Genomic DNA, 55,663 nt, shown 5'->3' on the forward strand with positions numbered 1-55,663 from the left:
GGCCCGGAGTGCTCCGGGCCGGCCTCTCGCGCCGTGCGTGCGTCCGCGACGCGTCAGTCGGTGCCGGCCTCCATCGCCGCGCGGTCGAGCAGCTCGTCGTCCTCGCTGACCTCGCCGCGCGAGGCGATGGCCTCCGCGCCGCCCTCGGGCATGGTGCCGATCAGGCCGGTGACCTGGGCCGCGCCGAGCACCGGGCTCGCGCCGGTGCCGAGCAGACCGAGGCCGGCGTACTGCTCCAGCTTGGAGCGGGAGTCGGCGATGTCCAGGTTGCGCATGGTCAGCTGGCCGATGCGGTCCACCGGGCCGAACGCCGAGTCCTCGGTGCGCTCCATGGAGAGCTTGTCCGGGTGGTAGCTGAACGCCGGGCCCGTGGTGTCGAGGACCGAGTAGTCCTCGCCCCGGCGCAGGCGCAGGGTGACCTCGCCGGTGACCGCCGCGCCGACCCAGCGCTGCAGCGACTCGCGGATCATCAGCGCCTGCGGGTCCAGCCAGCGGCCCTCGTACATCAGGCGGCCCAGACGGCGGCCCTCGCTGTGGTACTGGGCGAGGGTGTCCTCGTTGTGGATCGCGTTGACCAGGCGCTCGTAGGCCGCGTGCAGCAGGGCCATGCCCGGGGCCTCGTAGATGCCCCGGCTCTTGGCCTCGATGATCCGGTTCTCGATCTGGTCGGACATGCCCAGGCCGTGGCGGCCGCCGATGGCGTTGGCCTCCATCACCAGGTCGACGGCGGACGCGAAGTCCTTGCCGTTGATCGTCACCGGGCGGCCCTGCTCGAAGCCGATGGTGACGTCCTCGGCGGCGATCTCGATCGTGGGGTCCCAGAACTTGACGCCCATGATCGGCTCGACCGTCTCGATGCCGTTGTCGAGGTGCTCCAGGGTCTTCGCCTCGTGCGTGGCGCCCCAGATGTTGGCGTCGGTGGAGTACGCCTTCTCCGTGCTGTCCCGGTAGGGCAGGCCGTGCGCGACCAGCCACTCCGACATCTCCTTGCGGCCGCCGAGCTCGGTCACGAAGTCCGCGTCCAGCCAGGGCTTGTAGATCCGCAGGTTCGGGTTGGCGAGCAGGCCGTAGCGGTAGAACCGCTCGATGTCGTTGCCCTTGTACGTCGAGCCGTCGCCCCAGATCTGGACGTCGTCCTCGAGCATGGCGCGCACCAGGAGGGTGCCGGTGACCGCGCGGCCCAGCGGCGTGGTGTTGAAGTACGCCCGCCCGCCGGAGCGGATGTGGAACGCGCCGCAGGTGAGCGCCGCCAGGCCCTCCTCGACGAGCGCGGCACGGCAGTCGACCAGGCGCGCGATCTCGGCGCCGTAGGCCGTGGCGCGGCCGGGCACCGAGGCGATGTCGGGTTCGTCGTACTGACCGATGTCGGCGGTGTAGGTGCACGGGACGGCGCCCTTGTCGCGCATCCACGCGACCGCGACGGAGGTGTCGAGGCCGCCCGAGAAGGCGATGCCGACGCGTTCGCCGACGGGGAGGGAGGTGAGGACCTTGGACATAGGAAGATTATGCATCATCCCGTATGGTCATGCAAAGAGGGTTCCTGGCGGGGTTCCACGCGGGGTTCCGCCCGGACTTCCGTACGGGGTTCCGTGCGGGGCTCAGGCAGCACCGGCTTCCCCTCGGCCGGGCCCTCCGCCGCGTCCTTTGACCCGTCCCGTGCACCGGCCGGGTCGTCGGTCGTCCCGCGCTCCGTCTCCGGCGCGATCCCCAGACGCCGCAGGTGCCGCTCGCCGGCGCGTGCCGCCGGGTGGATCGCGACGGCCGCCGTCAGGATGACCGCGGCGATCACCGCCCAGCCCACGGCGCCCCAGGACATGGCCAGGTAGGTGTACGCGGCCGGCGCCCAGACCGACCCCAGGTTGTAGCCGAGACCCACCACGCCCTCGTACTCGCCGCGCCGCTCGGGGTCGGCCAGCTCGGCGACCAGCCCCCACTGTCCGGCCGACTGGTACAGCTCGGCGCCGGTCACCGTGACGTGGCCGACCCACATCAGCACGATCGTCACCCAGCCCACCGTGTCGTGGGTGACGGCGATGATGCCGCAGGAGACCAGGAAGCAGAGTGCGCCGCGCCGCTGGGCGCGGAGCGAGTCGGTCACCGTGGCGACACCCCGGGCGGCGGCCACCTGCAGGGCCACCGCCATCACGGTGTTGGTGCCGTACAGCCAGGCCAGCACCACCTTCGGCGCGTCGGTCTCGGCCACCAGCCACAGCGGGATCACCGTCATCAGCAGTACCTGGTGGGTGCCCAGCACGCCGTTCAGGAAGGTCATCAGCACGAACGGGCGGTTGCGGAGCGCGGCGCGCGGATCGCGGCGGCCGGGGCGGGCCGCGCCCTCCGCCGCCGCCACGGCGGGCACCACCGGCTCGGGCCGGGGAGGCTCCGGAAGCCGGGAGACCCAGTAGGCGTTGGCCAGCAGCACCACCGAGGTGAACAGGGGCACGGCGTGGACGAGGGTGAGGCTGTCCAGGGCGAGGGCCAGACCGCCGGCCAGGGCGCCCACGGAGTACCCCGCGTTGCGGGCGGCGCGCAGGTACGCCCGCGCGTGCACCCGCTTCTCCCGGGGGAAGACCTGCGTCTGGTAGGCGCCGCGCCCGGACCGCACCCAGGTGTTCGCCAGAGTGAGGGGGATCAGGACGGCCAGCGCCGTGACGAAGGAACCGGCGAGGAACCAGGAGGCGAAGAACACCGCTTCCAGGGCGGAGCCCACGATCCAGCTGCGCCGGGTTCCCACCCGGTCGGCCAGGCGGCCCAGCGGCACCGAGAACACGAACGCGGCCGCGAGGGAGAGGGTCAGCATCAGGCCGACCTGGGCCGGGCTCAGTCCGACGACCTGGGTGAAGTACACCGCCTCGCCGGTGATGAAGGCGCCCTCGGCGAACGCCGAGAGGGCCGACTGGTACGACATCGCCCGGGTCAGGCGGTCTTCGGGGAGAAGGCGGGACAGCGGAGAGGGCATGCGGAGGCTCCTGTGGTTCGACCAGGGGCAGTCTTCGCCGCGTAATTCTTGACGTCAAGATAATTATGGGGCCGTCACGCGTGGTGGCGTGACGGCCCCTCAGGGACGTTCCGCGTCAGGACGGGCAGCCGGAGTCGGAGATCACGAAGTAACCGGCCGCGGTCTCCTCGAGCGTGTGGCTGTAGAAGGTGTTGTAGAGGCCCATGTTCTGGCCCGACCCGAGGGCGTAGGCGTAGCCGCCGCTCTGGCGGGCCCGGCCGGCCTGCACGTGCGCGTAGTTGGAGGCCGTGAAGCAGCGGTGCTCGAAGCCCCCGTCGCCGCCGCTCGTCGTGGCGGTGACGGACGCGGAGCGGGCGCCGGCCGTGCCGGAGGAGTCCACCGCGGCCACCGCGTAGGTGTAGGCCGTGCCCGGGGACAGACCGGTGTCGGTGTACGAGGCGCCGGTGGCGGTGCCGACCCGGGAGCCGCCGCGGTAGACCTCGTACGACGCCGCCCCGCTCACCGCGTTCCACGACAGCGCCACCCCGGTGTCGGTGACGGCGCCGGCCGTGAGGCCGGTGGGCGCGGGCAGGGCGCCGGGGCCGCCCGGGTCGACGGCGCCGCCGTCCAGGCCCCAGAAGAGGGCGGTGTAGTAGCTGGAGCAGATGGTGTCCAGGTAGTAGGCGCCGGCGGTGCCGCACTGCGAGGTCCCGGTGCCCGGGTCGACGGCCGTGCCGTGGCCCATGCCGGAGACGGTGAAGGTGGTGACCGCGGGGACGCCCCGGGCGTCGGTGTAGACGGCCTGGGTGGTGTTGCCGGGGAGAGAGGCGGTGGAGGCGGGGGTCTGGGTCAGGCCCCAGACGTTCGTCCACTGGTCGCGTGACTGGGTGGCGTTGGCGGGCACCACGGTGGTGTCCGACGTGCCGTGCCAGACGGCGACCCGCGGCCAGGGACCCGTCCAGCCGCCGGACGCCGAACGCACCGCGTCGCCCCACTGCTTGGGGGTCTTGGACGTCGCGTTGTACATGCAGGTGTAGGCGTTGGCGACGCTCGTGGCGCAGCCGGCGGGAATGCCGGAGGCGATGGAGCCGCCCGCGAAGACGTCCGGGTAGGCGGCGAGCATCGCGGCGGTCATCGCCCCGCCGGCCGACAGTCCGGTGACGAACACCCGGTCGCGGTCGCTGCCGTAGCGGCTGATCGCGGAGTCGACCATCTGCTTGACCGAGAGAGCCTCGCCCTGCCCCCGGGCCGTGTCGGAGGACTGGAACCAGTTGAAGCAGGAGTTGGCGTTGTTGGCGCTCGAGGTGTGCGGGTACACCACGGCGAACCGGTACAGGTCCGCGTACTTGGCCCACCCCGCGTGGGAGTGGTAGTCCGGGGCGCTCTGCGTGCAGCCGTGCAGGGCGACGACCAGCGGGGCGCCGGCCGGAAGGCCGTCGGGCACGTAGGCGTACATCTGGAGGTTGCCCGGATTGGTGCCGAACCCGGTGACCTGGGTCAGCGAGGCGGCGGACGCGGGCGTCGGGGCGGCGAACAGGGCCAGCAGCAGCGCGAGTACGGCGGTCAGGCCGAACGCACGGGCTCGTGCCCCGGGTCGGGAGCGGTCGGGAACCGGCATGGGGTCCTCCCGGAAGGGATCGGTGCGGGGGCGCGTGTGGGGGTCACGCGCTCCGACCGTACGAACGGGCCCGACACCTGCCAGTGGAGTGGCAGCACATAGGTGCGGGGCGCGCCTATGTGGGAGCGCGCCCAGGGGGTCAGGCCTCCCGGGCGACCCGCTCCAGGCGCTCGCGGTGCGCCTGCCACCAGGCGGCGTCGGCCCGCGCCATCGCCGTGTTGTCCTCGCGCACGCCCACCGCCCCGTCGATCAGCTCGCGGACGATGTCCGCGTGCCCCGCGTGACGCTGGGCGTCGGCGATCACCCGCACCGCGGCGTGGTGCAGCGTGATCGCCGCGCGCTCCGCCGGCCACCAAGGCACCGTGCCCACCGCGTCCAGGGGCAGCGCGCCGAGGGTCGCGTCCGCGTGCGCCCAGGCCTGCCGGTACATGCCGACCACGAACTCGCGCGACTCCTCGGCGGTCGCCCACATGTCCGCGTTCGTCTCGGCGCCCTCCGCCACCCACGGCAGGGGGATGTCCGACGGACGGCCGAAGACCTCGCCCAGATAACCGAGTTCGACGGTCGCCAGGTGCTTCACCAGTCCCAGCAGATTGGTCCCGGTCGGGGTGAGCGGCCGGCGGACGTCGTACTCGGAGAGGCCCTCCAGCTTCCACAACAGGGCGTCGCGCGCGTCCTGGAGGTAGCGGTGGAGGTCGGCCTTGGGATCGGTGGGGGTCGTCGTCATGCGGACAGTCTGGCAGTCACCAGGGACAACGAAACTTTCAACTGAGAGCGCTCTCAGACTACTTGACGTTCCAAAAGCAACAGGATTTCATCGGAACCGCACACGCCACTCCAAGGCGGGTCCGCACACGGTCACGAGGTCGTGCGGGCCCCGCCCACCTGCCTGAACACCCCCCACCTTCCCGGACGCGCGCCGTCACGGCGCGTCGCACCGGGACGATCTCAGGAGGAACACGTGGTTTCCCGACGATCCTTCATGGTCGCGGGCGCGGCCGCCACGCTCGGAGCGCCCGCCTGGCTCCTCGCCAGGCCGGAGCGCGCCAAGGCCGGCGAGTCCTCGACCGCGGCGGCGTCGCTGCCGATCACCCTGCGCAACACCTCCGGCAGCGACACCGTGTACGCCTACATCAGCGGCGCCGACGAGTCCGGCTGGCCGGGCTTCGTCGGCGCGGACGGCGTCTTCCGGCGGCTGCCCAGCCCGTCCTCGGTGCTCACGCCCGTGGCCGACCACTCCATACCCCTGGGCCCCTCGGGCTCGTCCGGGGTGCGGGTCCCGCTGAACCAGTACGTCATCAGCGGCCGGGTCTGGTTCTCGGTCGGCGCGAAGCTCCAGTTCTTCGTGAACCCGGCGAACGGCGGGGGAGCACCGGGCATGGTCCAGCCCGCGCTCACCGCGAGCGACCCCAACTGGCGCACCAACTGGACCTTCTGCGAGTTCACGTACAACAGCGCAAACCTGTACGCCAACATCAGCTACGTGGACATGGTGGCGCTCCCCGTCGAGATGTCCAGCACCGGGTCGGCCGGTTCGCAGTCGGTTCCGGCGCTGCCCGCCGGAGCGCTCGGCCGGATCGCGGAGGGCCTGCGGGCCCAGCACGCCGCCGACGGCGCGCCGTGGGACCGGCTGGTCGGCACGGACGACGCGGGCAAGGTCGTCCGGGTGATGGCGCCGGCCCACTCGCCGACCGGGTTCGGCGACTACTGGCAGCCCTACCTGGACGAGGTCTGGCGCCGCTACGAGACCACCGACCTGACCGTGAACGGGCAGGGCTCCGTCGGGAAGTACACCGGACGGGTGTCCGGCGGGGTGCTGACCTTCGCCGGGCTGAACGACAACGGCGTGCCCTTCACCAAGCCCAGCGCCGTGGACATCTTCGGCTGCGCGAGCGGCCCGCTCTACAACTCCGGCGGCGACGCCCGCGGCGCGGTGGCCGCCCGGCTGGCGGCGGCGCTCAACCGCAGCTCGCTGCTGGTGTCCGGCGGCGACAACCAGCCCGACGGCGTGCCGGCCGACCGGTACTACCAGCACGCGATCACCAACCACTACGCCCGCCTGGTCCACGAGCACGCCACCATCGGCTACGCCTTCCCCTACGACGACGTCGGCCCCACGGGTGCGCCCGCGGTCGACGGTCACCTCCAGGACGGTGCTCCGGCGTCCTGGACGATCGAGGTCGGCGCGGGCGCCTGATCCTGCCCCGCCTTCCCGCCCCGCCTCCTCTCCCTCCCGTTCCGCCCCCTCCCGTCTCCCTGCCTGCCGCGCGCCCGTCGGCCGGCTGGGAGAGCGCTCTCAGAGATCCCTGGTTCCACCGCCCCCCTGCCGGAACGAACCGAAAGGCACCCCCATGAGACGCAACGCCCTCACCCGCGGCGCACTCGCCGCCCTGTTCGTCGTCGGAACATGGGTCACCGCGGCCGCCCCCACCGCCTCGGCCGACGACGGCCGGTCCTCCGCCGCCTCGCAGGCGCCCGCCTCCGACGGGCTGCTGCGGGCCATGCGGCAGGACCTCGGCCTCACCGCGGCACAGGCCGAGGACCGCCTCGCCGCCGAGAAGAGCGCGACCGCGCTCGAGCCCACGGCGCGGCGCGCCGCGGGCGACTCCTACGGCGGTTCCTGGTTCGACGCGAAGACCGGCCGCCTCGCCGTCGCCGTCACCGCGGACGCCCCCGACCGCACCCGCCGTGCGGTGAAGGCCACCGGTGCGGAGGTCCGCACGGTCCGGCACGACGTGCGGGAACTGGCCGCCGCGCAGCGGCGCGTCGACCGGCTCGACGCCCCGGAAGGGGTCACCGGCTGGCACGTCGACCCGCGGGCCAACACCGTCGTGGTGAACGTCGCCGACGGCAGCCGCTCCGACGACGCCGTCGAGCGGTTCCTGGACCGGGCCCGCGCGGCCGGTCCGGTGACCGTCGAGACCGTTCCTGGCGCGCCGCGCACCCTGGCCGCCGGCACGGTCGGCGGTGACCCCTTCTACACGGGCAACGTGCGCTGCTCCATAGGCTTCTCCGTGGTCGGAGGCTTCGTCACCGCCGGGCACTGCGGCGGTGCCGGCCAGTCGGTCAGTGGCTGGGACCGCAGCTACATCGGCAACATCCAGGGCTCGTCGTTCCCCGAGAACGACTACGCCTGGGTGAACGTCGGCAGCGGCTGGTGGACCGTGCCGGTGGTGCTGGGCTGGGGCACCGTCTCCGACCAGCTGGTGCGCGGCTCCAACGAGGCGCCGGTCGGGGCGTCGATCTGCCGCTCCGGCTCCACCACCCACTGGCACTGCGGCACCGTGCAGGCCAAGAACGAGACGGTCAACTACAGCCAGGGCGCGGTGCGTCAGATGACCAGGACCAGCGTGTGCGCCGAAGGCGGCGACTCCGGCGGCTCGTTCATCAGCGGCGACCAGGCGCAGGGCGTCACCTCCGGCGGCTGGGGCAACTGCTCGACCGGCGGCCAGACCTGGTTCCAGCCGGTGAACGAGATCCTCGGCCGGTACGGACTCACCCTCGTCACGGCCTGAGCCGTGGGCGGGCCGGGGCGCGAGCACCCTGCCCGCCGGCACCGCACCACGGGTGGCCCCGGGGAACCGACCCCGGGGCCACCCGCGCGGTCAGCGCACCTCGAGCAGTTCGGCCAGGCGGCGCCAGCCCTCGCGGGGGTAGCGGTCCGGGGAGCCGTCGAGGACCTGGACCGCGACGTGGTCGGCGCCCGCGTCGTGGAACTCCGCGAGACGCGAACGGACCGTGTCGTCGTCGCCCCAGACCACCACCGAGTCGATCAGCCGGTCGCTGCCGCCCTCCGCGAAGTCCTTCTCCTCGAAGCCCATCCGGAGCCAGTTGTCGGTGTAGTTGGGAAGCCGGGTGTACATGTCGACCGTCTCCCGCCCGATCCGCCGCGCCTCGGCCGGGTCGGCGCTCAGCACCACCTTCACCTCCGGCGCCAGCAGCGGACCCGCGCCGAGCGTCTCCCGGGCCCGCGCCACGAACTGCGCGTCCACCAGGTAGGGGTGGGCGCCCGCGGTGCGCTCGGCGGCCAGCCGCAGCATCCGGGGCCCCAACGCCGCCAGGGCCCGGGACTCCTTCGGCAGCGGCGCGGAGGCCGAGTCCAGCGCGTCGAGGTAGTCCACCATCGCCGAGTACGGCTTGCGGTAGTCCTTGGCCAGCGGCGCGTGGCTGACGCCGAGCCCCAGCAGCAGACGCCCAGGGTGCCGGTCCTCCACGGCCGCCGCCTGCTCGGCGACCATCGCCGCGTCGTACTGCCAGATGCTCAGGATGCCGGTGGCCACCGCGATGCGGGAGGACGCCGCCAGCAGCTCGCCCGCCGCCGGCACCGAGGCCATGCCGAACCACACGGCTCCGAAACCCAGCCGGTCCAGCTCGGCGACGGCCTCCACCGCCTCGTCCCCGCCCTCCCGGAGCTTGCCGCTCCAGATGCCGAAGCGTCCGACGTCCACCATGGGGTACATCCTTTCCGGTCAGCTGCACGCCATCGTCACCAGGGTCCAGCGACCGAGGCACTGCATGCATTCCCCATTCACCCGTTCGGAGTCGGCGCGGGCGGCCCCGTGACCGAAAGTCGGTTGAACGCCGGGCGGTCACGCCGACAGAATCGGCTCCACCACGACGTGTAGCTCAGTCAGCCAGAGCACCAGGCTCGGGACCTGGAGGGCGCGGGGGCGGAACCCGCCACGTCGGCCATGAACGAGAACGCTGAGCAGCAGCGCACCACGACCGTCGGCACCGGCTACCCGCTCGGGCAGCTCGCCAAGGCGCTCACCACCGCACGCACCCACCCCGACCCCGAGGTCCGCGCACGAGCGGGCCGCACGGGGGAGCGGTGGCGCGCCGTGCTGAGCGCCATGACGGACGGGCGGCTGACCGTCGGCTCCCGCACGCCGGTCGCCGGCCTGCCCGCATGGGTGACCCTCGAGGTCGCCCACGGCGGCTTCGCCACCGGCGCCCCGAGCGCGGGCGGCCCGTTGCAGCCCTACGAGAAGGAGGCGGCGCGGCGGGCCGGCCTGCCGGAGGACCGCCGCGTCCTCTTCGACCACTTCCTCACCGAGGAGGGCCTGTTCCGGCTCTGCGAGCTGCTCGACAGCGGCGCCTACGAGGTGGCCGTGCCCGAGGAGGCCGCCCTGCTCACCGTGGCTTGGCTCGGCCGGGCGGGCGAGACGGAAGCCGCCGTCGACCTGGTCGGCGAACTGGAGCCGTTCGCCGGCCGGCTGCGCTTCCTCCCGCGCCCCGCCGAGCGCCCCGCTCCCGGGCCGGACGCCGTGCACCGCGTCACCGTCGGCGAGGCGCGCGCCGCCCTGAACACCCGCCGCCCCCACCGTGGCGTCGAGACCCAGCGGGAGGCCCTCGCCGTCTGGCACCCGTTCGGCGACGCCCTGCTGACCCACTGGCTGGAGACGGCCGAGGACGGCGTGGTGCTCGCCCGCGTCCCCGACGACGCCTGGCGTGAGCGCGGCGCGGTGCTGCTGCGCCGCTACCAGGACCTCGCCGCCCGCCACACGTACTGCACCAGGCACCGCGACCCGCGGCAGAACCTCGGCGTCCTGCGTACTGCCCTGGAGGAGGCGGTGGCCGGCCGTGCCCCGGACGCCCGCCTGCTCGGACTGCTGCGGGCCGCCGTCACCGGCATGGTGCGCAAGCGGGGCGTGCCCGGCTCGCCGCGCCACGCCGAACTCCGCGGCGCGCAGGCCGTGCAGGCGGCGCTCCCCTCGCACCACCGGATGGCCCGGCTGCTGGCGGACCGTCTCGCCGAGCTGCCCCAGGACACCGGCCTCACCGACGTCGCCGGCCCGACCGGACCGGTCACCGCGTGGGAGGCCGCCGCCGGCGGGCCGCCCGCGGGCACGATCGTTCCGCCCGCGGTGCGCAGGCCGGTCGAGGCGGCGCTCAGCGCCCCCGTCGCCACCCTGGTCGAGCGCGGCGTCGTCCCCTCGGCGGAGGTGCTGGCCCGGCTCACGCCCCAACTGGTGGGCGCCGTCTGGGCGCGAGGCTGGCGCGACGCCTCGCTGCGCACCCTCACGGCGGCCGTCTACCGGGCGTTCCGCGGCCGGCGCTCGCTGCTCCTGCTGAACCTGGCCTCGCAGGTCAGGGTGGAGGAGCTGCCCTGGGTCCGGGCCGTCGTCCCGCTGCGCCGTCCCGAGGACGGCGGCGAGGGCCCGGCCGCGGTGCTGCGCGAACTCGGGGAACTGGCCCTCACGGCCTTCCCGGGCACCCTCCTGCCCAACCCGCTGGTCCGTGAACTCGGGACACTGGCACGGCAGTCGGGGCTGGACGCGCCGATGGTCGAGGAGCTGGCGGCGGACATCTTCATGGGCTCCTTCAGCCCCAAGTTCGCCGCGGTCGCCCGCATCGCGGGCGAACTCCTCACCGGCACGCCCTACGAGCGGTACTACGGCCTCGACGAGGGAGTCGCGGACGCAGCGGACTTCGCCGCCCTGTGTTCCCGGCGGGCACGGGACGCCTCCGGTCGGACGGTCCGCAGGTTCGGGTCGGTGGCGGGCAACGGCATGGTGATCGAACAGGCCCAGATCCTCACCACCCACAACCTCGCCACCCTGGTGGCCAGGGCACGGGTCGCGCCCCGCGACGGCTGGGCCGGCCCGGCGCGCGGAGCGTTCCTGCAGGCATGGCGGCTGGCCGAGCAGCTCGAGAACAATCCGCGGCCGCTCGGCACCGTCAAGGACGCGGCCTACGCCTGGCGGCAGGCGGTGTTCTTCCTCTCGCTGTGCTCACCGCCGGAGCAGGAGAGCGTGCTCTCCTGGCTCGCGGGGGAGGCGGACGGCCCCGGTCGCCGGCCCGCCCGGGTCACCGCCCGGCTCGCCCCCGCGATCCGCGGCCTGCTGAACGCGGCGGCCGGGGAGCCGCTCGAGGCGCACGGCGGACGCCGGTTCCTCGGCTGGACGGTGGGCCCCCACTGGCTGCTGGACGGCATCCCGCGTCCGGCACGGCGCTGACCTGGGGCGCGCGGGTGTCCCGCGTCCGGCGGCCCCGATGACCGGGGCCGCCGGAGGCCCGGGTTAGGCTGCGGCGGACGATCGGGCCGACGGGCCGACAGACGCCGCGTCGGCCTTTCCCGAGCCTCATGGAGATCCGACGCCCATGTCCGCACGGCCTTCCTCCAGGACCCTGTCCCCACGCACCCTGACCGCCGTCGCCCTGGCCCTCGCCGTGACCGGCGCGCTGCCGGTCGCCGGGGCGGCCGCGGCTCCGAGCACCCCGGCCACCGGCGTCGCGGCCGCCCCCCTCGCCGCGGGCCTGTACCAGTCCGCCTACTCCGAGCGGAACGACGCGCTGTGGGCCACCGCCGCCGTCGGCATGCCCCCGGCCCCCGTCACCGGCTCGCAGCTGGTCAAGGTCGACCCGGACACGCTCGAGGTCGAGGCGACCTACCCGGTGCCCGTGTCCGAGGCGGGAACCCCCGAGGCCGTCTACGGCATCGACGTCGACGACGAGCACAACACCCTCTGGGTGACCAACACCCGCAACGACTCGGTGGCCGTCTACAGCCAGCGCGACGGCCGTCACCTCGCCACCCTCGCCGGCGCGAAACACTCGCGGGAGGTCGTGGTCGACGAGCGGCGCGACCTGGCCTGGGTCAGCGCCTACGGTTCGGGCGAGCTCGTCGCCTACGACAGCCGCACCTACCGAGAGGTACGCCGCGTCGCCGTCGAGGGCAGCGGACCCACCGGGCTGGCGGTGAACGAGCGCACCGGAGCGGTCTACGCGGCCGACTACCTGGGCAGCCGGATCATCGAGGTCCGCCCCGGGACCGCCGACCCCCGCCTGCTCCCGGCCGGTGCGGGCCCGTTGGGCATCGCGCTGTCCCCGGACGGGCGGACCGCCTACACCGCCGACCAGACCACCGGCACGCTCACCGTCGTCTCGCTGCGCTCCGGCGCCGTCACCGCGACGGTGCCCACCGGCGCGGGCGCCAAGTCCGTGGACGTCTCCCCGCGTTCGGGCCAGGTCGTGGTGGTGAACCGGCTGGCCGGCGACGTCTCGGTCGTCGACCCCCGCACCACCGAGGTCCTCGCCACGGTGCCGACCGGCCCGCTGCCCAACCACGTCCGGATCGACGGCGGCACGGCGTACGTCCTCGACAAGTCCGCGGCGGGCGCGGGCGGCGAGGACCTGGTGACCCGCATCCGCTTGCGCGCGGTCACCTCCTGACGACCGGCCGGACCGGCCCGACGCCTCAGGGCAGTCCGACGGGAGCCGGGACGAGCGGGGAACCGTGCGCGTCCCGGCTCCCCGCCTCGTCCCACAGCAGGACGCCGTCCGCGCCCAGGAACGGGTGGAGGCCCCGTACGCCGCCGCCGTGGTGGAGTGCCTCCGCCACCGCGTGCAGCAGCGCGCCCAGGCCGGGCCAGGAGTCGAGGAAGTCACCGCCGCCGCCGTGTCCGGCCCACCCGAGCCTCCCGGTGTCCGGGCCGGGCCGGGTGTCGATCACCTGCGCGTCGCCGGCGACCCCCTCCGCCCAGGGGATCCACCGCGGATGCCACCAGGGCTCGTCGTCCCCGTGCCGGGGCCTGAGCCCGTCGTTCTCCGCCGCGATGCCGCCGTACATGTGCCACCGCTCCGCCACCTCGGCGACCGGCAGCGGAGACTGTTCGGGGAGCACGGTCGTCCAGCGGGTCGCCCCGTCGTGGCGGCGCAGCGACTCGGCCAACTCGGCGGGGAGCTCCCGTCCCAGGACCCGGGCGGCCTCCCTCAGTTCCCCGTCCGTCGCCGGCGGCGCAAGGAGAGCCAGGCCGTCCGGAGAGTGGACCTCCAGCCACCGGTCGATGCGGTCCCAGGAGACGGAGACGGGCGCGATGCGTGGAGCCATGGGCCGATTCTCCCTCGGCCGTGGCCGGGTCATCATGCTCCCATGAGCGTCATCGTGGACTTCTTCGTCGCGCCCGACGACCCGGCAGCCGCCTCGGCCCTCGGCGGCGGCCCCGAACCCGGCCCGGCGGCCTTCTCCTGCGGGAACCTCGACCCGGAGGAGGCGGTGCTGCACTGGGAGGCGCTGCTGACCGGCGGGAGGTGGGACGACCTGGCCGACGAGGGCGAACCGCGGACCGTCGCCGAGGCCCGGCACGGGGAATCCTGGATCTTCGCCCTCTCTCCCTGCCTCGTCCGGGCGCTGGCGACCGCGGGGCCGGACCGGCTGCGGAGCGCGGCCCGTGACTGGGCCCGGCTGTCGGCGGAGGCGGGTGCGGCGCTGGAGACGGAGGTCGCGAAGGAGATCCTGCGCGAGGTCGCCGCACTCGCCACGGTTGTCGCGGAGCGCGAGGGCGGCCTGTACTGCCGTGTGGGGTAGGGAAGGTGCGGTCGGTGGGGGTGTTACGGGCGGGTGGTCCCAGGTCGCCCGGTTTGAGTAGGTGTACTCAGGCAGCCGGGACGACGCGCGCCGAGCATGGGGGAAGGCCCGGTGCGCGGGCCGTGACGAAGGAGGTCACCATGGACAGCCCGGACGAGGCACCCGCCCCCGCCGCCCCGGCGGGGGAGCGGGAGACCCGCGTCCACCGCCCCGCGGCCCTGCCGCTGCCCGAACCCGAGCACGTGCCGTGGCGGTGGGCCGAGGAGTTCCACGCCAACGCGTGCGCCGGACCGGGCGCCCGGCTGCGCCTGCGGACGCGGCTGACCGCCGCGTCCTGGTTCGGCGACGTCGAGACCGCGAGCCAGGCGCTGGACGCCCTGGTCCGCGGGACCATCCGCGAGGCCCGGCTCGCCCGCGACCAGCGGCTCACCGTCCGGGCGTTCATCCTGCCCACCAACGAACTGGTCCTGGAGACCGAATCCCGCGACGACGCCCGGGCCGCCCCGGTGCGGCGGCAGCTTGTCCTGCCCCCGCTGCGCTCCGGCCCCCTCTGACGCGGGCGGGGGCCGGGGCCTACCACCGGCCCGGGCGTCGCCGCAGCCACCGCAGCGCCGCCTCGCCCTGCGCCCGTTGGAACGCCCGCAGGGTCGGCAGCCCGGGCGGCGGGGCCTGGAGGCAGGCGTGCAGAAGATAGCCGGCGACCGCGACCAGCACGGTGGTGACGTCCTCCGGAACGGCGCCCCGGCCGGCCAGATGCCGGTCGAGGCGGGCCACGGCGGCCTCCGGATCCTGCGACTGCATGACGACGCTCGGCCCCATGGCCACCACGTCGAACCACGACGCGCCGATCGCGGCCCACGGCCAGTCGACGAACACCACGCGCCCCGCGGTCAGCAGGATGTTGTCCGCCCGCAGGTCACCGTGGACCAGGGCGGTGCCGGCCGCGGCCGCCGCCCACCCGGCCTCACGGTCGGCGAGGCGCTCCAGACGCCGGCGCACCCACGGATCGAGCCGCGCCCCGAGGTCCGCGCCCTCGGCCCCGGCGGCCCCGGCGAGTGCGCGGAACCCCCGGAACTGCCCGTCGCAGGCCTGCTCCAGGGTCGGCACCGGCAGGGGAGAGGGGTCGAGGAGCGCCGACAGCGCTTCCGCCGCCGAGAGGACCCGGGCGAGTTCGTCCGGCCGCCACGGCTGGGCGGGGGTTCTGCCGTCGACGTCCTCCAGGACCAGGACGACCCATCCGGCGACGTCCAGGCTCAGGAACAGCTCCGGCACGGGAGCCGCGGCCGGGAGGGCGGCGGTGATCCGGGCCTCCGCCCGGTGCAGTCCGGGGGCGTCGGGGTTCGGCTCGGGGCCCACCGCCTTGACGAAGAACCGCCTGCCGTCCGCGAGGCGGACCCGGGCGGCCACGCCCGGGGAGAAGCCGCCCGCCTGGGTCACCGCACCCTCCACCGGGGAGCCGAGCCCGGCCTCCACCTGGTCGCGCACGCCCCGCGGAACGTCCCACCACGAGCACCGCACCCCCGCGGCGGGCGGAGGTGCGGTGGCGGTGCTGCTCGGTCGGCTCCCCATGGCGCCATGCTTCAGGGGCCGTCGCCAGGGGGCAACCGGTTTCTCAGGCGCCGTCGCCCTCGGCCGCGGCGCCCGTCAGGACCTCCGCCCCGGCGCGTTCGCGTGCCTCCAGGCGCACCACGATGCCCTTGGAGGTCGGGGTGTTGCTGACGTCGGCCACACTGTCCAGCGGGACCAGGACGTTGGTCTCCGGGTAGTAGGCCGCGGCGCACCCCCGCGAGGTGGGGTAGGGGACGACGCGGAAGTTCTCGGCGCGCCGCTCGACGCCGTCGCGCCAGACGCCGACCAGGTCGACGGCCGCGCCCTCCTCCAGCCCCAGGTCGCGCACGTCAGCGGGGTTGACGAAGACCACCCGGCGCGAGCCGTGGATGCCGCGGTACCGGTCGTTGTTCGTGTACGGGATGGTGTTCCACTGGTCGTGGGAGCGCAGCGTCTGAAGGATCAGGTGGCCCTCCGGGGCGCTCAGCGCCTCGAACTCGTTGCGGCTGAACACGGCCTTGCCGCTCGTCGTCGGGAAGTGGCCGTGGTTGACTGGGTTGGGCAGTCCGAAGCCGCCGGGGCGCGAGACACGGGTGTTGAAGTCGGCGAAGCCGGGGACCACCCGCGAGATGTGGTCGCGGACGCAGCCGTAGTCCGCCTCGAACCGCTCCCAGCGTGCGCCCGGTACCTTGTCGCCCAGCGTGTTGCGGGCCAGCCGGCTCAGGATGGCGACCTCGCTCAGCAGGTGCTTCGACGCCGGCTCCAGCACTCCCCGTGAGGCGTGGACCTGGCTCATCGAGTCCTCGACCGTGACGAACTGCTCCCCGCCGGCCTGCGTGTCGCGTTCGGTGCGGCCCAGTGTCGGAAGGATCAGCGCGGTCTCTCCGCAGACGGCGTGCGAGCGGTTCAGCTTCGTGGAGATGTGCGCCGTCAGACGGCAGCGCCGCATCGCGGCCTCGGTGACCTCGCTGTCCGGGGTGGCGCGCACGAAGTTGCCCGCCAGGCCGAGGAACACCTTGACCTTCCCGTCACGCATCGCGCGGATGGAGTTCACCGAGTCCAGGCCGTGCTCGCGCGGCGGCTCGAAGCCGAACTCCTCGCGCAGGGCGTCGAGGAAGGCGTCCGGCATGCGCTCCCAGATGCCCATCGTGCGGTCGCCCTGCACGTTGGAGTGCCCGCGCACCGGGCAGGCCCCCGCGCCGGGACGGCCGACGTTCCCGCGCAGGAGGAGGAAGTTGACCAGCTCGCGGATGGTGGGAACGCCGTGCTTCTGCTGGGTGATGCCCATCGCCCAGCAGACGATGACCCGCCGGCTCTCCAGCACCATGTCGCGGACCTCCTCGATCTCCGCGCGGGTCAGCCCGGTGGCCTCCTCGACGCGCGGCCAGGAGAAGGAGGAGCGCAGGTGCTCGGCGAACTCGTCGAAGCCGGTCGTGTGGGATTCGATGAACTCGTGCGCCAGCACGGTGCCGGGGGCGGCCTCCTCCGCCTCGAGCAGCAGCACGTTGAGCGCCTGGAACAGCGCCAGGTCGCCGCCGACCTTGATGTGCAGGAAGCGGTCGGCGATCTGCGTGCCGCGCCCCACCACGCCACGCGGCTTCTGCGGGTTCTTGAAGCGGGCCAGTCCGGCCTCCGGCAGCGGGTTGACGGCGACGATGCGACCGCCCCGCCGCTTGGTCTCCTCCAGCGCCGTGAGCATCCGGGGATGGTTGGTGCCCGGGTTCTGGCCGACCGTGAGGATGAGGTCCGCGTGGTGGATGTCGGACAGGCTGACGGTGCCCTTGCCGGTGCCCAGGGTCTCGCTCAGCGCCGAACCGCTCGACTCGTGGCACATGTTGGAGCAGTCCGGCAGGTTGTTGGTGCCGAAGGCGCGGGCGAAGAGCTGCAGGACGAAGGCGGCCTCGTTGCTCGCCCGGCCCGAGGTGTAGAAGACGGCCTCGTCGGGGGAGTTCAGCGCCTTCAGCTCGTCGGCGAGCAGTTCCAGGGCGGAACTCCAGCTGATCGGCTCGTAGTGGCTCGCGCCGGGCCGCTTCACCATGGGCTGGGTCAGCCGGCCCTGCTGGTTGAGCCAGCGGTCCGACTTCGCGGCCAGCTCGTCGACCGAGTACCGGGCGAAGAACTCGGGCGTCACGCGTGCCGAGGTGGCCTCGTCGTTGGTGTGCTTGGCGCCGTTCTCGCAGTACTCGTTCATCGGGCGCTTCCCCGGAGCGGGGTCGGGCCACGCGCAGCCGGGGCAGTCGAAGCCCGGCTCCTGGTTCAGGTTCAGCAGGGTGAGGCCGGTCCGGCGGGGCGACGTCTGGGAGAGGGAGTACTCCATCGCGTGGACCACCGCCGGGACGCCCGCCGCCCAGGTCTTGGGGGGCGTCACCTCGAGGCGGTCGTCGCTGTTCTCCTCGCTCGACGGCTTCTGCACGTGTTCTCTCCTCGGTTGGGTCGGGTCAGCCGATCGGCCAGGTCGGCACCTGGGGCTTGTGGTGGTGGGTGCCCGGGCGCACATGGCTTCCGCTGATCTCGCCGCGCCAGTGGCCGGTCTCGCGGCCCTGCCCCTCGACGAACTCCTTGAAGCAGCGCAGGGAGCCCTCCGCCCAGCGGGTCACCAGGCCCAGCGCCGAGCCCAGCCGGTCCCTCAGCCGGGGGGTGCCCGTGGCCTCCAGACGCAGCGTCACCCGGCACCGGTCGTCGCCCAGCGACTCGAAGGACACGGTGCCGGTGTGCCGCGGCGGGTCCAGGGCCTCCCAGCGCAACAGCCGGTCGGGCACCTGCTCGACGATCTCCGCGTCGAACTCGACGGTCCGACCGCCGAAGCGCATGACCCAGTGGGTCAGCGCCGCCTGCGTCTGCTCGACGCGCTTCACTCCGTCCATGAAGCGCGGAAAGGTCTTGAACTGGGTCCACTGGTTGTACGCCACGTGGACCGGGACCTCGACATCGATCGACTGTTCGACAGTGTTCATGGCCTCGCCGTCTTCTCCGCTGCGCCGGAGCATCCGGGTCCCCCGAGAACGCGGTCCCATGCCGAACCGGGTTTCGGGCCGCGCGCCCGGGGACACCCGCGCGCGAGGAGAAGCGCGGGAGCGGCCCCGGACGACGGCCCCGGACGCGTGGTCCTGGAGGGCGACCCCGGACGGCGGAGGCGCGGCGCCCGGGGAAGGGCTCTCAGAGGAAGCGGCGGATCGGGGTGACCGAGGCCTCCTTCAGCCGCTGCACGGCCGCCCGGCGGCGCCACCGCTTGCGGTCGATGGCCACGCTGCGCTCGAGGTCGGCGTCGTAGTCCGCGTCGAGGGTCGCCGTGAAGTCCCGGTCGAGGACCGCGAGCATGACCTCCTCGTCGTGCTCCAGGGAACGGCGGTTGAAGTTGGTGGAGCCCACCAGGGACGCCACTCCGTCCACGGTCACGATCTTGGTGTGCAGCATCGTCGGCTGGTACTGGTGGATCGAGACCCCGCAGTCCAGCAGCCGGGTGTAGAAACCCTGGCCGGCGAGCTGGCAGGCTCGCTGGTCGGTGTACGGGCCGGGCAGCAGTATCTCCACCTGCACCCCGCGCCGGGCGGTCGCGCAGAGCAGCTCCACGAAGTACGCGTCCGGTGCGAAGTACGCGGTGGCCAGTCGGAAGCGGCGCTGGGAGGAGGTGAGCATCACCCGCAGCAGAGTCTGCATGTCCTGCCAGCCGATGGACGCCGACCCCCGGACCACCTGCACCACCGCGGTACCGTGCTGGGCGTGGGCGGGGAAGCGGTCCCGGTCGTCGAAGAGCTCGTCGTGCGCCTCGGCCCAGTTCTGGGCGAACGCGGCCGCCAGCCCGTCCACCGCGGCCCCGCGGAGCCGGACATGGGTGTCGCGCCATTCCTCGGGACCGCTCGCGTTCCCGGCCCACTCCTCGGCGATGCCGACGCCGCCGCTGAACGCGACGGTCTCGTCGACCAGCAGCACCTTGCGGTGACAGCGGTGGTTCTGCTTGAACGGCGACAGCCACAGCGGCTTGCGGAACCAGGCCACCTCGACGCCCGCGTCGTCCATGGTGTCCAGCAGATCCTTCTCGATCCGGTTGGCGCCGAAGCCGTCCAGGAGCAGTCGCACGCGCAGGCCCGCGCGGGCCCGCTCGCTGAGCGCGGCGGCGAAGTCGCGGGCGATCTGCCCCCGCCAGTAGACGAAGGTCATCATGTCGATGGTGTGCTCGGCGGTGCGGATGGCCTCGAGCATCGAGGGGAAGATCTCGTCGCCGTTGCGCAGGGCAACCAGTTCGTTGCCCTCTGTCGCCGCCACGCCGAGCAGCCGTTCCAGTCGTCGCCGCAGGCGCGTGATCTCCGGGTCGTCAGCCACGTCAGCGGCTCTGGCAGGGGGCTGGGGTATCGGGGTGGGGCTCACCGACGGACCTCCGTGATGCAGGGACGGCCGCACGGCGCAGGGCGTCGCGGGGGACCCGGGAGGACGGGAGGTCCCGGGTCCGGAAGCCACAGTTGCCCCTGCGTCCCTTCACCAAACCTGACGCCTTCCGGCCGCCGGTCCACCCCCGCCCGGTGGAGAGAAGCCCTCAGATCCGGCGCCGGGGAACCAGCGGGCGCCGGGCATCTCCCGGGTGGTGAGGACCTTCTCGGCGGGGGTGTGGAACCGGACGCCGAAGTACTCCCGGCCCCCCCGCGGGGGGGGGGGGGGGGGGGCCGGTCCCCGGCGGCGGGCCGGGCGGTGCGTGCGGGCGGTGGGTGCGGCTCAGCCGAACTGGCCCACCTGGTAGTCGCCGGCCGGCATCCGCACCATCACGTTCAGCCGGTTGTAGGCGTTGATCAGGGCGATCAACGACACCAGCGCGGCGAGCTGCTCCTCGTCGAAGTGCTTCGCGGCGTCGGCCCACACCTCGTCCGGGACGCCCCCGGCCGCGTCGGCGATGCGGGTGCCCTCCTCGGCGAGCGCCAAGGCGGCCCGCTCGGCCTCGGTGAAGACCGTCGCCTCCCGCCAGGTCGCCACCAGGTGCAGCCGGGCGTGGCTCTCCCCGGCCGCGACGGCCTCCTTGGTGTGCATGTCGGCACAGAACCCGCACCCGTTGATCTGGCTGGCGCGGATCTTCACCAGCTCCTGCGTGAGGACCGGCACCGACGAGTCGGTCACCACCTTGCCGGCCGCGCCGAGGCGCCTCACGAAGCTGCTCGCCACCGGACTGGCGAAGGGGTTCATACGCGGTTCCATCTCGGTCTCCTCCGGATCGTGTGGACGCTTCACCACACCGACGGACGGAGGACGACGAGATGTGACATCAGGCGGATGTGACCTGTGCCACCTCAGTGCCTCAGTACTGGTTCTGGTTCTCGCTCTGGATCCGCTTCATCTCCTGCACCTGCTGGGACTGGGTGTCGATGATCGACTGGGCCGCGTCCTTGGCCGGCTGGTACTCGCCCTGCTCGGTCTCGGTGCGTGCGAGCTCGAGGGAGCCCTCGTGATGCTCGATCATCAGGGTGAGGAACTGCTGGTCGAAGTCGGCGCCGGTGGCGTCACGGAGCGAGTCCAGCTCCTCCTGGGTGGCCATCCCGGGCATGTTCCCGCCGGTCGGGCTGGGGCTGGGGCTGCCGGTCGGGCTCCCCGTCCCCGTGGGACTTTCGGTGCCGGTGGGGCTCTCCGTGCCGGTGGGACTTTCGGTGCCGGTGGGGCTCTCCGTGCCGGTGGGACTTTCGGTGCCGGTGGGGCTCTCCGTGCCGGTCGGGCTTTCCGTGCCGGTCGGGCTGGCCTCGGGCACCGGCTCGCCCCAGGAGGTGAGCCACTGGCTCATCTGGTCGATCTGGGTCTGGTTCTCCTGCTTGATGTTCTGCGCCAGGGTCTTGACGTCCTGGGACTCGGCCCGCGTCTCGGCGAGGTCCGCCATCTCGATTGCCTGGCGGTGGTACTGGATCATGCCCTGCGAGAACGACACGTCCTGGGCGTCGTGCGCCTGGCCGGTGCCCGTGGGCGAGGGGGACGCGGTCGGGCTGCCGGTCGGGGTGGGACCCGAGGTCGAGGCGCTGTCGGTGCCGCAGGACGCCAGCGACAGGGCGGCGACGACGGCGACGGCCACGGCGCCGGACGCGCGGGCCGGGGAACGGTGCGTGCTCATGGTGGTGCGGCTCCTTGGACGGCCCCGGTTCGGGGCGCGGACGGGGCGGCCGGCCGGGCGGCATCAGCGTATGCAGCGCCCTCGCGCCCCGGCCCGTCCTGGTACGCCACCCGTGTCCCACGCGCCCGCCCGGGTCAGCCGTGGGCCGCCTCCAGCTCGTACGCGACCTCCAGCAGGGTCCGCTCCTCGCCGTCGCGGCCGGAGAGCATCACGCCCACCGGGAGGCCGTCCGGCGTCCGGGCGGGACCCGGAAGCGAGATCGCCGGACTGCCGCACACGTTGTTGATCGGCGTGAACGCCACGTACGTCCTCAGCCGCGTGATCAGCTCCGGGAACGGCACCGACGGCGACAGGTGCCCCAGCCGCGGCGTGGTGTGCGCCAGGACGGGGGAGAGGATCACGTCGTACCGGGCGGCCGAGTCCTCGTAGGCGTCCCGGGCCGCGCGGCGCAGACGCCGCAGCACGGCCGGCGTCGAGTGCCACTGCCGCAGGTACCGCTCCCGCAGGCCGCGGCTGAGGCCGTCCATCCGGCGGCGGTCGAAGCGCCGGTCCATCAGCAGCTTCCCCGTCGCGCCCGCCAGGAAGGCCAGCAGGCCCCAATAGGTGACGAAGTCCTCCTCGAAACGGGCGTCCAGCGGCATCCGGTACTCCTCCACCCGGTGTCCGAGGCCCTCGAGCACCGCGGCGGTCGCGGTGACCGCGGCGCGGGTCGCCCCGTCGGTGACCGTGCCGGTGGGGGAGTCCAGGAGCAGGCCCACGCGCAGCCGCCGCTCCCCGGGGCCCTCGACCCGGCCGACGGGCGGCAGTTTCGCCGCCGGCCGTGCCTGCTCGGCGGCGGCGAGGAAGGCCGCGGTGTCGCGCACGGTGCGGGTGACCGCCCCGTCCACGACCACGTCGATCGGCAGGCTGCGGCCCGTCTCGTTGGCGGCCATGCGGCCCCGGGTCGGCTTCAGCCCGACGAGGCCGCAGCAGGCGGCCGGGATCCGGATCGAGCCACCGCCGTCGTTGGCGTGCGCGATCGGCACCGCGCCGGCCGCGACCAGGGCCGCGCTGCCGCCGGAGGAACCACCCGCGGAGAACGCGGTGTTCCACGGGTTGCGGACCGGCTCGGCGTCCTCGAACTCGGTGCTGGCGTTGAACCCGAACTCCGGCAGCCGCGTCTTGCCCAGCACGGTCATCCCGGTGGCCGTGAACTGGCGGGTGAACGGGGCGTGCCGGGTGGCCGGACCGGGGACGGCGGCGGCCGTGCCGTTGCCGGTGGGCAGTCCCGCGTAGGTGGTGTTGTCCTTCACCAGCGTGGGGATGCCGGCCAGCGGCCCCCGGGTGCCCGCCCGCGCGGAGGCGATCCCGGCCTCGAAGATCGCCGTCTGCACGGCGTTGAGCCGGCCGTCCACGGCGCGTATCCGATCCGCCGCGGCCCGCGCCAGTTCCTCGGCGTCCACCTCGCCGGCCTTCAGCCGGGCGAGCAGGCCCACCATGTCGTCGGCGCCGAGCGCGTCGTCGCGGAAGGCGAGCACCGGGGCCGGCGCGCCGTCCTCCGCCGGGTCGACTGACGTGTCCGCTGTGGTCATCGGGCTCTCCATCGGTCGGCGCGGGACCCCTGCCTCCGGGGCAGGGTGAGCGTACTCGGATCATGAGAAGGCCCGGAAGTGCCTGGCAGGGACGCCTTCTCCGGGGAACGGGAACCACCGGCGCGGTTCCGGCCCTCTGGACCGGCATGCGTGTGACGATGATCCTCCCGGCACTGACCGAGGCGACCAGCCCGCTGTTCCGGCCCGTCACGTACTCGCTCTTCCCGCCCCTGGGGCTCGCCACCCTGGCCGGCTACCTGGACCCCGACGACGAGGTCACCCTGCTCGACGAGCACGTCGAGCGGATCGACCTGGAGGCCCTGGAGAGTCCGGACCTCCTGGTGGTCCAGCCCTACATCACCTCCGCGCGGCGTGCCTACGAGATCGCCGACCACTTCAGGGCGCGCGGCGTCCACGTCGCCATGGGCGGCCTGCACGTCACCTCGCTGCCCGAGGAGGCGGCCGCGCACGCGGACACCGTGTTCACCGGTCCGGGGGAGGACACCTGGCCGGTCTTCCTCGCGGACTTCCGCGCCGGCACGCCCGCGCGCCGCTACGACTCACGGCTGCGCACCCTCGAAGGGCTGCCTCCCGTCCGCCGGGACCTCATCAAGCGCCACCTGTACCTGGTCCCCAACTCCCTGGTGGTCACCCGGGGATGCCCGCACCACTGCGACTTCTGCTACAAGGACGCCTTCTTCGAGGGCGGCAGATCCTTCTACACGCAGGCGGTGGACGACGCCCTGGCGGAGATCGACCGGCTGCCCGGCCGCCACCTCTACTTCCTCGACGACCACCTCTTCGGCAACCGGCGCTTCGCCGAGGCCCTGTTCGACGGTATGGCCGGGACCGGGCGGCTGTGGCAAGCCGCCGCCACCGTCAACTCGATACTCAAGCCAGGGCTGTTGGAGAAAGCCGTGGACGCCGGGCTGCGCTCGCTGTTCGTCGGCTTCGAGACGGTCAACGAGGCGAACCTCGCCGAGCGGCGCAAGAACCAGAACATCGGAGCCGACTACGCGGCGGCGGTCCGTCGGCTGCACGACGCCGGCGTGATGGTGAACGCGAGCTTCGTCTTCGGCCTCGACCAGGACGGTCCGGACGTCTTCGACCGCACGGTCGCCTGGGCCGTCGAGCAGGGGATCGAGACGGCCACCTTCCACATCATGACTCCCTATCCGTCCACCGGGCTGTGGCGGCAGCTGGAGGGCGAAGGGCGCGTCCTGCACCGGGACTGGGACCTGTACGACACCCGGCACGTGGTCCACGAGCCGCGGGGCATGACCGCCCGGCAGCTCGAGGACGGGTACTGGAGGGCCTACCGGGACTTCTACCGCTGGTCGAACATCTGGCGCGGCGCCGCCGCGCAGCCGGGGCGCCCGGAGCGGCTCCGGCACCTCGCCTACGCGGGCGGCTGGAAGAAGTTCGAGCCCGCCTGGGACCTGCTGATCCGTTCCCGCCGGGTGGTCCGGGCGCTTCCCGCGCTGGAACGCACGCTGAGCGCCTTCGGCGGGAGACCGCCCGTCGAGGGCGCTTCGCGGGACGACCGGGTGACCGCGTCGGGAGGCGGGAGGCACGTCCACCCGGCCGCGCCGGGCGGCACGGCCGGACGGTAGGTTCCGAGCACCCGGCACCGGCCGGGCGAACCGAGGAAGGGGCGCGGATGACGAAGGTCGACCTGGTCGAGGACGAGGGCCGCTGGACGCTGACACTGGACGACCCGGACCGCCGGAACTGTCTCGACGAGACCATGTGCCGGGAGCTCGGGGAGGCCGTCGCCACGGTGGCCCACGACCCGGACGCCCGCACCCTGGTGGTCACCGGAGCCGGATCCGCCTTCTGCGCCGGGGCCGACCTGCCCGCGCTGTTCGGGGACGCCGGCCGCCCGGTCGCCGAGGTGCGTGAGCACCTGCACCGCGTGTACGAGAGCTTCCTCAGCCTGCGGGCGCTGCGGATCCCGACCGTCGCCGCGGTACAGGGGCCCGCCGTGGGCGCCGGCTTCAACCTGGCGATGGCCTGCGACGTCCGGGTGGCCGGCCCGGGCGCCCGGTTCGCGGCGACGTTCACCCGGATCGGGCTCCACCCGGGCGGCGGCTGCACCTGGTTCCTGGTCGACGCGCTGGGGGCGCAGAAGGCCCTCGCCCTGCTGCTGGACGGCGGCACGCTCGACGCGCAGACCGCGGTGCGGGAAGGGGTGGCGCTGCGCGTCGCCGAGGACCCGGTCGCGGCCGCGCACGACATGGCCGGGCGCTGGGCCGCCGTGGACCCGGCGCTGGTGCGGGACATCAAGCGGGCGGTGGGCATCGCCAGGACCGGCGACTTCGGCGCGACGCTGGAGTTCGAGTCCTGGGCCCAGGCGTCCACCGCCACCGGGGAGGAGATCCAGCGGGCGGTGGAGCGGTTCCGCAAGAACTGAGACGGCGCCCCCGGGCACCGGCGGGCTGTGCCCCCGTCGGTGCCCGGGGCGGCGGTGCTGGGCGGCGGCACAGTTCTCCCGGAGGCGCCCTTGCCGCCCTTCCCCGGGGCTCGGGACGGTGGCGGACGAACGCATTCCCCCCATCCCGCACGAGAGGTGGAGCACCGTGTTACCCAGCATCCCGCCCTCCAGCACCCCGCCCGCCGGTACCGGACCCGGCCGTGCCGATCCCTCCGGCACCGGATCGCCGGACGCCGTGTCACCGGACGGCGTGTCACCGGACGCCGCGCCGGTGAGATCTGTCCGGACGTCACTCCTCACGACCGCGTCGCGCGGCCCGATCGGCCGGATCGTCACCCTGTTCACCGCGCTGCTCATGCTCTGCGTCCTTCCGGCGCCCGCACTGGCCGGTGACCACGAGGCCGGCGGCCATGGGGCCGGTGGCCACCGGGCCGCGGGCGCCGGCACCCTCCGGCCGGTGATCTTCGTACACGGCTCGAGCGGATCCGGCGGGCAGTTCGAGACCCAGGCCCGGCGGCTGACCGGCAACGGCTTCCCGGCCCGGCTGATCGAGACCCACGAGTACGACTCGACCTTCGCCACCACCACGCCCGACGCCGTCTACGCCGCCCTGGACCGGCGGATCGACGGGCTGCTGGAGCGCAGCGGCGCCGACCGGGTCGACCTGCTCGCCCACTCGCTGGGCACCCTGCTGATGCAGGCCTACCTGCGCAGTTCGCCGGAGCGCGCCGCCAGGGTCGCCCACTACGTCAACCTCGACGGACGGACCTCGCCGGACCTGCCCGGCGGCGTCCCCACCCTCGCCATCTGGGGCGAGGGCGACCCGGCCCGCGCCGTCGGCGGGGCGCGCAACGTGTACCTCCCCGGCCAGGCCCACACCGAGACGGTCACCTCCGAGGAGACCTTCGCCGAGTTCTACCGGTTCTTCCACGGCCAGGAGCCGCGCACCACGCGGATCGTGCCGGAGCTGTCCATCACCCTCGCGGGCCGGGCCCAGCTCTTCCCCTCCAACGTGCCGGTCGAGGGCGTGCGGCTGGAGATCCACCGGGTCGACCCGCTGACGGGGGCGCGGATCGGCAGCAGGCCCGAGGCGGTGCAGGTCCTGGGGGCGGACGGCGCCTGGGGGCCCGTGCGGGCATGGGGGCAGGCCCACTACGAGTTCGCGCTGGTCTGGGACGAGAAGCACACCCATCACCTGTACTTCCCGCCGTTCCAGCGCTCCGACCACCTCGTGCGGCTGCTCACCGGCCGGCCGGGGGAGGGCATCTCCGGACAGGTGGAGACCGGCGACGGCCACGCGGCGCTCACCGTCACCCGCCAGAAGGAGTGGTGGGGCGACCAGGGCGAGGCGGGGGACACCCTCTCCGTCGAGGGCGTCCAGGTGCTGAACGCGGCGAACGCGCCGCGCACCAAGCGGACGATCGGGATGTTCGTCTTCGACGCGGGCTCGGACAAGGTCACCGATCTCTCCGCGCCGCTGCAGCCGTTCTTCCAGACGCCGTTCCTCACCGGGATGGACGTCTACCTCCCGGCGACCGCGCGCCGCGAGAGGCCGCTCACCCTGGTGTCGCACCCGCGCGGCGAGGGCGGCCGCGTCGACGTGCTGAGGGTGCCGGCCTGGCCGTCGAGCACCGACCGCGTCTCGGTCCAGTTCGACGACCACTGATCCGACGCCGTGCGGCCCCGCCCCGGTCACCCCGCCCCGGCGGACCACCCGGACAGCGCGGGGCCGCCCGGGGTCCGCGTTCCCCTCACCCCGAACTCCTCCCGACCCCGGAGGGCCCGGGACGCGCCGGCACGCCGGTTCACCCGGCCGCGCCGCCGTGCGCCCAGTGTTCGGCGAGCGGGCCGACCGACAGGCGCGCGGCGCGGCACGCGGAGACGATCTCGGGCAGGGCGGCGAGCGCCGCCCGCCAGCAGCCGGGGGCGGCCGTCCGGTCGGTGTCGTGCAGGAGCACGGTCCCGCCGCCCCGCAGGTCGGCGGCGACCTGGGCGGACACCGACGCTCCCGTCGCCGCGGGCGTCCAGTCCCGGCCCCAGGCCGTCCACAGCACGGTCCGCAGACCGGCCGTACGGGCGGCGGCCAGACGCCCGGAGGTCAGGATGCCGTAGGGCGGCCGGTACCAGCGCGGGCGACGGCCCGTCAGGTCCTCGATCGCGTCGGCCGTACGGAGGAGCGCACGCCGGTCGGCGACCGGGGCGGGCAGCCAGGGGCGCTCGTGTCCCCAGCCGTGCACCCCGAGTTCGTGTCCCCGGCCGACGGTCTCGGCCACCAGGGAGGGATGCCGTACGACGCCGTCCCCCAGGACGAAGAAGGTCGCCCTCACGCCGAGCTCGTCCAGGGCGTCGAGGAACAAGGGGGTGGACAGCGGATCCGGCCCGTCGTCGAAGGTCAGGGCCACGTGGTCCGCGCGGCCGATGCCGGCCAGACGGGGGAAGCAGGTACGGCGTACGGCGGGCAGCCAGGTGGCGGCCGGGGCGATGTGCGCCGCGGCGCAGGCGAGCGCGGGAACCAGCACCGCCGCCGTGGTCCGGAGGGCCGAAGAGCCCGGGGACGCGTTCACAGGTCGTGCTCCTCACGGTCGGGGGCGCCGCCGAAGTCCGGACCGCCCCGGTGACGAGGGCCGGCGGGCGGCGCGCCCTCCCGCCCGCCCGCTCCCGTGTCCCAGCCTCCTGCCGTCGGGAGGGCCCGCGCCAGCCCGAGACTGCCGGCGCCCATGAGCAGCACGCCCATCAGCGCGGGCGCCACACGGGCTCCGAGCGCGATCCGCTCACCGAACAGCACCCATCCCAGGGCCACGCTGGTCAGCGCGTCGCCCAGGGTCAGCGCGGGCTGCGAGGCGGCCAACGTCCCCGCCCGCAGCGCGTACTGGAGCAGCAGGAAGGCGGCGGCCCCGACGACGAGCGTCGCGTACAGGGGCCAGGTGGACATCAGGGCGCCCAGGCCGTCGCCGAGCTTTCCGGTCGTCTCCTTGAGGAGCGCGGCGGTCGCGGCGAAGCACACGGCCGACGCCAGTCCCAGCAGGGCGGCGCGCGGCGCCCCCCGTACCGTGCGGGCGGTCAGCGCGAGACCGGCCGTGACCACGGTGACCGCCAGTGCGGTCGGCAGCCACCGCCCCTCGTGGGCCGTGCTGCGTCCGGCGGTGGGAGAGGCCGCCGCCAGGAACAGCGCGAGCCCGGCGGCCAGGGCGAGGAACGCCAGGCAGGTCCTGGGCGCCGGACGCCGCCGGAAGACCATGGCGCCCACCGCCAGCGTGAAGAGCAACTCGGTGGCCAGCAACGGCTGGACGAGGGCGAGGCCGCCCAGGCTCAGGGCCCAGGCCTGGAAGACGGTGGACAGGGCGAGCATGCCGGCGCCCGCCACCCAGGCGGGGCGTCGCAGCACGCGGAGCAGCCACCGCCCGTTCTGCCGCGTCCTCGTGTCGTCCTCCGGCTCGTCCGCCGCAGCCCGCCGCTGGAGCACCGAGGCCGAGGCGTTCGACAGCGCGGCGAGCAGGGCGAGGACGACCGTGAGCACGCCGGACCGCCGTCACCCGAACACGGACGACAGGCGCCGGAACAGGGCCGGTGCGGCTCCGTGCACCCGGGCCGGAAGCCGCAGCCACCCCGGGACGTAGATCTCGTCCCGCCCCCGGGAGACCGCCGTCCAGACGGCGTCCGCGACCCGTTCGGGCGGAACCGGCCGGGGCGTCGACCGGCGGTACGGGGCCCCGCGCCGCTCGAAGAACGGCGTGTCGACGACGCCCGGCACCACATGACTGAGCCCGACCCCGGTGCCGCGCAGTTCGTACCGCAGGGCCTCGGAGAAGGCGCCCAACGCCGCCTTCGCCGCCGAGTACACGGCCTCCGCCCGTACCCCGACCACCCCCGCCAGGGATCCGACGAGGACGACGCGCCCACGGCCCTCCCGCACCATGTGGGGCACGACCTGCCGCACCAGACGCAGCGTGGCCAGGAGGTCCGTCTCGATGACCTCCTCGAGGGCGGAGGCGGGCATGGTGACGAAGTCCCCGGCCCAGCCGACGCCCGCGCCCGCCACCAGCAGGTCCACCCGGCCCACCCGGTCGAGGGCGAAACCGGTCAGCCGCTCCTCCGCCCCGGGCGTGGTGAGATCGGCCGGGAAGTACGACGCCCCGGTCGGCCGAGCGACCTCCCGCAGGCGTGCCGCGTCCCTCCCGTTGAGGACGAGGTCCCACCCTTCGGCCGACAGGCGGCGCGCCACCGCGGCGCCGATCCCCGAGGAGGCGCCCGTCACCACCGCCGTGTGCGCCCGCCCGCCCGGGGCGGGACGCTCCGCCGAGGGACGCGGCCGCGACCCGCGTATCGAGGTGGACGCGACGTTGCCGGTGCCTGCCTGGGGAGCGTGGGACATGGCTGGACCTCTGTGGTGGGAAGGATGCCCGAGGGGTGCCGGGACGCATCGGCGATCGGACGCAGGGCGATCTCCGAGCGACCTGGGTCTGCTCCGTCAAACCTAGACCAAATGTCGCATGTGTGGGAATCCGGGCATTCTTCTTCTCGTGCGTACCCCACACCTTTCGCGGCACCGCCGTCCCACGCCGGAGCGCGAGGCGCTGCAGATGCTGATCCTCAGCGCGGGCATGGGAGCCGGCCACGACACCGTGGCCCACGAACTCGCCCGCCGTGCCCGCGAGCAGGGGCACCAGGTCCAGGTCCTCGACCTGCTGCGGTTGTTGCCCCTCGGGACGGGGGCCGCGCTCCGCGTCTTCTACCAGGCGGTGGTGCGGCACGTCCCCTGGGTCTACGCCGCCCTCTACCGCGTGTTCCTGCGCCCCGGGCCGGGGCGCCGTCCCAGCGGCGTCCCCCTCGCCCGTCTGGCCGCCACCCGCCTGACCGGCATCGCGCGGCGGACGGGCGCCGACGTGGTGGTGCCCGTCTTCCACCTGGCCGCACAGCTGACGGGACACCTCAGGGAGCGGGACGCCCTGCCCTGCCCCAGCGTGGTCCTGCTCGTCGACTTCGCCGTCCACCGGCAGTGGCTGCACCCCGGCAACGACCTGTACCTCTGCCTCACCGAACGGGCCGCGCGGGAGGTGCGCGGGAGCGTCGACGTGCCCGTCCGGGTGACCGGACCCGTCGTGGCGCCCGGCTTCCGTGAGCCGGCCGCCGGCGCCCCGCTCTGGCGCCGGCGCTTCGACGACCACGCGCCCGGACGCCCGCCCGTCCTGCTCTCGGCCGGCGCCTGGGGTGCCGCCGAGGGCATGGAGGCGACCGCACGGCGGCTGGCCGGCGCCGGTTTCCTGCCGGTCGTCCTGTGCGGGCGCAACGAGCGTCTGCGGGAGCGCATGGCCCGCGTGCCCGGCGTGCTGGTCCTCGACTGGGTCACCGACATGCCCGGACTGCTCGGCGCGGTCCGCGTCCTGATCGACAACGCGGCCGGGCAGACCGCGGTGCAGGCCCTGGCCGCCGGACTGCCGGTGGTGGCGCACCGCCCCCTGCCCGGTCACGGCGAGGCGGGTGTACGCCGCATGGCGCAACTCGGCGTGTCGGTCCACGCGCCCGACGCCGCGGCCCTGCTGCGCGCGGTGGAGCGACTGTCGCGGGACGGCGCCGAGCGGGACCGCCTCGTCGCGCGGGGCCGTGCGCTGTTCCGGGAGGACGCCCTGGCGCGTGTGGTGTCCGCGGCCCGAGCCGTCACCGCCTGAACGGCCGCCGCGCGCACCCCCGCTGCGTAGCCGTCAGCGGGACCCTGTCTGTCGGCCGGCCCGGGGCGGCAGGACGGCCCGGACCGAACGGCCCGCCCGCCCCTGACGGCCCGCGTCCTTGACGGCCCCCGCCCTGGACGCCGTCGGGCCCACCGGCCCGGGACGCGGCGCGGGGGCCGGTCCGCCCGACGGCGGTCCGGCCCCCGGCACCGGGAACCACGGCGGTCAGCCGCGCTTGCGGCGGACGACCATCCAGACGAGGGCGACACCGGCACCGGCCATGACGGCGGTGCGGTAGCGGCCCACGAGCATCGCGGTGCGCACCGCGGTGACGGCCTGGGTGGCACCCGTGCGCACCGGGGCGGGCACGGACTGGCCCACCTTGCCGGTGACGCCGACCGCACGGGTCTTCAGCTCGCCCGCGCGGGCGGAGACCTGCGGGGCGAGCTCGGCGGCCTTCTCCCGCGCCTTGGCCGTGGTGCCCGAGAGGGCGGCCGTGGCGCGCGCGGTCGACGCCTGGGCCGTGCGGCCCAGCTTCTTCCCGCTCTCACCGGCCTGCCCGCCCAGGCCCTTGAGCCCGGAGGTGAACCGTTCCTTCTGCTGCAACCTGCTCACGAGCGGCACTCCGATCACTGTGGGTGGATGATCCGGGGAGGCCCGTCGGCCTGGGCCGAGGGCACCCTCTTCATCCCCTGATGGCCGCGATCGCCGCGCTCACACCCCTCAGGACCGGACACATCCGCTCAGTACCGCGGCAGCGCCGGCGCCCTGCGGTGGGCGAGCACGTCCGCGCGGGCCGCCATCAGGTGCCCGCCGAACTCGTCGTTCAGCAGGTAGAACTCGCCCCTGGCGGACTGCTCGAAGAAGATCCGGGCCGCCTCCAGCGGGTCCATCGCGGTGTCGTTCAGCTGCAGCATCTGGGCGCGGTGGCCCTCCGCCGCCGCGACGTCGCCGCTGTCCTCGGCGCCGCCCGCCGCCTGGAAGATGTTGGACGCGACGGCCCCGGGCAGCACCGCCTGGACGTGGACGTGGTCCCCGTGGCCCGCCGCCTGGACCTCCAGGCTCAGGCACTCGGCCAGCGCCAGCACCGCGTGCTTGCTGACGATGTACGGCGCCTGCAGCGGCGCGGCGCCCACGCCGCCGACCGAGGAGAGGTTCCAGACCCACGACTGCCCGGGCTCGGCCATCAGGTGGGGCAGGAACGCGCGGACGCCGTGGAAGGCCCCGTCGACGTTGACGGACATGACGCGCCGCCAGTTCTCGACCGGGGTGTCCCACAGGTACCCGAACTGCTCGACGCCCGCGTTGTTGACCAGCAGCCGCACCGGACCCGCCTCGGCCAGCGTCCGCTCCGCCAGCCGGGCGACCGCCTCGGCGTCCCGGACGTCGCACTCGACGTCGATCGCCCGGGCCCCGGCCGCCTCCAGCTCCTCGCGCAGCGCGGCCACGGCGCCCGCGTCCACGTCGGCCAGCACGACGGTCATCCCCAGCTCGGTGGCGGCGTAGCGGGCCAGCCCCGCGCCGATCCCCGAACCGGCCCCCGTGATCACGGCGACCCCGCCGCCGAACAGCTCCTGAACGCTCATGCTTCCTCCCCTTGTCCGGTGTCCGCTTCCCCGCGCCCGAACTGTAGATCATGGAAATCACCGTCCGCCGGACGGGTGAACCGAAGGAACGGCCGGGCTGCCCGGGGCGCTGCCGGGTAGTCGGCACCGCGTGCAGACCTTCCTCCCGTACCGGGACTTCCGGCGGTCCGCGCTGGCTCTCGACCGGCGCCGGCTCGGCAAGCAGCGGGTCGAGGCCCTCCAGGTCTTCCGCGCCCTCACGGTGCCGGGGTACGGCTGGCAGCACCACCCGGCGGTGCGCATGTGGGCGGGCTACGAGGAGGCCCTGGTCCGCTACGGGCTCGAGGTCTGCCGGGTGTGGCAGGAGCAGGGTCGGCCGGACACCTGCGCCGACTCCCTGACCGCCGAGTACGCCACGCTCCGCCCCGACGCCCCGCGGGCCCGGGTGCAGAAGGCGCTCGCCGAGGCGGCCGAACTCCCGCCCTGGCTGGGCGACAAGGCCTTCCATCGCAGTCACCGCTCGGCGCTGCTGCGCAAGGACCCGCAGGAGTACGCGGAGCGGTTCCCCGGCGTCCCCGACGACATCCCGTACCTGTGGCCCGGATCCGACCGCGACCCTAAGCGGAATGGATCAACAGGCGCATGACAAAAGGAGAGTGACGGGGCAGCGGGTTCAACTGCGCCCCTTCGCGATCTTGTTGTGATGTGCGCTACGAGGCTGCTACGTCCACGTATGCCCTGAAGTGGGGGCCCTTGTGGAGATAGTTGGTACCTCCATCTACTGCTAGGGTGACAGCGCCTTCGCCGGTTGACGATGTGTCAAACGGAATGGGTCGTGCGGCCGCAGGACCGCTGTCAGGAACGCGACGTGAAGAGAGTCGGATGACGTCTTTGCTCCGGGATCCACTCCTGTGGATCCTGCTGGTGGTGCTCGCGGTCGCCGCAGTCGCGGTCACCCGGGCGCGTCGGACCAACATGGCGCTGCGCGTCCAGGAGGACGCCCTGCGGCGGGAGCTCGGGGCGGAGAAGTCCGAGCGGGCGCTGCTGCGCAGCGAGACGACGGCGCTCGAACACCGTCACCGCGAGGCGCTCGCCGAGGTCCGCCAGGAGGCCGAGGAGGAGACCAAGTCCGTCCTCAAGGCCGCGATGCGCACCCTTCAGGTGCTGGCCGACGAGCAGCAGCTGATCATCGACCGCACCCAGAAGAACTACGGCGACGATCCCGGCGTGGTGGCCGACCTGATGGAGATCGACCACGCCAACAGCCAGTTCAACCGCCGTGCCCAGGGCATCGCGGTGCTCTGCGGGGGCTGGCTGGGTCGCCGTGAGCACCCGGCCTCGGTCTTCGACGTGGTGCGCAGCGCCCAGGGCCGCGTCCGCCACTTCGACCGGGTGGAGATCAACGCCCAGGTGAACGTGACGGTCGTCAGCAAGGCCGTGGAGCCCCTGGCGGTGGTGCTCGCCGAGCTGCTGGCCAACGCCACCAACTACAGCGCCCCCGAGACGCCGGTCGTGGTCGGCATCCAGGCGGTGCCCAACGGGGTCTGCCTGATCGTCGACGACTACGGCGTCGGCATGAGCCAGGAGGAGAAGGACCGTGCCGCCGCTCTGCTCTCCCCGCAGGGGCCGGTGGATCTGCTCGCGCTGGGCAACCCGCCCAAGTTCGGCTTCGCCGTCTCCGGAGTCCTCGCCGCCCGTTACGGCTTCCGTGTCTCCGTCGACACGCCCTCCCCGTACGGCGGGGTGCGCGCGGTCGTCCTGCTGCCGGGAGACCTCCTGACCTCCGACGACGCCGCCCCCGCCTCGGCCGGCGGAGCGCGTGGGAAGACCCCGGCGGTCGCCGCCCGGCGCCGTCGCGACCCCGACCCCGCCCCCGCCGTCGTCCCGACCGCGGCCACCCGCCCGGTGGGCACCACCGCCGGAGGCCTGCCCAAGCGGCGCCGCGTGGCGGCGGAGCGGATGACGGCGCGCACGTCCCTGACCGACGCCGGCCCGCCCGGGCCGCCGGAGCAGCCGCGGCACGACGACCCGGCCGGTGACAGCAGCGAGACCACCGCCTCACGGCTCGGGGCCTTCGCCCGGGGCACCGCGCGCGGACGGGACACGACCAACTCGGAAGGATCGGAAGAGCAGTGAACGACCAGCTTTCCTGGGTGCTGGACGACGTCCTGACGGTGCGCGGGGCCCGGCACGCGATCCTCGTCTCCGCCGACGGACTCCTGATGGAGCGGTCAGGCGGCATCGAGCGGGACGACGCGGAGAAGAACGCGGCCGCCATGAGCAGCATGCAGTCCCTCAGCCGCGCCGTCGCGCCCTTCGTCGGAGGCGGCGACGGCACCTGGAAGCAGACGCTGATCGAGTACGACGGCGGCTGGATCTTCCTCATCGCGGCAGGCAGCGGCGCCTACCTCGCCGCCTCCGCCGCACTCGACGTGGACATGGAGACCATGTCCTTCCGGATGCAGAAGCAGGTCGCCGCCCTGGGGAAGGCCATGACCTCGCCGGCGCGCCAGGACGCCGGTGCCGAGGCATGACGAGGCCCCCCGAGGACGACCTGGTGACCGGGGACTTCGTCCGGTCCTACGTCATCACCGGTGGGCGGCGGCTGCCGGCCTCGACGGACCTGTCGCTCCACACCCTGGTCACCCTGGCGCCGGACCGGGAACTGCCCCGGCGGGCCGGTCCCGAGGTCCGCGCCATCTGGGACATCTGCGGCGGCGGCTACCTCTCGGTGGCGGAGGTGGCCGCCCACCTGGGCCTGCCGACCGCCGTCGCCCGGCTGCTGCTGACCGATCTCGCCGAACAAGGGCATCTGCTGCGCCGTGCCGCACCGCCGCCGGCCCAAGCCGTTGACCGAGGGACCCTCGAAGAGGTGCTGCATGGACTCCACGCGCTGTTCGGCTGACCGGCCGGCCGCCACGTACCTCCCGGCCGGCGTCCGGAGGGCCGTCAAGATCGTCGTCGTGGGGCACTTCGGCGTCGGCAAGACGACCTTCATCGGCAGCCTCTCCGAGATCGAGCCGCTGCACACCGAGGAGCGGATGACCGCTGCCTCGGCCCCCGTCGACGACCTCAGCGGGGCGGGCGCCAAGCAGACCACCACCGTCGCCCTGGACTTCGGCCGCATCACCCTCAGCGAGGAACTGGTCCTCTACCTGTTCGGCACCCCCGGGCAGCAGCGGTTCGTGCAGCTGTGGGAGGACATGACGGTGGGGGCCCTCGGGGCGCTCCTGCTGGTCGACCCGGCGCGCCTGGAGGCCACCTTCCCGGTCATCGACCTGGTGGAGAGCTTCGGCCTGGAGTACGCGGTTGCGGTCAACAGCTTCGACCCGTCGGTGCGTCACGAGGCGAGCGAGATCAGGGAGGCGCTCGACCTGCTCCCCGACACGCCCGTCGTCCACTGCGACGCCCGGGACGTCGCCTCCTCCGCCGAGGCACTGATGGAACTCGTCCGGCACCTGCTCAGCCGCACGGGCTGAGCGGGAGCACCCCTTCTTCCCCGTCCCGTCCAGACCCGGTCCGCGAGGACGCCGGGCCGCCGAAGGAACGCACCATGGACTTCACGCCCGCCGCCGACGGCGGCACCACCGCCCGCTGCCCCATGCACGGCGCGGACTTCGCGGCCGCCCCGCACGACGTCTACGACCGGTTGCGCGCCGAGGGCCCGGCCGGGCCGGTGGAACTCGCCCCCGGGGTGGAGGCCACCCTGGTCGTCGGCCACGAGGCCGCGCTGCGGGTGCTGCAGAACGACGCCCTCTTCGCCCGCGACTCCCGCCGCTGGGGGGCCCTGCGCGAGGGCCGGATCGCCCTGGACAGCCCCGTGCTGCCGATGATGATGTTCCGACCCAACTGCCTGTTCACCGACGGGGCGGAGCACCTGCGGCTGCGCAAGGCGGTCACCGACAGCCTCGACGCGATCGACGTCCGGCAACTGGCGCGCGACGTGCGGCAGATGGGCGACTTCCTGATCGACCGCTTCAGCGAGCGCGGCCGCGCCGACCTGATCGACGAGTACGCCAAGGTGCTGCCGCTGCTGGTCTTCAACAAGATGTTCGGCTGCTCCGCGGACATCGGCGACAGGCTGACCACCTCGATGGCGGCCATCTTCGAGGGCCGGGACGCCCTCCGCGCCGACCAGGAGCTGACGGCGTGCCTGATGGAACTGGTGGCCCTCAAGCGTCGCGAGCCGGGCGACGACCTCACCAGCCGCCTGGTGCGGCACCCGGCCGGGCTCACCGACACCGAGCTCAAGGACCAGTTGGTCATGCTGATGGGCGCCGGGGTCGAACCCGAGCGCAACCTGATCGGCAACACCGTGCTGCTGATGCTCTCCCCGCAGGGCTCCGGCCTGCTCATCGAGGAGGCGATGGAACACGTCCTGTGGGACAACCCGCCCATCGCCAACTACGCCACCCACTTCCCCAAGCAGGACGTCGACCTGGCGGGCGTCCGTCTCGCGGCGGACAGCCCGGTCGTGATCAGCTTCGCCGGGGCGAACGCGGACCCCTCGCTGCACCACGCCCGCCGCTCCCGCAGCCAGGGCGCCCACCTCTCCTGGGGCGCGGGCCCGCACAAGTGCCCGGCCTCCTCGCCGGCCCAGGTGATCGCCCTCACCGCGGTCGAGAAGCTCTTCAACGAACTCGACGACCTCGCCCTGGAAGTGCCCGCCGATCAGCTCGCCTGGCGGCAGGGGCCCTTCCACCGCGCCCTCGCGGCGCTCCCGGTGCGCTTCGCCCCCTCCCCGGCCGGACGGGTGGCCGCCGCCACCGGACGGCACCCGCTGCCGGCCGCCGTGCCCGAGCAGACGCCCCAGGCCGTCGGCGAACCGGCCGGGCAGCCCGCCGCCCCGGCCCGCAGGAAGGGCTTCTGGGGCACCTTCCTCGACGTCTTCCGTCTCTGAGACCGCCGGCTCCGAGATCGCCGGCTCCGCCCGTGAGCAGCAGCAGCGAGTGAGGAGAGAAGGTTGAGCACAGTCGCCGGTCGTCCCGTCGCCGGGAGCCCCGCGGGCTGCCCGGCCCACCCGGAAGCGTCCGGGCCGCGTCCGGGCGAGCCGTCGCCCCCGCCCGCACCGGGGGTCCCCCGCCAGGACGGCGCGCGGCCGGTCGCCGGGCCGCGCCGGGCGGTCGGGCGGCGCGAGGTGATCGCCCTGGTCCGCCGCCTGCGCTCGCCCGAGGGCCTGCGCGACCCGCTCCCCGTCTACCGTGCCTTCCAGGAACTCGGGGACGTGGTCCCCGCGCCCTGGGGCGGACACTTCGTCACCGGGTTCGACGTGGCCGACGAGGTGCTGCGCGGCCGCGGCTGGCTCGCCCCGGACATCGCGTGGCAGGAACGGCAGCCGGACCCCGCACGCTGGCACGCGCCCGCCACCCGGGAGATGAGCCACACCCTCTCCCGGCTCAACGCGCCCGAGCACACGCTCCGGCGCCGCGCCCTGGGCAACCCCTTCGCCCGCGGCGCCCTGGAGGCCGTGCGGCCCGTCGTCGAGGAGCACGTCGAGACCCTGCTCGACGATCTGGAGCGGGAGTCGCGGGCGCACGGCAGGGCCGATTTCGCCACGGTCGTCGCGGACCGCCTGCCGATCCGGACCGTCGGCGGATGGCTCGGCCTCCCGGAGCGGGACCACGACCGGGTTCTCGACTTCACCCACCGTCAGGTCTTCGCCCAGGAGCTGTTGCCCACCCGCAGCGAGCTCGCCGTCTCCGAGGCCGCCACCCTGGAGATGCGGGCGTACTTCACCGCCCTGCTCGAGCACCGGCGCGCCCACCCCGGCGAGGACGTGCTCTCCGACTGGATCCGGTTCTGGGACGAGACGCACGCGGGCGACCGTGCCGCGGCCGACCAGGTGCTCTACCACCTGACGATGTTCGTCACCATCGCCTCCCTGGAGACCACCGCGACGCTCCTGTCCACCGTGGTGTCGCTGCTGCTCGCCGACCCCGCGCGGTGGCGATGGCTGCGGGAACACCCCGAGCACGTCGACGACGCCGTCGAGGAGGCACTGCGGTACGACCCGCCGATCTGGCTGAACAGCCGGATCGCCGCCGAGGACACCGTCCTCGGGGGAGTGCCCGTCGCCAAGGACGGCCTGGTGCACGTCCTGTTCGGCGCCGCCCACCACGATCCGCGGCGCAACCCGGACCCGCAAGCCTTCGACGTCCGGCGCCGCGGCGCCCATCTCGCGTTCGGCGGCGGCGTGCACTACTGCCTCGGCGCGGGGCTGGCCCGGCTGGAGGCGGGAGTGCTGCTCACCGGGCTGCTGAAACGTTTCCCCAACTTGCGGTCGGCCGCCGACGGGCCCGTGTACGCGCCCCGGCTGGTCTTCCGCCGCATCACCTCCCTGGGAGTGACCACATGACGGCCGTCGACCGGTACAAGACCCTGCGCGTGCGGCGCGACACGGACGTGCTGCACGTCGAACTCCACCTGCCGGAGCGCGGCAACGCCGTCTGCGAGGCGATGCTGGACGACCTGCTGGAGGTGCTCCACCGGCAGGAGCCCTCGGTACGGGTGCTCGTGCTCTCCGGAGCGGGCGAGGACTTCTGTCTCGGCGGCGACCGCGCGGAGTTCGAGGAGCAGCTGCGCCAGGATCCCGACGGGGCGGGGATTCGAATCTCGGGGGACAAGGCGCGCCGGGTGTGCCAGGCCCTGTCCCGCAACCCGGCGGTGACGGTCGCCAAGGTGCGGGGACGGGCGGTCGGCGCGGGATTCGCCCTCGCCCTCGCCTGCGACCTGCGGATCGGGGCGGAGAGCGCCACCTTCCGGCTGCCGGAGGCGGCGCTGGGACTGCCGGTCGCCTGGGGCGGGCTGCTGCCGCGGCTGCTCGACGAGGTGGGGACGGCCCGGGTGCGCGACATGGTGCTGACCGGGCGGCCGGTGGGGGCGCAGGAGGCCCTGCGCTGGTCCGTCCTCCAGCGGGTCGAGCCGGACTCGGAACTCGACGCGGCGGCCGAGGCGTGGGTGCGGCCGGTGCTGCGACGGCCGCGCGGCGGGCTGCGGATGACCAAGGCGCTGCTCGAGGCGCACGGGACGGCCACGCGGATGGCCGACGCGTCCGTGCTGGACGGCGAGCTGATGGCCGCGGCCCTCGTCGCCGCACGGCACGGCGGGCGGTGACGAGGGCCGCCGCGTCCTTGCCACGGGGCCGCCGCGTCCTTGTCACGGGCCGCCCGCGCCCTTGCCGCGGGCCGCGGCCCGCGGCGGCTCCCGGGCCGTACCCGTTCCGGCAGCGGTCGGGGGCTTTGCCCCGGTCAGCGGTTGCGGCGGGCGATGGAGGAGCTGAGGGCCGTGGCGAAGAGGCACCAGCCCGCGTACGGGAGCAGCGCCGCGGCGGCCCCGCGGTCGCTGCGCGCCACCCGGCGGATCAGCTGGAGGTTGCTCGCGTCCAGCAGCAGCGCCCCCCACACGCCGTCGGCCGGGCTGCGCCGGCCGAAGAACAACCAGGTCCAGGCCGCGTTCAGCGCCAGGTTGGCGCCGAAACTGGCGGCCAGTGCCCGTCGTTCGCGACCCCGTGCGCGGTTCAGCGCGCGCCCGGCGCTCCACGCGATCGTGCCGTACAGCGGGGTCCACACCGCCGGGAAGGCCGCCGCCGGCGGCTGCCACGACGGTTTGTCCAGCCCGGCGTACCAGTCGTCGGAGGGGCCCGCGGCCCGCGCCCCCACCCAGGCGCTCAGTCCCACGGCGGTGCTCGCGGCCAGGTAGGGCCACCGGTCGGTCGTGGCGCTCCGGGCGCCCTGCTGTGCGTCGCTCATCCGCGCCGGGTACCCCGTCGGCTCGCAACATGACCGGACGTGCGACAGGTGGCCCGTCCCGCCGCGCCCGTGACCGACGACGTCCGCCGGGGCGCGGGCGCACGCACCAGGTGTGTGCTGGGGCGGACCGGTAACGCGTAGGGAATGAACGAGGATCAGACCAGACTTCCCGCCCCTCGGGCGACCGGCTCCCCGGGTGCTTCGGAGGGCTGGGCTGGCTCCTTCGGGTCGCCGGCACCCCGTACCGTTGCCAACGCCCGGGCCCTGGAACCCCGGCGGGACGGCGAGGGCAGCCTCGCCCACGTCGTCGAGACCCTGCTCGACAAGGGCCTCGTCCTCAACGCCGACATCATGGTCTCGGTCGCCGGCGTCGAACTCCTCGGCATCCGGCTCCGTGCCGCTCTGGCGTCGTTCGAGACCGCCTCCCGCTACGGCCTGGAGTTCCCCGCGGGGACGGACACCGACACGGCGGCCTGGCGTGAGGCCAAGGAGGAGAAGGAAGCCTGCCCCCAGTGCGACAAGAAGGTGCCCACCAAGCAGCTGCTGGACGAGTGGTGCCCCTGGTGCGGCTGGCGCAGCGCACAGGCGCTGTCCCGCGCGGCCACCGACACGGGTGAGGGTGACGGGGAGCCTGGGGAGCTGGAGCAGCAGCGACCGGCCGGGGTGAGCGAGGAACGCGCCCGGAGGAACCCCGCGCGCAAGGCCGCCACCTGGAAGACCGGCACGGCCCGCAGGCGGACCTCGGCTCCACGGAAGGCCACGGCTCGCAAGGAGGCACCCCGCAAGACCGCCGAAGCGCGGGAGACCACGGAGACCAAGGAGGAGGAGACAGAGTGACCCAGCCGCGGCCCGCGATGAAGCCCACCCGCGACCCCAGGGTCACCCTCGACGACCTGGTCGAGGTGCTGCTGAACAAGGGCGCCGTACTCCACCTCGACCTCATCGTCGCGGTCGCGGACATCCCTCTCATCGGTGTCAGTCTGCGCGCCGCCATCGCCGGCATGGAGACCATGCTGGAGTACGGCATGCTCCGGCAGTGGGACGAGTCCACCCGCGCCTGGGCGGAACGTTCCGCCGGACGGCGCGACCTCGACCTGCGCGCGGGGGAGGAGCTGGTGACCCGGATGCCCGGCGGCCACCTCCTCGAGGAGGGCGTGTACACCGGATGGCGCCCCGGCGGCGTCCACCTCACCGACCAGCGGCTGGTGGTGCTGCGCCGCGACCCCCGGGAGGTCCTCTTCGAGGCCGGGGTCCGCGACCTGCGCACCGTCCAGCTCGAGACGGAGACGACCGTCGGCGGTGAGCAGCGCACCCGGCTGCGGGTGGCCACCCTCGACGGCCGCACCGCCCTGCTGTCGGCCGCCGACCCGCACGGCCTGCACGAGGCGCTGACCGGCCTCAACCCCGGCCTCACCGCACTGCCCGCCGCGCCCCGGGGCGCTCCCGCGGACGAGTTCGAGGGACACCTCTGGTACCAGGAACCGCGCCGCAGCGGTCCGCTGTGGCGCGGCGGCAAGGGCAGGCTGGGACCCACCGGCCTGATGTGGAAGTCGCCGCTGGACGCCCGCCCGGCCCTGGTCGTGCCGCCCGGCGAGATACTCGGCGCCCGCATCGAGCCCGGCCGCAGCCCCGGCGGCGACGGACAGGTGATCGTGCTGGAGACCGTGTCGCACGGGAGGGTCACCCTCGCCGCCGACCAGCCCGGGCGGTGGGCCGACGCCCTGACCGCGACGGCCGCCCCCGACATGCCGCTCGCCCCGGATCTGCCGGACACCCCGGCCCCCGTGGCGTGACGGCGAGCACCGCAGGACAAGGAGACGACAACCCATGGCTCTCACGGTCGACGAGAAGAGTCTCAAGCACGGCGTCCTCGCCCTGGTGCTCACCCTGGTCGAGGTGATCCAGGAGGCGCTGGAACGCCAGGCGCTGCGCCGGATGGAGGGCGGGGACCTCACCGAGGAGGAGCTCGAACGCCTCGGCGACGCCCTGCTCGAACTGGACGAGGCGCTGGAGGAGATCAAGGAGGACCACGGCATCACCACTTCCGTGGCCGATCTCCACCGCGGCCTCGACGAGGTGGTGGACGACGTGGTGGACAAGCTGGTCAACCCGGCGCGCTGGGCGGAGGAGGCGGGCCGATGAACGACTCCGCCCTCTACGTCTACGCACTCCTGCCCGACGTCCCCGGCGACCCGGCCGACGGCGTGACCGGTCTCGACGACCGCACGCTGCGCGTCCTGCGCGCCCCCGGCACGGGCCTCGCCGCCCTGGTGCACGACGGCCCCGCCGAGCCCTTCGAGGGCGGTGACGAGACCGTGCGCCGCTGGGTGGTCGAGCAGGACCGCGCGGTGGTCGCCGTCTGGGAGAGGACCGGCGCCGTCCTGCCGATGACCTTCAACGTGCTGGTCGCGCCGGGCCCGGAGGCCGGTGCCGAGGAGCGGCTGTGCGCCTGGCTCGGCGAGCGGGCGGAGGAACTCTCCGGCCGTCTGCGCGAACTGGACGGCCGCGCCGAACTACGCGTCGAGCTCACGGTGAACCGCGAGGCGGCCACCGGGGACGACGAGCGGGCCCGCGCGCTGGAGGCCGAGATGGCCGGCCGCTCGCCCGGCATGCGCCGGCTGCTCGCCAAGAAGCTGGAGGGTCTGCGCAAGGAGGCGTCCGAGCGGCTGGCGGACAGCATCCACGCCGACGTCCGCCGCCGCCTCGCCGCGGTGGTCGAGGACATCCGGGACCGCACCCGCAGCGTCCGCGACCCCCGCGAGGCGGAGGTGATGTCGGCGGCCCTGCTGGTGCCCTCGACCGAGATCGAGACCGTCGGCACGGTGCTGGCCGACGTCCAGGACAGCCACCCCGCGGTGCGGGTGCGCTTCCTGGGCCCCTGGCCGCCGTACTCCTTCACCGAACTGCCCGCCGGCCCCGGCGCCGCGGAGGACGTGACACCGGCGGGATAGCGTGCCGGGCATGAGCGACGCCCCGTCCCCCCGCCCCGTCCCGCCCTCCCGCACCTCCCCGTCCGCCCCGGCCCCCGCCCGCGCCCGCGAACTCGGCCTGTCCTGCGGGACGTTCCCGGCAGGCCCGCTCAACGCGATCACCGACGTGGCCGGGGTGCGGGTGGGGCACACCACGCTGTGGGAGCCGCCCCGCGTGCACAGCGGCGTCACGGCGGTCGTGCCCGACGGCGTCGGACCGGAGAGCCCGCTGCCCGCCGGGCTGTTCGCGGGCAACGGCTACGGCAAGCTGATCGGCGCGACGCAGATCGCCGAACTGGGCGCGATCGAGACCCCGGTGCTGCTCACCTCGACGCTCTCCGCGTTCCGGGTCGCCGACGCGCTGGTCGGGTGGGTGCTGGAGCAGCCCGGACGCGAAGAGGTGCGCAGCCTCAACCCCGTGGTGGGGGAGTGCAACGACGGGCTGCTCTCGGACATCCGCTCCCGCCCGGTGCGCGAGGAGCACGTCCGGGCCGCACTGGACGGGGCGGCCGGAGGACCGGTGGCCGAGGGATGCGTCGGCGCGGGCACCGGGACCACGGCGCTGGGTTTCAAGGCGGGTGTCGGGACGTCCTCCCGGGTGGTGCCCGTGGGTGGGCAGGACGCCGTGGTGGGGGTCCTGGTGCAGGCCAACTTCGGCGGCACGCTGCGGGTGCTGGGACGTGAGGTGACGCCCGCCGACGTCGGGGTGCCAGCCCGGCCCCCGGAGCCGGACACGGGCTCGTGCATGGTGGTGACCGCCACCGACGCGCCGCTGGACGCCCGGCAGCTGGCCCGCGTGGCGCGCCGGTCGGTGTACGCCCTGGGGCGGGTCGGCGCGTCGTTCAGCCACGGCAGCGGGGACTACGGCCTCGCCTTCGGGACGCGGACACCGCACGGGCCGGTGCCGGACACCGCACTGGACCCCCTGTTCCGGGCGGTGCTCGACGCCGTGGAGGAGGCGGTGCTCAACGCGCTGCTGGCCGCGAGGACCACCCTCGGCGTCCGCGGCGACGTGCTGCACCCGCTGCCCGCCCAGGCGTTGCGGGAACACCTGGGCGGGTTTCGAACAAAGGCGGAGTGACCCCTTCGAGGCATTGCGGGCACGGGTCCGGTCGGCTTGACTGGGCGGCGCGCGGCCCGACCCGCCGCGCGGCCGGGGGAGGGCACCCATGGAGAACACCACAGCACGGCGCCACGCCTTACCGGGCCGGAGCCGCCGCCGGGCCGGACTCGCCGCCCTGGTCGGCATCCTGCTGCTCGTCGGCGCGGGCACCGGGCTCGGCTTCGGCGCCGCGGGCGACCGCGACACGTCCTCCGCCGCCGCGGCGCGTGAGCCACTGCCCTTCGACCTGCCGTCCACCGAGCGGCTGCGCTCGAGCGACCGGCTGGTGTTCGCGCACTACTTCACGCCCTACCCGCTCTCCCTGGACAACCGGCCCGCGGACGAGGACTACTACGCCCGCAACTACCTCACCGCCGACGGCGAGAGCGGCAAGCACGCCGCGTACGGCGGCCTGCTCCGCGACCGGCCGCTCCCGGTCGAACCGGCCTCGGGCGACTGGCGGTCGGCGCATTACCGCCAGGAGGTCCGCACCGCCGTGGCCGCCGGGATCGACGGCTTCAGCGTCGACCTGCTCTCCCTGGAAGGGCCCAACTGGGAGCGCGTCCAGCTGCTGATGCGGGCCGCCCGCGAGGAGGACCCGGGCTTCCGCATCATGCTGATGCCCGACATGAAGTCCCTCGACGCCGATCCGGCCACCCTCGCCCGCGCCCTCGCCGAGCTGGGCGCCGCGCCCAACGCGCACCGGCTCGACGACGGCCGGCTCGTGGTGTCCCCGTTCAAGGCGGAGGAGAAGCCGGCCGGCTGGTGGCGCGAGGTGCTGGACACCCTGCGCACCCGGCACGGTGTCCGCACCGCCTTCGTCCCCGTCTTCCTCGACCTGACCTCGCACGCCGACGAGTTCGCCCCCCTTGCTCACGGCTTCTCCACCTGGGGCAGCCGCAGCCACACCGCCCTCGGCCACTACTCGGAGCACGCGGAGCTGGCCCGCAGGCACGGCAAGCTCTGGATGCAGCCCGTGGCGGTGCAGGACGCCCGGCCCAACCAGGGCGTGTACGACGAGGCGGGCAACACCGAGACGCTGCGCGGGAGCTGGGACCACGCCATCGAGGACGGCGCCGACTGGGTGCAGCTGACCACCTGGAACGACTACTCGGAGAGCACCCAGTTCGCGCCCTCGCTGCACAACGGGCACACCTACCTCGACCTGAGCTCCTACTACCTCGCCCGGTTCAAGACCGGCTCCTGGCCGCGCGTCGTCCGCGACACGGTCTACCTCACGCACCGCGTCCAGCCGCACGACGCCCGGGCCGCCGACCAGCCGGAACTCATGCGGTCGCGCCCCGGATCGGCCCCCGCCCGGGACACCGTGGAGGTGCTCACCTTCCTGGCCCGCCCCGGGGCGGTGGACGTCACGGTCGGCGACCTGCACGAGCGGTTCACCATGGAGGCGGGGGTGCGGGCGGAGCTGCTGCCGCTGCGGCCCGGGCGCACCGCCGCGGAGGTCACCCGCGGCGGGAGAACCACCACCGAGGCCGTCACCCGGTTCGCCGTCACCACCTCTCCCGAGGTCCAGGACCTGCAGTACTACGGGGTCACCGGAGGGCGCCCCGCCGAGCGGCCGTGAGCGTGGCCGGCGGTAAGCCGGAAGGTGACCGCCCTCACCTAGAGAAATAATCATTTTGCCTAAAGGTATTAGGCGGCCTAGCCTCGGTGGCGTGCGAGAGATATCCGAGACCGACATCCGCGACAGCTTCGTGAACTGCTCCAAGGGCGAGGCCAAGCGCCTCGGGCTGCCCCGGGACCTGGCGGAGCGGCCCTGGGAGGACCTGGACTTCCTCGGCTGGCGGGATCCGGGCGCCCCCGACCGCGCCTACCTGGTCGCCGAGCGGGAGGACGGCGGGCTGCTCGGCCTGTCCCTGCGGGCGGTCTCCGCGGGCGCCGCGCGCGGCTTCACCGCCCGGTCCCTGTGCTCGCTCTGCCTGACCACCCACGTCCGCGGGGACGTCGTGCTGATGTCCGCCCGCCGCACCGGTGAGGCCGGGCGGCAGGGCAACACCGTCGGCCAGTACCTCTGCGCCGACCTGGCCTGTTCGCTCTACCTGCGCGGCATGAAGGAGAGCGCGGCCGGACGCGGCTTCGAGGAGAGCCTGGGACTGGAGGGCAAGGTCGCCCGCATGCGGGACAACCTCGACGCCTTCCTCCGCATGGTCACGGCCTGACGGCCTGACCGCCTGATTGCCTGACTTTCAGGACGGACGGGAGGTCCGTCCGCGGTCGGCGGTGTCTGCCGGGCCGGTCGTCCCGCGTGACGGACACTGAGGGGCATGTCCGACATTGCTCCCAGTCATCCCCTTTCCCGCCGGTTCGCCCCGCGCCCCGCGAGTGTGGGGGAGGCCCGGAGGTTCGTGCGGAAGGTCCTCGGCCAGGACGCCGGGGAGACGTGCGAGGTCGCCGAGCTGCTGGTGGACGAGCTGGTGAGCAACGCGGTGCTGCACGCCAGGAGCGTGGTCGAGGTGACGATCCGGCCGCGGGAGGACCGGACCGAGATCAGGGTGAGCGACGAGCGGTCGGGCCTCGGCCTGATGCCGCAGCAGGAGTTCCACCCCTTCGCGGCCACCGGGCAGGGACTCTCCCTGGTCCAGCGGCTGGCCACCCGCTACGGCGTGGAGTCCGGCGGTGGCCGCAAGACGGTGTGGTTCGAGGTCGGCCCCGCCAGTACGCCGCCGGTCCCCTCCAGCTGGGGGACCGCAGCCCAGGACCCGGGGCCGCGCAGGACCGTCACCCTGATCGACCTTCCGGGCTCCCTCTACACGGCGTCCCACCGCAACCGGCACGAACTGCTGCGGGAACTGGCGCTCGCCGCCTTCGGCGGCGACACCCTCGGCGTCCGCCCCGAGGACCTGGCCGTCGCCCACGACGCCAACCACATGATCAGCGTCTGGGTGACCGCGGCGCTCGAACGGCAGCCGCCCTCCGAGGTCGGCACCAGCACCCTCACCCTGTCGGTGCCGGCCGACGCCTCGCCCTCGGTGCTGGTCCTGCGCCAGGTGCTCGACCAGGCCGAGGAGGCGGCCCGCGACGGACGGATGCTGGCCCGCCCCGCCGTTCCGGCGGTCCGCGCCCTGCGGAGCTGGCTCTTCGGCCAGATCGCCGGGCAGTTGGCCGGCGGTCACCCGACCGCCTGGACGGTCGTCCCGCGCGACCCCACGCCGGGTCCGCTGGAGACGGTGCCCTTCGACCCGGTCCAGGTGCGCGACAGCAGGACCCCGACCGTCGCCGCCGACGAGGAGAACCGGATCGTCGCGGTGAACGCGGCGGCCGCCGGGATGCTGGGCTGGGAGCCGGACGCACTGGTGGGGCGCAGACTGCTCACGATCATCCCCGAGCACCTGCGGCAGCGGCACAAGGAGGCGTTCACCTCCCTGCTGTTCACCGGACGGGCCCGGATCCTGGGCCGGTCCGTCCCGCTGCCCGCGCTGCACCGGGACGGACGGCAGGTGCCGATCCGCCTCGTCATCCAGACACAGCACACCGCCGACGGCCGCACCCTGTTCGTGGCCCACCTGATCCCGAGGGCCGGAGAGGCCGCCTCGGGGGTGCGTGAGCGGACCGGGGAGGAGACGGAGGCCCAGCAGCCGCACCCCGAGGCACGCCCCGTCGTCACCCCCGAGGGCCGGCCGGAGGACGGCCGGCCTGATGACCCTCGTGCCGCCGCCCCCGTGGGCAGCGAGGCGATGGCGCGCCTGGCGATGATCGTGGACACCGGGCGGGCCGTCACCGACTCCTCCGACCCCGACGGCGGGCTGCGCGAGGTGTGCCGGATCCTCACCGGACGGTTCGCCGACTGGTGCGTGATCGACCTGTTCGGCCTGGACGGAACGGGGGAGCGGGTCGGCGTGGTGCGCCGCGACCGCCACGGACGACCGGCGGCGGGTTTCGAGGGCGCCCTCCCGCCGCTCTCCGGGAGCGCGCGCGGGCCACTGGCCCGGGTACTGCGCGGCGCGGGTCCCCTGCTGCTCCCGGGGAGTGGTGCCGACGAGCCGCCGGGCCAGGTCGGCAGCCCGCTGGACGCCCGCCACCGGGCCCTGTTCGAGACGCTGGGGGCGGACAGCGCGGTGGTGGCCGCGCTCCGGGCCCGCCGTGACGTGCTGGGCGCGATCACCCTCGCCCGCACCACCCCCCACCGGCCCTTCACCGAGGCCGACCTCGCCTTCGTCGACGACCTGGCGCACGGCATCGCCGTCGGCCTGGACAACACCCGCCTCTACGAGGAGACCCGCGGCATCGCCGAGCAGCTGCAGCGCTCGCTGCTGCCGGTCCTGCCCGAGCTGCCCCACCTGGATGTCGCCGCCCGCTACGTTCCGTCCTCCGTCACCGCGGAGGTCGGCGGCGACTGGTACGACTGCTTCGTGCTGCCCCGCGGCGACCTGGCGGTGACCATCGGCGACGTCGCCGGGCACGACCTGGCGGCGGCCGTCGCCATGAGCCAGCTGCGCTCGATGCTCCGGGGCATCGCCGTCGACCGGGAGGAGCCGCCCGGCGAGGTGGTGCGACGCCTGGACATCGCCAACCACACCCTCTACCGGGAGGCGACCGCGACCTGCGTGTACGGGCTGGTCCGCGGGCCCGAACAAGGGCCGTGGGAGTTCGTCCACTCGGCGGCAGGTCATCTGCCCCCGCTGATCACCACCGAGGACGGCGAGACCCGCTACCTGGAGGAGGGCACCGGCCTGATGCTGGGCACCGGCTTCGACATGCCGCGTCCGGCAACGGCCGTGGCGCTGCCTCCCCGGGCCACCGTGCTGCTCTACACCGACGGGCTCGTCGAACGCCGGGGCGAGGGACTGGAGCAGTCCCTCGCGCGGCTGCGCCGGCACACGGCCGACCTGGCGCGCGAACCGCTGGACGTGTTCCTGGACGAGCTGCTGATCCGGCTCGGCGCGGACGGGGCGGACGACATCGCCCTGCTGGCCCTGCGCCCCGTCCCGCCGGAGCGCTGAGGTCCCCTGACGTCCCTTCCGGCCGGCGCTTTCCGGTCGAGCCGGGGGCCCCGGCCGTCTCGCCGATGCCGCGTCCCGCCCGCGACGCCCACCCTGCCGCCATGGACACTCCTCGCTCGGAGCGGGCGCGTACGCCCGCTCCACCACGATGCTCAGGCTCCTGACGGGCGGTGGGACAGGGACACGACTCCCTCTGCGGCCCTGCTACGCGGCCCGCTCCTTCGGCCTGGGCCGACCGGCGGGATGCCCCGCTCCGACCACCGACCGGCGTGCGCCGCCCGCGTTCCTCCCTTGCGGCGCGGCGCACGCCCCGGCGGCGGGACCGGCCTCAGCTGTCCGGACGGGCGGGCTCGATCAGCGACTCCGCGCCGATCGCGGTGAACCCGGCGGCCAGGAAGGCGCGCAGCGAACGGGCGTTGCCGGGCGCGACCGCGGCGAACACCGGCGCGTTCACCGGCACCAGGGTGAGCGCGTCGGCCAGCAGGGACCTGCCGTACCCGCGCGAGTGCTCCGCGGCCGGGGAGAGCTCGACGCTCAGCTCGGTGCGCCCCGCCGGCCCCTCCGCCAGGGTGACCAGACCCCGCTCGTCGCCGAACACCCGTACGCCGCGCCGCAGTCCGCGGGCGTGCCGCACCCGGGGATGCTCGTCCAGCCCGTTCAACGGGCCGAGCCGGGCCGGCCCGCCGGACCCGCGGGCGACCAGGACGGCGTCGACGGTGCCGACCCGGCCGGAAGGCCCCGCCAGCGCGCGCAGGAAGTCCGGCGCCAGCGACCCGCCGAAGCCGTCGGGGCGCAGGGAGTCCACCCGCTCGGCGGGCAGCGAGGTCGCCACCACCGCGTGGCCGGTGAAGGCCACCGAGCACTCCGGACCGTGCGGCGGCCGCGGCAGCACCGTGACGGCGCCGTCCGCCTCGGGGAAGCGGCCCTCCGCGGCGTCGAGCAGCAGTCCCAGCAGCGGGTGCGGCGGCGCCAACTCCTCCCGCCGGGCCCGCAGGAAGTCCAGCAGCGCGGCGTCGAACCGCTCGGGCTGCTCCAGGTTGGGGAGATGGCCCGCGTCGGGGAGGACGACGAGGTGGGAGTCGTCCACCAGCTTGCGCATCGCCTCCGCCTCCGCCACGGGGGTGTAGGTGTCCTCCTCGCCGACCAGCAGCAGCACCGGCACCCGGGCCTCGCGCAGGGAGTCCCGGTAGTCGGGCCGCTCGGCCCGCGCCCGCAGCGCCGCCGCGGCGCCCGCGGGCACGGTGGCGCGCATCATCCCGTTCACGTGCGCGGCGACCTCGGGCATCGAGGTCACGTGGCCCGGCGTGATCATGCGGTCCAGCACCTCGGCGGCGTAGCCGTCCATGCCCTCGGCGAGCAGCCGGTCGGCCAGCGCGTTGCGCCAGGCTCGCCCTTCCTCGGTCTCCGCGACGGGCGAGGTGTCGGCGAGCACCAGCGCGGCGGTGCGCTCCGGGTGGAGGCGGTGGAGCTCCATGGCGATCTGACCGCCCATCGAGAGCCCCGCCACCACGGCCCGCGGCACTCCGACGAGCCGGAGCAGCGCGGCCAGGTCGTCGGCGTGGTCCCGCCACTCGGTCACCCCCGGGGCCACGGTGCTCGCGCCGTAGCCGCGCAGGTCGGGCAGGATCACCCGGTGCCCGGCCGCGACCAGCGCCGCGGCCTGCGGGCGCCACATGCTCCGGTCGAAGGGATGACCGTGCACCAGGAGCACCGGGACGCCGTCCGCGGGGCCCAGGTCGTCGTAAACAAGCGTCACGCCCGGACGGACCACGGCCCGCCCGGCGCGCACCTCCTCGCGTCCCGCCGGGCTTCTCGGACCGGCGGGACGACCGGCGTCCCCCGCCCTCGATCCGGTGCCGGCGGTCTCCGACGGACGGCTCATGCGCTTCCCCCTGGCTCGGTGTCCCGCGGCCGGTGCCGACCGCCGGCGTCCATCGTCCAAGATCGCCCGCGGCGGGCCAAGCGGTTTCCGGCCCTTGAGCGGCGGCGCGTCCGGACCGTGGCGGCCTTTCCCGGGCCGGACTACCGCGAGCCCGCGTCCGGATCCACCGCCGTGAGCGACACCGTGCCGTCCTCCGCCACCGACCAGCCCGGGTTGTGGCAGATCTCCCAGCGGTGACCGTCCGGGTCGGCGAAGTAGCCGTGGTAGCCGCCGAAGGCGGCCCGCTGCGCCGGCTTGAGCACCTCCGCGCCCGCCGCCCCGGCCCGCGCCATCGCCTCGTCCACCTCGGCCGGCGACTCCACGTTCCGCGCCAGCGTGAACGGCGTCCCGGCCGTCGCCGGACTGCCCACGTCGGCCGCCAGGTCGGCCAGCGGGAACAGGGCCAGGGCGAGGCCCGCGCCCATCTGGTAGAAGACCACCTCGTCGAGGTCGAGCAGCGGGGACCAGCCCAGTCCCTCGCTGTAGAAGCGGCGGCTCACGGCCAGATCGGCCACGCCCAGCGTCACCAGGCTCAACTGCTGCTGTGTCGTCATGACTTCACGCTAGCCGTCCGCACCCACCCGGCGGCCCGGTGGCCGCGCGGCACGCCGGGGTACACGGGTGCGGCCGGAGGCGGCCCGCCGGCGGAAGGATGGCGACGATGTTCCCCGACTTCAGCGAGACCCGGATCGACACCGGCGAGGCCTCGATCTTCGTGCGCCACGGGGGACAGGGCCCGCCCGTCCTCCTCCTGCACGGGCATCCGCGGACCTCCGCGACCTGGCACCGGGTGGCGCCGCTTCTCGCCGACCGCGGCTTCACCGTCGTCTGCCCCGACCTGCGGGGCTACGGACGCTCCCGCGGGCCCGCCCCCACAGCCGACCACAGCGCCCATTCCAAGCGCGCCATGGCGACCGACCTCGTCGCCGTGATGCGGGAGTTGGGACACGAGCGGTTCCAGGTCGCCGGGCACGACCGGGGCTCGTACGTCGCCCTGCGGCTGGCCCTCGACCACCCGGCGGCGGTGACCCGCGTCGGTCTGCTGGACTGCGTGCCGATCTCCGAGCATCTCGACCGCGCCGGGGCGGAGTTCGCCACCCGGTGGTGGCACTGGTTCTTCTTCGCCCAGCCGGAGATCCCCGAACGGGTGATCACCGCCGATCCCGACAGCTGGTACCGCGGCGACCCCGAGGCGATGGGCGAGGAGAACCACGCCGAACGGCTGGCCGCCGTGCGCCGGCCGGAGGTGGTGCGCGCCATGCTCGAGGACTACCGCGCGGGCCTCACCGTGGACCGCGCCCACGAGGAGGCCGACCGCGCGGCGGGGCGGCGGGTGCGGTGCCCGGCGCTGGTCCTGTGGTCGCTCCGCGACGACCTCGAGGAGCTGTACGGCGACCCGCTGGAGATCTGGCGCGACTGGGCCGACGACGTCCGCGGCCACGGGATCGACTCCGGCCACCACATGGCCGAGGAGGCGCCCCGCGAACTCGCCGACGCCCTGTCCGGTTTCTTCGCGCAGCGGGGCGACGGAGCGGCGGGCGCGGGCGCCTGAGCCGTCAGGACGCGGCGCCCTCGGCGGGCGCGGGCGTCGCCCGAGCCGCTAGGACACGGCGCCCTCGCCGCCGTGCAGATGCACCCGCTCGGCGTTGTGGTCGAGGACGGTCAGGATCTCCACCGGGGCCTCGTGCGCCCGGAAGGCGTGCGGGGTCATGGTGGAGAACTCCGCGGCGTCCCCCGCCTGCACCAGGATCGTCCGGTCGCCCAGGTGCAGGCGGGCCGTGCCGGAGAGCACCGTGAACCACTCGTGGCCCGGGTGGACCTTCAGGCTGTCCGGCAGGAGGGGGAGCTCGGGGGCGATCCGCATCTTCGCCACCGTCACCCCGTGCACCGAAGCCTCCCGCGACAGCAGCCAGACGGTCATCCCCGGCGTGTGCGTGGGCTGCGGCCGGATCACCACGTCCTCGTCGGACGGCGACTCGACCAGCTGGTCGAGCGTGGTGTCCAGGGCACGGGCGATCGGGACCAGCTGGTCGAGGGAGATCCGGCGGTGACCGGTCTCGATCCGGCTCAGGCTCGAAGGGCTGAGGTGGGCGCGGGCGGCAAGGGCGTCGAGGGACCAGCCGCGCGCGTGCCGCAGACTGCGGATCCGCTGCCTGATCAGACTGTCCAGGTCGACTTCTTGCGTCATGAGCAAGAGTGTATGCCTCTCGCGCAGGATGCGCCTACGGTGGTCGTATGACGCACCACCACGCACCCGACCCGGGCCACGGCCACCACCATGCTCACCCCGGGCACGCCCCGCGGCACGGCGAGCACGGGCACGACGGACACCACGACCACGGGGACGACGCCGCCCACGCCGAACTGCTGGAGCTGGAGGCCCGCACCTTCACACCCGCGCTGGAGGAGGCGCTGGAGCGGGCCGTCACCGCCCACGGCCCCGCAGACCCCCGTCACGTCGTCGACCTGGGCAGCGGCCCGGGCGTGGGCACCCTGGCGCTGGCCCGCCGGTTCCCCGCGGCGCGGGTCACCGCCGTCGACCTGTCCCCGCGGATGCTGGAGCGCGTCCTCGCCGGGGCCCGCGAGGCGGGGCTCGCCGAGCGGGTGCGGGCGGTGCGCGCCGACCTCGACGCCGCGCTGCCCGACCTCGGTCCGCTCGACGTCGTGTGGGCCTCCTCGTCCCTGCACCACGTCGCCGGTCCCGACGCCCTGCTCGCGCGCCTGGGCGAGGCGGTCGTCCCGGGTGGTCTGCTGATCGTCGTCGAGTCCGACGGGATGCCGCGGTTCCTGCCCTTCGACGCGGGCGTGGGCCGTCCCGGCCTGGAGGACCGCTGCCGGGAGGTCGCTGCGAAGGCGGGCTGGAACGCCTACCCCGACTGGAGCGGCGCCATGGAGCGGGCCGGGTTCGGACCCGTCGAGCGGTGGACCGTCACCGCGGAGGGCGCGCCCGGCGCGGAGGCCGCCGGCTACGCCCGACTGGTGCTCGAGCGGGTCCGCGGCGCGCTGGAGGACCAACTCGCCCCCGACGACCTTGAGGCCCTGGAGCGACTGCTGTCCCCCGGTGATCCGGCCTTTCTGGGAGGCCGCCAGGACGTCGTCCCCCGTTCGGTCCGCACCGTCTGGGCCGCCCGCCGGAACTGACGGCGTGGAACCGTTTCCGCTGCGGCCCGCGTGGAGAGAGGTGATGAACGATCACGATCCCCGAGGAACGGAGAGAACGATCCCCGCATCACAGCACTCCCTTTTCCGGCACTCCACCACCCGGCGCACCCTGCTGGCGGCGGGCGCGGCCACCGCCGTGGCCCTGGCCGCCGCCCGCCCGGCGGCGGCCGCCCAGGCGCCCGGCGACGCCGTGGCCCGACTCGACGAACTCGAACAGCGGCACGGCGCCCGCGTCGGGGTCTACGCGCGGAACATGAGGACCGGCGTCGCGGTGCGGCACCGGTCCGACGAGCGGTTCCCCATGCTGTCGGTCTTCAAGGCGCTGGCCGCCGCCGCGGTGCTGCGCGACCGGGACACCGACGGCGCCTTCCTGGACCGCCGGATCCACTACACCGAGGCCCAGCTCGTCGAGAACTCGGACGTCTGCAGGGCCAACCTCGCCACCGGGATGACCATCCGCGAGCTGTGCGCCGCGGCCGTCCAGTGGAGCGACAACACCGCCGGCAACCTGCTGCTCCGGCAGATCGGCGGCCCGCACGGCATCACCCGCTTCGCCCGCTCCCTGGGCGACCCGGTGACCCGCCTGGACCGCTGGGAGCCCGAGCTCAACTCCGGCGAGCCGTGGCGGCGGACCGACACCACCACCCCCGGCGCGATCGCGGCGACCTACGCCCGCCTCGTCCTGGGCGACGCCCTCGGGCGCGGCGACCAGGAACAGCTCACCACCTGGCTGCTGGGCAACAGGACGGGGGACAAGCGCCTGCGGAAGGGCCTGCCGCCGGAGTGGACCGTCGCCGACAAGACGGGCGCCTCCGCCACCTACGCCTCGCTCAACGACGTCGCGGTGGTGTGGACCGAGGACGGCACGCCCCTGGTGATGGCCGTCCTGACCACCAAGCCGGAACGGGACGCCACCCGCCAGGACCTCCTGCTCGAGGAGACGGCCCGCGTCCTCGCCGACGCCCTGCGCTGACCGCCGGCGCCCCCGGTCCCGGCGGCCCGCCGACCGGGAGCGCCCCGGGCCCCGGCGGTCGTCCCCCCGTACGGCGGCGGCGGCCCCGGGCCCCGGGC

General features: G+C 74.3%; 50 protein-coding genes, 1 tRNA gene and 1 pseudogene. 30 read left to right on the forward strand and 22 right to left on the reverse strand.

Annotated elements, in window-relative coordinates; translation table 11 throughout:
* Positions 1 to 53: 53 nt before the first annotated feature.
* The 4 genes from argG to ACFRAV_RS13250 form a co-directional block, all read right to left on the reverse strand.
* The gene (gene argG, locus ACFRAV_RS13235; protein WP_351118089.1) at positions 54 to 1,496 is read right to left on the reverse strand and encodes an argininosuccinate synthase; all 1,443 of its coding nucleotides are present in this window, start codon (positions 1,494 to 1,496) and stop codon (positions 54 to 56) included.
* 14 nt (positions 1,497 to 1,510) lie between these two features.
* Positions 1,511 to 2,959 (reverse strand): MFS transporter, encoded by a 1,449-nt coding sequence (locus ACFRAV_RS13240; protein ID WP_382554623.1) that lies wholly within the window; start codon positions 2,957 to 2,959, stop codon positions 1,511 to 1,513.
* A gap of 115 nt (positions 2,960 to 3,074) precedes the next feature.
* A complete protein-coding gene (locus ACFRAV_RS13245; RefSeq protein ID WP_382554626.1) occupies positions 3,075 to 4,556 on the reverse strand; it encodes a PHB depolymerase family esterase in 1,482 nt (493 codons plus the stop codon).
* A gap of 139 nt (positions 4,557 to 4,695) precedes the next feature.
* Positions 4,696 to 5,283 (reverse strand): DinB family protein, encoded by a 588-nt coding sequence (locus ACFRAV_RS13250; RefSeq protein ID WP_382554627.1) that lies wholly within the window; start codon positions 5,281 to 5,283, stop codon positions 4,696 to 4,698.
* A 234-nt stretch (positions 5,284 to 5,517) separates the two neighbouring features.
* Here ACFRAV_RS13250 and ACFRAV_RS13255 point away from each other — a divergent pair, with 234 nt between their 5' ends.
* On the forward strand, positions 5,518 to 6,753 hold the full coding sequence (locus tag ACFRAV_RS13255) for a beta-1,3-glucanase family protein (RefSeq protein WP_382554629.1): 1,236 nt from the start codon (positions 5,518 to 5,520) through the stop codon (positions 6,751 to 6,753).
* Between the two features lie 154 nt (positions 6,754 to 6,907).
* A complete protein-coding gene (locus ACFRAV_RS13260) occupies positions 6,908 to 8,071 on the forward strand; it encodes a S1 family peptidase (RefSeq protein ID WP_382554632.1) in 1,164 nt (387 codons plus the stop codon).
* 90 nt (positions 8,072 to 8,161) lie between these two features.
* Here ACFRAV_RS13260 and ACFRAV_RS13265 read toward each other — a convergent pair whose 3' ends face one another.
* Complete coding sequence (locus ACFRAV_RS13265; RefSeq protein ID WP_382554634.1) at positions 8,162 to 9,007, reverse strand: LLM class F420-dependent oxidoreductase; 846 nt, start codon at positions 9,005 to 9,007, stop codon at positions 8,162 to 8,164.
* A gap of 164 nt (positions 9,008 to 9,171) precedes the next feature.
* On the opposite strand from ACFRAV_RS13265, the gene ACFRAV_RS13270 reads away from it, so the two are divergent.
* The 3 genes from ACFRAV_RS13270 (at position 9,172) to ACFRAV_RS13280 (ending at position 12,731) form a co-directional block, all read left to right on the forward strand.
* Positions 9,172 to 9,248: transfer RNA gene (locus ACFRAV_RS13270), tRNA-Pro, on the forward strand.
* On the forward strand, positions 9,248 to 11,515 hold the full coding sequence (locus ACFRAV_RS13275; protein ID WP_382554638.1) for a hypothetical protein: 2,268 nt from the start codon (positions 9,248 to 9,250) through the stop codon (positions 11,513 to 11,515). Before ACFRAV_RS13270 ends, ACFRAV_RS13275 begins: the two co-directional genes overlap by 1 nt.
* A gap of 145 nt (positions 11,516 to 11,660) precedes the next feature.
* Entirely contained in the window at positions 11,661 to 12,731 is a 1,071-nt protein-coding gene (locus ACFRAV_RS13280; protein WP_382554641.1) for a YncE family protein, read from the forward strand.
* A gap of 25 nt (positions 12,732 to 12,756) precedes the next feature.
* Here the strand turns inward: ACFRAV_RS13280 and ACFRAV_RS13285 are convergent, their stop codons facing one another.
* On the reverse strand, positions 12,757 to 13,389 hold the full coding sequence (locus ACFRAV_RS13285) for an SMI1/KNR4 family protein (protein WP_382554644.1): 633 nt from the start codon (positions 13,387 to 13,389) through the stop codon (positions 12,757 to 12,759).
* A gap of 42 nt (positions 13,390 to 13,431) precedes the next feature.
* On the opposite strand from ACFRAV_RS13285, the gene ACFRAV_RS13290 reads away from it, so the two are divergent.
* Complete coding sequence (locus tag ACFRAV_RS13290; protein WP_382554646.1) at positions 13,432 to 13,866, forward strand: hypothetical protein; 435 nt, start codon at positions 13,432 to 13,434, stop codon at positions 13,864 to 13,866.
* Between the two features lie 140 nt (positions 13,867 to 14,006).
* Positions 14,007 to 14,420 (forward strand): hypothetical protein, encoded by a 414-nt coding sequence (locus tag ACFRAV_RS13295; RefSeq protein WP_382554649.1) that lies wholly within the window; start codon positions 14,007 to 14,009, stop codon positions 14,418 to 14,420.
* A gap of 19 nt (positions 14,421 to 14,439) precedes the next feature.
* Here ACFRAV_RS13295 and ACFRAV_RS13300 read toward each other — a convergent pair whose 3' ends face one another.
* The 7 genes from ACFRAV_RS13300 to ACFRAV_RS13330 all read right to left on the reverse strand — a co-directional run bounded on the left by ACFRAV_RS13300 (position 14,440) and on the right by ACFRAV_RS13330 (position 23,064).
* Positions 14,440 to 15,435, reverse strand: a complete 996-nt coding sequence (locus tag ACFRAV_RS13300; RefSeq protein ID WP_382554650.1) for a phosphotransferase — start codon at positions 15,433 to 15,435, stop codon at positions 14,440 to 14,442.
* Between the two features lie 43 nt (positions 15,436 to 15,478).
* Entirely contained in the window at positions 15,479 to 17,827 is a 2,349-nt protein-coding gene (locus ACFRAV_RS13305; RefSeq protein ID WP_382554653.1) for an FdhF/YdeP family oxidoreductase, read from the reverse strand.
* Positions 17,828 to 17,852: 25 nt separating this feature from the next.
* Positions 17,853 to 18,368: an SRPBCC family protein gene (locus tag ACFRAV_RS13310; protein WP_382554656.1), complete on the reverse strand. Its 516-nt coding sequence runs from the start codon at positions 18,366 to 18,368 to the stop codon at positions 17,853 to 17,855.
* A gap of 202 nt (positions 18,369 to 18,570) precedes the next feature.
* On the reverse strand, positions 18,571 to 19,734 hold the full coding sequence (locus tag ACFRAV_RS13315; protein ID WP_351118075.1) for a phospholipase D-like domain-containing protein: 1,164 nt from the start codon (positions 19,732 to 19,734) through the stop codon (positions 18,571 to 18,573).
* 387 nt (positions 19,735 to 20,121) lie between these two features.
* Positions 20,122 to 20,595 (reverse strand): carboxymuconolactone decarboxylase family protein, encoded by a 474-nt coding sequence (locus tag ACFRAV_RS13320; protein ID WP_382554658.1) that lies wholly within the window; start codon positions 20,593 to 20,595, stop codon positions 20,122 to 20,124.
* A gap of 100 nt (positions 20,596 to 20,695) precedes the next feature.
* Entirely contained in the window at positions 20,696 to 21,493 is a 798-nt protein-coding gene (locus tag ACFRAV_RS13325; protein WP_382554661.1) for a DUF305 domain-containing protein, read from the reverse strand.
* A 134-nt stretch (positions 21,494 to 21,627) separates the two neighbouring features.
* On the reverse strand, positions 21,628 to 23,064 hold the full coding sequence (locus ACFRAV_RS13330) for an amidase (protein WP_382554663.1): 1,437 nt from the start codon (positions 23,062 to 23,064) through the stop codon (positions 21,628 to 21,630).
* A gap of 146 nt (positions 23,065 to 23,210) precedes the next feature.
* Between ACFRAV_RS13330 and ACFRAV_RS13335 the strand changes: the two genes are divergently transcribed.
* From ACFRAV_RS13335 to ACFRAV_RS13345, 3 genes are all read left to right on the forward strand, one after another.
* Positions 23,211 to 24,677: a B12-binding domain-containing radical SAM protein gene (locus tag ACFRAV_RS13335; protein ID WP_382554666.1), complete on the forward strand. Its 1,467-nt coding sequence runs from the start codon at positions 23,211 to 23,213 to the stop codon at positions 24,675 to 24,677.
* Between the two features lie 47 nt (positions 24,678 to 24,724).
* On the forward strand, positions 24,725 to 25,477 hold the full coding sequence (locus ACFRAV_RS13340; RefSeq protein WP_382554669.1) for an enoyl-CoA hydratase: 753 nt from the start codon (positions 24,725 to 24,727) through the stop codon (positions 25,475 to 25,477).
* A gap of 292 nt (positions 25,478 to 25,769) precedes the next feature.
* A complete protein-coding gene (locus ACFRAV_RS13345) occupies positions 25,770 to 27,164 on the forward strand; it encodes an alpha/beta fold hydrolase (protein WP_382554672.1) in 1,395 nt (464 codons plus the stop codon).
* A 139-nt stretch (positions 27,165 to 27,303) separates the two neighbouring features.
* Here the strand turns inward: ACFRAV_RS13345 and ACFRAV_RS13350 are convergent, their stop codons facing one another.
* Genes ACFRAV_RS13350 through ACFRAV_RS13360 form a run of 3 tightly spaced genes read right to left on the reverse strand, consistent with a single transcriptional unit; the run spans position 27,304 to position 29,870 of the window.
* Positions 27,304 to 28,062 (reverse strand): polysaccharide deacetylase family protein, encoded by a 759-nt coding sequence (locus tag ACFRAV_RS13350; protein WP_382554674.1) that lies wholly within the window; start codon positions 28,060 to 28,062, stop codon positions 27,304 to 27,306.
* Positions 28,059 to 29,015: a DMT family transporter gene (locus ACFRAV_RS13355; RefSeq protein ID WP_382554677.1), complete on the reverse strand. Its 957-nt coding sequence runs from the start codon at positions 29,013 to 29,015 to the stop codon at positions 28,059 to 28,061. The genes ACFRAV_RS13350 and ACFRAV_RS13355 overlap by 4 nt, the downstream gene beginning before the upstream one ends.
* A 12-nt stretch (positions 29,016 to 29,027) precedes the next feature.
* Positions 29,028 to 29,870 carry an SDR family NAD(P)-dependent oxidoreductase gene (locus tag ACFRAV_RS13360; protein WP_382554680.1) on the reverse strand — a complete coding sequence of 281 codons (843 nt, stop codon included), beginning with the start codon at positions 29,868 to 29,870 and terminating at the stop codon, positions 29,028 to 29,030.
* A 229-nt stretch (positions 29,871 to 30,099) separates the two neighbouring features.
* Between ACFRAV_RS13360 and ACFRAV_RS13365 the strand changes: the two genes are divergently transcribed.
* Positions 30,100 to 31,164 carry a galactosyldiacylglycerol synthase gene (locus ACFRAV_RS13365; RefSeq protein ID WP_382554810.1) on the forward strand — a complete coding sequence of 355 codons (1,065 nt, stop codon included), beginning with the start codon at positions 30,100 to 30,102 and terminating at the stop codon, positions 31,162 to 31,164.
* Positions 31,165 to 31,389: 225 nt separating this feature from the next.
* Here the strand turns inward: ACFRAV_RS13365 and ACFRAV_RS13370 are convergent, their stop codons facing one another.
* Positions 31,390 to 31,779 carry a hypothetical protein gene (locus tag ACFRAV_RS13370; RefSeq protein WP_382554681.1) on the reverse strand — a complete coding sequence of 130 codons (390 nt, stop codon included), beginning with the start codon at positions 31,777 to 31,779 and terminating at the stop codon, positions 31,390 to 31,392.
* Positions 31,780 to 31,907: 128 nt separating this feature from the next.
* A complete protein-coding gene (locus ACFRAV_RS13375; RefSeq protein WP_382554682.1) occupies positions 31,908 to 32,750 on the reverse strand; it encodes an SDR family NAD(P)-dependent oxidoreductase in 843 nt (280 codons plus the stop codon).
* Positions 32,751 to 32,880: 130 nt separating this feature from the next.
* On the opposite strand from ACFRAV_RS13375, the gene ACFRAV_RS13380 reads away from it, so the two are divergent.
* The 8 genes from ACFRAV_RS13380 (at position 32,881) to ACFRAV_RS13415 (ending at position 39,842) form a co-directional block, all read left to right on the forward strand.
* Entirely contained in the window at positions 32,881 to 33,375 is a 495-nt protein-coding gene (locus ACFRAV_RS13380; protein ID WP_382554685.1) for an MSMEG_6728 family protein, read from the forward strand.
* A gap of 236 nt (positions 33,376 to 33,611) precedes the next feature.
* Positions 33,612 to 34,865, forward strand: a complete 1,254-nt coding sequence (locus tag ACFRAV_RS13385; RefSeq protein ID WP_382554687.1) for an ATP-binding protein — start codon at positions 33,612 to 33,614, stop codon at positions 34,863 to 34,865.
* Positions 34,862 to 35,263: a roadblock/LC7 domain-containing protein gene (locus ACFRAV_RS13390; protein WP_351117516.1), complete on the forward strand. Its 402-nt coding sequence runs from the start codon at positions 34,862 to 34,864 to the stop codon at positions 35,261 to 35,263. Before ACFRAV_RS13385 ends, ACFRAV_RS13390 begins: the two co-directional genes overlap by 4 nt.
* Entirely contained in the window at positions 35,260 to 35,634 is a 375-nt protein-coding gene (locus tag ACFRAV_RS13395; protein ID WP_351117517.1) for a DUF742 domain-containing protein, read from the forward strand. Before ACFRAV_RS13390 ends, ACFRAV_RS13395 begins: the two co-directional genes overlap by 4 nt.
* Positions 35,609 to 36,208 carry an ATP/GTP-binding protein gene (locus ACFRAV_RS13400; RefSeq protein WP_382554690.1) on the forward strand — a complete coding sequence of 200 codons (600 nt, stop codon included), beginning with the start codon at positions 35,609 to 35,611 and terminating at the stop codon, positions 36,206 to 36,208. Before ACFRAV_RS13395 ends, ACFRAV_RS13400 begins: the two co-directional genes overlap by 26 nt.
* 74 nt (positions 36,209 to 36,282) lie before the next feature.
* Entirely contained in the window at positions 36,283 to 37,629 is a 1,347-nt protein-coding gene (locus ACFRAV_RS13405) for a cytochrome P450 (RefSeq protein WP_382554692.1), read from the forward strand.
* 246 nt (positions 37,630 to 37,875) lie between these two features.
* Positions 37,876 to 39,084, forward strand: coding sequence for a cytochrome P450 (locus ACFRAV_RS13410; protein WP_382554813.1), 1,209 nt, complete (start codon positions 37,876 to 37,878; stop codon positions 39,082 to 39,084).
* Entirely contained in the window at positions 39,081 to 39,842 is a 762-nt protein-coding gene (locus ACFRAV_RS13415; RefSeq protein WP_382554694.1) for an enoyl-CoA hydratase/isomerase family protein, read from the forward strand. Before ACFRAV_RS13410 ends, ACFRAV_RS13415 begins: the two co-directional genes overlap by 4 nt.
* 134 nt (positions 39,843 to 39,976) lie before the next feature.
* Here ACFRAV_RS13415 and ACFRAV_RS13420 read toward each other — a convergent pair whose 3' ends face one another.
* Positions 39,977 to 40,477 (reverse strand): TspO/MBR family protein, encoded by a 501-nt coding sequence (locus tag ACFRAV_RS13420; protein ID WP_382554697.1) that lies wholly within the window; start codon positions 40,475 to 40,477, stop codon positions 39,977 to 39,979.
* Positions 40,478 to 40,621: 144 nt separating this feature from the next.
* Between ACFRAV_RS13420 and ACFRAV_RS13425 the strand changes: the two genes are divergently transcribed.
* From ACFRAV_RS13425 to ACFRAV_RS13460, 8 genes are all read left to right on the forward strand, one after another.
* A complete protein-coding gene (locus ACFRAV_RS13425; RefSeq protein WP_382554700.1) occupies positions 40,622 to 41,314 on the forward strand; it encodes a gas vesicle protein in 693 nt (230 codons plus the stop codon).
* Positions 41,311 to 42,270: a gas vesicle protein gene (locus tag ACFRAV_RS13430; protein WP_382554703.1), complete on the forward strand. Its 960-nt coding sequence runs from the start codon at positions 41,311 to 41,313 to the stop codon at positions 42,268 to 42,270. The genes ACFRAV_RS13425 and ACFRAV_RS13430 overlap by 4 nt, the downstream gene beginning before the upstream one ends.
* A 34-nt stretch (positions 42,271 to 42,304) precedes the next feature.
* The gene (locus ACFRAV_RS13435) at positions 42,305 to 42,619 is read left to right on the forward strand and encodes a gas vesicle protein K (protein ID WP_108953034.1); all 315 of its coding nucleotides are present in this window, start codon (positions 42,305 to 42,307) and stop codon (positions 42,617 to 42,619) included.
* Complete coding sequence (locus ACFRAV_RS13440; protein WP_382554706.1) at positions 42,616 to 43,428, forward strand: GvpL/GvpF family gas vesicle protein; 813 nt, start codon at positions 42,616 to 42,618, stop codon at positions 43,426 to 43,428. Before ACFRAV_RS13435 ends, ACFRAV_RS13440 begins: the two co-directional genes overlap by 4 nt.
* 10 nt (positions 43,429 to 43,438) lie before the next feature.
* Entirely contained in the window at positions 43,439 to 44,527 is a 1,089-nt protein-coding gene (locus tag ACFRAV_RS13445) for a P1 family peptidase (RefSeq protein WP_382554708.1), read from the forward strand.
* 88 nt (positions 44,528 to 44,615) lie between these two features.
* Positions 44,616 to 46,133: a glycoside hydrolase family 71 protein gene (locus ACFRAV_RS13450; RefSeq protein WP_382554710.1), complete on the forward strand. Its 1,518-nt coding sequence runs from the start codon at positions 44,616 to 44,618 to the stop codon at positions 46,131 to 46,133.
* 91 nt (positions 46,134 to 46,224) lie between these two features.
* Positions 46,225 to 46,728 (forward strand): FBP domain-containing protein, encoded by a 504-nt coding sequence (locus ACFRAV_RS13455; protein WP_382554712.1) that lies wholly within the window; start codon positions 46,225 to 46,227, stop codon positions 46,726 to 46,728.
* Between the two features lie 105 nt (positions 46,729 to 46,833).
* A complete protein-coding gene (locus ACFRAV_RS13460) occupies positions 46,834 to 49,509 on the forward strand; it encodes a SpoIIE family protein phosphatase (RefSeq protein ID WP_382554715.1) in 2,676 nt (891 codons plus the stop codon).
* A gap of 991 nt (positions 49,510 to 50,500) precedes the next feature.
* Here the strand turns inward: ACFRAV_RS13460 and ACFRAV_RS13465 are convergent.
* Positions 50,501 to 51,280: pseudogene (locus ACFRAV_RS13465) on the reverse strand (alpha/beta fold hydrolase); the annotation flags it as partial.
* Positions 51,281 to 51,531: 251 nt separating this feature from the next.
* A complete protein-coding gene (locus tag ACFRAV_RS13470; protein WP_382554718.1) occupies positions 51,532 to 51,984 on the reverse strand; it encodes a VOC family protein in 453 nt (150 codons plus the stop codon).
* Between the two features lie 107 nt (positions 51,985 to 52,091).
* Between ACFRAV_RS13470 and ACFRAV_RS13475 the strand changes: the two genes are divergently transcribed.
* On the forward strand, positions 52,092 to 52,982 hold the full coding sequence (locus ACFRAV_RS13475) for an alpha/beta fold hydrolase (protein WP_382554720.1): 891 nt from the start codon (positions 52,092 to 52,094) through the stop codon (positions 52,980 to 52,982).
* Between the two features lie 48 nt (positions 52,983 to 53,030).
* Here ACFRAV_RS13475 and ACFRAV_RS13480 read toward each other — a convergent pair whose 3' ends face one another.
* On the reverse strand, positions 53,031 to 53,618 hold the full coding sequence (locus ACFRAV_RS13480; protein WP_382554723.1) for a helix-turn-helix domain-containing protein: 588 nt from the start codon (positions 53,616 to 53,618) through the stop codon (positions 53,031 to 53,033).
* A gap of 47 nt (positions 53,619 to 53,665) precedes the next feature.
* Between ACFRAV_RS13480 and ACFRAV_RS13485 the strand changes: the two genes are divergently transcribed.
* Both ACFRAV_RS13485 and bla read left to right on the forward strand, forming a co-directional pair.
* Entirely contained in the window at positions 53,666 to 54,571 is a 906-nt protein-coding gene (locus tag ACFRAV_RS13485; RefSeq protein ID WP_382554725.1) for a class I SAM-dependent methyltransferase, read from the forward strand.
* A gap of 43 nt (positions 54,572 to 54,614) precedes the next feature.
* Entirely contained in the window at positions 54,615 to 55,565 is a 951-nt protein-coding gene (gene bla, locus ACFRAV_RS13490) for a class A beta-lactamase (RefSeq protein WP_382554727.1), read from the forward strand.
* Positions 55,566 to 55,663 lie beyond the last annotated feature (98 nt).

Origin of the sequence: Streptomyces sp. NPDC056600 (genome assembly GCF_042792855.1) — a bacterium.
In the GTDB taxonomy this organism is placed as follows: Bacteria; Actinomycetota; Actinomycetes; order Streptomycetales; family Streptomycetaceae; genus Streptomyces.

Excerpts from the sequence above, each read along its gene's own strand:
- argG (WP_351118089.1), bottom strand. The coding sequence starts at position 1,496 with ATGTCCAAGGTCCTCACCTCCCTCCCCGTCGGCGAACGCGTCGGCATC.
- ACFRAV_RS13240 (WP_382554623.1), bottom strand. The coding sequence starts at position 2,959 with ATGCCCTCTCCGCTGTCCCGCCTTCTCCCCGAAGACCGCCTGACCCGG.
- ACFRAV_RS13245 (WP_382554626.1), bottom strand. The coding sequence starts at position 4,556 with ATGCCGGTTCCCGACCGCTCCCGACCCGGGGCACGAGCCCGTGCGTTC.
- ACFRAV_RS13250 (WP_382554627.1), bottom strand. The coding sequence starts at position 5,283 with ATGACGACGACCCCCACCGATCCCAAGGCCGACCTCCACCGCTACCTC.
- ACFRAV_RS13260 (WP_382554632.1), top strand. The coding sequence starts at position 6,908 with ATGAGACGCAACGCCCTCACCCGCGGCGCACTCGCCGCCCTGTTCGTC.
- ACFRAV_RS13265 (WP_382554634.1), bottom strand. The coding sequence starts at position 9,007 with ATGGTGGACGTCGGACGCTTCGGCATCTGGAGCGGCAAGCTCCGGGAG.
- ACFRAV_RS13275 (WP_382554638.1), top strand. The coding sequence starts at position 9,248 with ATGAACGAGAACGCTGAGCAGCAGCGCACCACGACCGTCGGCACCGGC.
- ACFRAV_RS13280 (WP_382554641.1), top strand. The coding sequence starts at position 11,661 with ATGTCCGCACGGCCTTCCTCCAGGACCCTGTCCCCACGCACCCTGACC.
- ACFRAV_RS13285 (WP_382554644.1), bottom strand. The coding sequence starts at position 13,389 with ATGGCTCCACGCATCGCGCCCGTCTCCGTCTCCTGGGACCGCATCGAC.
- ACFRAV_RS13290 (WP_382554646.1), top strand. The coding sequence starts at position 13,432 with ATGAGCGTCATCGTGGACTTCTTCGTCGCGCCCGACGACCCGGCAGCC.
- ACFRAV_RS13295 (WP_382554649.1), top strand. The coding sequence starts at position 14,007 with ATGGACAGCCCGGACGAGGCACCCGCCCCCGCCGCCCCGGCGGGGGAG.
- ACFRAV_RS13300 (WP_382554650.1), bottom strand. The coding sequence starts at position 15,435 with ATGGGGAGCCGACCGAGCAGCACCGCCACCGCACCTCCGCCCGCCGCG.
- ACFRAV_RS13310 (WP_382554656.1), bottom strand. The coding sequence starts at position 18,368 with ATGAACACTGTCGAACAGTCGATCGATGTCGAGGTCCCGGTCCACGTG.
- ACFRAV_RS13320 (WP_382554658.1), bottom strand. The coding sequence starts at position 20,595 with ATGGAACCGCGTATGAACCCCTTCGCCAGTCCGGTGGCGAGCAGCTTC.
- ACFRAV_RS13325 (WP_382554661.1), bottom strand. The coding sequence starts at position 21,493 with ATGAGCACGCACCGTTCCCCGGCCCGCGCGTCCGGCGCCGTGGCCGTC.
- ACFRAV_RS13330 (WP_382554663.1), bottom strand. The coding sequence starts at position 23,064 with ATGACCACAGCGGACACGTCAGTCGACCCGGCGGAGGACGGCGCGCCG.
- ACFRAV_RS13335 (WP_382554666.1), top strand. The coding sequence starts at position 23,211 with ATGCGTGTGACGATGATCCTCCCGGCACTGACCGAGGCGACCAGCCCG.
- ACFRAV_RS13340 (WP_382554669.1), top strand. The coding sequence starts at position 24,725 with ATGACGAAGGTCGACCTGGTCGAGGACGAGGGCCGCTGGACGCTGACA.
- ACFRAV_RS13360 (WP_382554680.1), bottom strand. The coding sequence starts at position 29,870 with ATGTCCCACGCTCCCCAGGCAGGCACCGGCAACGTCGCGTCCACCTCG.
- ACFRAV_RS13365 (WP_382554810.1), top strand. The coding sequence starts at position 30,100 with ATGGGAGCCGGCCACGACACCGTGGCCCACGAACTCGCCCGCCGTGCC.
- ACFRAV_RS13375 (WP_382554682.1), bottom strand. The coding sequence starts at position 32,750 with ATGAGCGTTCAGGAGCTGTTCGGCGGCGGGGTCGCCGTGATCACGGGG.
- ACFRAV_RS13385 (WP_382554687.1), top strand. The coding sequence starts at position 33,612 with ATGACGTCTTTGCTCCGGGATCCACTCCTGTGGATCCTGCTGGTGGTG.
- ACFRAV_RS13395 (WP_351117517.1), top strand. The coding sequence starts at position 35,260 with ATGACGAGGCCCCCCGAGGACGACCTGGTGACCGGGGACTTCGTCCGG.
- ACFRAV_RS13400 (WP_382554690.1), top strand. The coding sequence starts at position 35,609 with ATGGACTCCACGCGCTGTTCGGCTGACCGGCCGGCCGCCACGTACCTC.
- ACFRAV_RS13405 (WP_382554692.1), top strand. The coding sequence starts at position 36,283 with ATGGACTTCACGCCCGCCGCCGACGGCGGCACCACCGCCCGCTGCCCC.
- ACFRAV_RS13415 (WP_382554694.1), top strand. The coding sequence starts at position 39,081 with ATGACGGCCGTCGACCGGTACAAGACCCTGCGCGTGCGGCGCGACACG.
- ACFRAV_RS13420 (WP_382554697.1), bottom strand. The coding sequence starts at position 40,477 with ATGAGCGACGCACAGCAGGGCGCCCGGAGCGCCACGACCGACCGGTGG.
- ACFRAV_RS13425 (WP_382554700.1), top strand. The coding sequence starts at position 40,622 with ATGAACGAGGATCAGACCAGACTTCCCGCCCCTCGGGCGACCGGCTCC.
- ACFRAV_RS13435 (WP_108953034.1), top strand. The coding sequence starts at position 42,305 with ATGGCTCTCACGGTCGACGAGAAGAGTCTCAAGCACGGCGTCCTCGCC.
- ACFRAV_RS13440 (WP_382554706.1), top strand. The coding sequence starts at position 42,616 with ATGAACGACTCCGCCCTCTACGTCTACGCACTCCTGCCCGACGTCCCC.
- ACFRAV_RS13445 (WP_382554708.1), top strand. The coding sequence starts at position 43,439 with ATGAGCGACGCCCCGTCCCCCCGCCCCGTCCCGCCCTCCCGCACCTCC.
- ACFRAV_RS13450 (WP_382554710.1), top strand. The coding sequence starts at position 44,616 with ATGGAGAACACCACAGCACGGCGCCACGCCTTACCGGGCCGGAGCCGC.
- ACFRAV_RS13460 (WP_382554715.1), top strand. The coding sequence starts at position 46,834 with ATGTCCGACATTGCTCCCAGTCATCCCCTTTCCCGCCGGTTCGCCCCG.
- ACFRAV_RS13470 (WP_382554718.1), bottom strand. The coding sequence starts at position 51,984 with ATGACGACACAGCAGCAGTTGAGCCTGGTGACGCTGGGCGTGGCCGAT.
- ACFRAV_RS13475 (WP_382554720.1), top strand. The coding sequence starts at position 52,092 with ATGTTCCCCGACTTCAGCGAGACCCGGATCGACACCGGCGAGGCCTCG.
- ACFRAV_RS13480 (WP_382554723.1), bottom strand. The coding sequence starts at position 53,618 with ATGACGCAAGAAGTCGACCTGGACAGTCTGATCAGGCAGCGGATCCGC.
- ACFRAV_RS13485 (WP_382554725.1), top strand. The coding sequence starts at position 53,666 with ATGACGCACCACCACGCACCCGACCCGGGCCACGGCCACCACCATGCT.
- bla (WP_382554727.1), top strand. The coding sequence starts at position 54,615 with ATGAACGATCACGATCCCCGAGGAACGGAGAGAACGATCCCCGCATCA.